The 57,671-nt window shown below is 47.0% G+C and carries 39 protein-coding genes (2 of these 39 cut by a window edge); 21 read left to right on the top strand and 18 right to left on the bottom strand.

Going from position 1 to position 57,671, the window contains the following annotated elements; genetic code table 11:
• Positions 1-634, top strand: partial view of a gluconate:H+ symporter gene (locus tag FEM55_RS15850; RefSeq protein WP_138282322.1) — the 3' portion only. The gene continues 689 nt to the left of window position 1, outside the view; only the last 634 of its 1,323 coding nucleotides appear in the window; its start codon lies off the left edge, out of view; its stop codon occupies positions 632-634.
• Positions 635-921: 287 nt separating this feature from the next.
• Positions 922-4,785, top strand: a complete 3,864-nt coding sequence (locus FEM55_RS15845) for an ELWxxDGT repeat protein (protein ID WP_138282321.1) — start codon at positions 922-924, stop codon at positions 4,783-4,785.
• Positions 4,786-4,885: 100 nt separating this feature from the next.
• Here the strand turns inward: FEM55_RS15845 and FEM55_RS15840 are convergent, their stop codons facing one another.
• Positions 4,886-5,209 (bottom strand): hypothetical protein, encoded by a 324-nt coding sequence (locus tag FEM55_RS15840; RefSeq protein ID WP_138282320.1) that lies wholly within the window; start codon positions 5,207-5,209, stop codon positions 4,886-4,888.
• A 76-nt stretch (positions 5,210-5,285) separates the two neighbouring features.
• The gene (locus FEM55_RS15835) at positions 5,286-5,720 is read right to left on the bottom strand and encodes a hypothetical protein (RefSeq protein ID WP_138282319.1); all 435 of its coding nucleotides are present in this window, start codon (positions 5,718-5,720) and stop codon (positions 5,286-5,288) included.
• 302 nt (positions 5,721-6,022) lie between these two features.
• Here FEM55_RS15835 and FEM55_RS15830 point away from each other — a divergent pair, with 302 nt between their 5' ends.
• The 5 genes from FEM55_RS15830 to FEM55_RS15810 all read left to right on the top strand — a co-directional run bounded on the left by FEM55_RS15830 (position 6,023) and on the right by FEM55_RS15810 (position 11,068).
• Positions 6,023-6,901 carry a helix-turn-helix domain-containing protein gene (locus FEM55_RS15830; protein ID WP_138282318.1) on the top strand — a complete coding sequence of 293 codons (879 nt, stop codon included), beginning with the start codon at positions 6,023-6,025 and terminating at the stop codon, positions 6,899-6,901.
• An 86-nt stretch (positions 6,902-6,987) separates the two neighbouring features.
• Positions 6,988-7,503, top strand: a complete 516-nt coding sequence (locus tag FEM55_RS15825) for a cupin domain-containing protein (protein WP_212748314.1) — start codon at positions 6,988-6,990, stop codon at positions 7,501-7,503.
• A gap of 365 nt (positions 7,504-7,868) precedes the next feature.
• Positions 7,869-8,447 carry a sugar O-acetyltransferase gene (locus tag FEM55_RS15820; RefSeq protein WP_138282317.1) on the top strand — a complete coding sequence of 193 codons (579 nt, stop codon included), beginning with the start codon at positions 7,869-7,871 and terminating at the stop codon, positions 8,445-8,447.
• A gap of 20 nt (positions 8,448-8,467) precedes the next feature.
• Positions 8,468-9,532 (top strand): NAD(P)-dependent alcohol dehydrogenase, encoded by a 1,065-nt coding sequence (locus FEM55_RS15815; RefSeq protein ID WP_138282316.1) that lies wholly within the window; start codon positions 8,468-8,470, stop codon positions 9,530-9,532.
• A 189-nt stretch (positions 9,533-9,721) separates the two neighbouring features.
• The gene (locus tag FEM55_RS15810) at positions 9,722-11,068 is read left to right on the top strand and encodes a hypothetical protein (RefSeq protein WP_138282315.1); all 1,347 of its coding nucleotides are present in this window, start codon (positions 9,722-9,724) and stop codon (positions 11,066-11,068) included.
• 53 nt (positions 11,069-11,121) lie between these two features.
• Here FEM55_RS15810 and FEM55_RS15805 read toward each other — a convergent pair whose 3' ends face one another.
• Positions 11,122-11,475: a winged helix-turn-helix transcriptional regulator gene (locus FEM55_RS15805; RefSeq protein WP_138282314.1), complete on the bottom strand. Its 354-nt coding sequence runs from the start codon at positions 11,473-11,475 to the stop codon at positions 11,122-11,124.
• A 100-nt stretch (positions 11,476-11,575) separates the two neighbouring features.
• Between FEM55_RS15805 and FEM55_RS15800 the strand changes: the two genes are divergently transcribed.
• Positions 11,576-12,106 carry an NAD(P)H-dependent oxidoreductase gene (locus tag FEM55_RS15800; protein ID WP_138282313.1) on the top strand — a complete coding sequence of 177 codons (531 nt, stop codon included), beginning with the start codon at positions 11,576-11,578 and terminating at the stop codon, positions 12,104-12,106.
• Between the two features lie 213 nt (positions 12,107-12,319).
• On the opposite strand, the gene FEM55_RS15795 is transcribed toward FEM55_RS15800, so the two are convergent.
• Positions 12,320-14,092 (bottom strand): RagB/SusD family nutrient uptake outer membrane protein, encoded by a 1,773-nt coding sequence (locus FEM55_RS15795; protein WP_138282312.1) that lies wholly within the window; start codon positions 14,090-14,092, stop codon positions 12,320-12,322.
• A 6-nt stretch (positions 14,093-14,098) separates the two neighbouring features.
• Positions 14,099-17,425, bottom strand: a complete 3,327-nt coding sequence (locus FEM55_RS15790; protein WP_212748313.1) for a SusC/RagA family TonB-linked outer membrane protein — start codon at positions 17,423-17,425, stop codon at positions 14,099-14,101.
• 370 nt (positions 17,426-17,795) lie between these two features.
• Here FEM55_RS15790 and FEM55_RS15785 point away from each other — a divergent pair, with 370 nt between their 5' ends.
• Positions 17,796-18,668, top strand: a complete 873-nt coding sequence (locus FEM55_RS15785) for an endonuclease/exonuclease/phosphatase family protein (RefSeq protein WP_138282311.1) — start codon at positions 17,796-17,798, stop codon at positions 18,666-18,668.
• Positions 18,669-19,434: 766 nt separating this feature from the next.
• Positions 19,435-19,692, top strand: a complete 258-nt coding sequence (locus tag FEM55_RS15780) for a hypothetical protein (RefSeq protein ID WP_138282310.1) — start codon at positions 19,435-19,437, stop codon at positions 19,690-19,692.
• A 133-nt stretch (positions 19,693-19,825) separates the two neighbouring features.
• On the opposite strand, the gene FEM55_RS15775 is transcribed toward FEM55_RS15780, so the two are convergent.
• From FEM55_RS15775 to FEM55_RS15765, 3 genes are all read right to left on the bottom strand, one after another.
• Positions 19,826-20,248: a response regulator gene (locus FEM55_RS15775; RefSeq protein ID WP_138282309.1), complete on the bottom strand. Its 423-nt coding sequence runs from the start codon at positions 20,246-20,248 to the stop codon at positions 19,826-19,828.
• A gap of 320 nt (positions 20,249-20,568) precedes the next feature.
• Positions 20,569-20,994 carry a response regulator gene (locus tag FEM55_RS15770; RefSeq protein WP_138282308.1) on the bottom strand — a complete coding sequence of 142 codons (426 nt, stop codon included), beginning with the start codon at positions 20,992-20,994 and terminating at the stop codon, positions 20,569-20,571.
• A gap of 44 nt (positions 20,995-21,038) precedes the next feature.
• Positions 21,039-21,263 (bottom strand): hypothetical protein, encoded by a 225-nt coding sequence (locus tag FEM55_RS15765; RefSeq protein ID WP_138282307.1) that lies wholly within the window; start codon positions 21,261-21,263, stop codon positions 21,039-21,041.
• Positions 21,264-21,639: 376 nt separating this feature from the next.
• Between FEM55_RS15765 and FEM55_RS15760 the strand changes: the two genes are divergently transcribed.
• Entirely contained in the window at positions 21,640-22,323 is a 684-nt protein-coding gene (locus tag FEM55_RS15760) for a DUF421 domain-containing protein (protein ID WP_138282306.1), read from the top strand.
• 24 nt (positions 22,324-22,347) lie between these two features.
• Here the strand turns inward: FEM55_RS15760 and FEM55_RS15755 are convergent, their stop codons facing one another.
• The 6 genes from FEM55_RS15755 to treA all read right to left on the bottom strand — a co-directional run bounded on the left by FEM55_RS15755 (position 22,348) and on the right by treA (position 29,700).
• A complete protein-coding gene (locus tag FEM55_RS15755) occupies positions 22,348-23,613 on the bottom strand; it encodes an MFS transporter (RefSeq protein WP_138282305.1) in 1,266 nt (421 codons plus the stop codon).
• Positions 23,614-23,737: 124 nt separating this feature from the next.
• Complete coding sequence (locus FEM55_RS15750; RefSeq protein WP_229209286.1) at positions 23,738-25,102, bottom strand: TolC family protein; 1,365 nt, start codon at positions 25,100-25,102, stop codon at positions 23,738-23,740.
• A 122-nt stretch (positions 25,103-25,224) separates the two neighbouring features.
• Entirely contained in the window at positions 25,225-26,577 is a 1,353-nt protein-coding gene (locus FEM55_RS15745; RefSeq protein ID WP_138282303.1) for an HlyD family secretion protein, read from the bottom strand.
• The gene (locus FEM55_RS15740; protein ID WP_138282302.1) at positions 26,567-27,574 is read right to left on the bottom strand and encodes an ABC transporter transmembrane domain-containing protein; all 1,008 of its coding nucleotides are present in this window, start codon (positions 27,572-27,574) and stop codon (positions 26,567-26,569) included. The genes FEM55_RS15745 and FEM55_RS15740 overlap by 11 nt, the downstream gene beginning before the upstream one ends.
• Positions 27,575-27,628: 54 nt before the next feature.
• A complete protein-coding gene (locus FEM55_RS15735; RefSeq protein WP_138282301.1) occupies positions 27,629-27,910 on the bottom strand; it encodes a hypothetical protein in 282 nt (93 codons plus the stop codon).
• A gap of 224 nt (positions 27,911-28,134) precedes the next feature.
• Positions 28,135-29,700 carry an alpha,alpha-trehalase TreA gene (gene treA, locus FEM55_RS15730; RefSeq protein WP_138282300.1) on the bottom strand — a complete coding sequence of 522 codons (1,566 nt, stop codon included), beginning with the start codon at positions 29,698-29,700 and terminating at the stop codon, positions 28,135-28,137.
• Positions 29,701-30,078: 378 nt separating this feature from the next.
• On the opposite strand from treA, the gene FEM55_RS15725 reads away from it, so the two are divergent.
• Entirely contained in the window at positions 30,079-33,345 is a 3,267-nt protein-coding gene (locus FEM55_RS15725; protein WP_138282299.1) for a CBM96 family carbohydrate-binding protein, read from the top strand.
• 186 nt (positions 33,346-33,531) lie between these two features.
• On the top strand, positions 33,532-36,684 hold the full coding sequence (locus FEM55_RS15720; protein ID WP_171036576.1) for a CBM96 family carbohydrate-binding protein: 3,153 nt from the start codon (positions 33,532-33,534) through the stop codon (positions 36,682-36,684).
• A 205-nt stretch (positions 36,685-36,889) separates the two neighbouring features.
• On the opposite strand, the gene FEM55_RS15715 is transcribed toward FEM55_RS15720, so the two are convergent.
• Together FEM55_RS15715 and FEM55_RS15710 are read right to left on the bottom strand one after the other, a co-directional pair.
• Positions 36,890-39,031, bottom strand: a complete 2,142-nt coding sequence (locus FEM55_RS15715) for a GH92 family glycosyl hydrolase (RefSeq protein WP_138282297.1) — start codon at positions 39,029-39,031, stop codon at positions 36,890-36,892.
• A gap of 489 nt (positions 39,032-39,520) precedes the next feature.
• The gene (locus FEM55_RS15710; RefSeq protein ID WP_138282296.1) at positions 39,521-40,438 is read right to left on the bottom strand and encodes a class I SAM-dependent methyltransferase; all 918 of its coding nucleotides are present in this window, start codon (positions 40,436-40,438) and stop codon (positions 39,521-39,523) included.
• Positions 40,439-41,178: 740 nt separating this feature from the next.
• Here FEM55_RS15710 and FEM55_RS15705 point away from each other — a divergent pair.
• The 8 genes from FEM55_RS15705 to FEM55_RS15670 all read left to right on the top strand — a co-directional run bounded on the left by FEM55_RS15705 (position 41,179) and on the right by FEM55_RS15670 (position 55,635).
• Positions 41,179-43,920: a substrate-binding domain-containing protein gene (locus FEM55_RS15705; RefSeq protein ID WP_138282295.1), complete on the top strand. Its 2,742-nt coding sequence runs from the start codon at positions 41,179-41,181 to the stop codon at positions 43,918-43,920.
• Positions 43,921-44,182: 262 nt separating this feature from the next.
• Positions 44,183-45,505 (top strand): sugar porter family MFS transporter, encoded by a 1,323-nt coding sequence (locus FEM55_RS15700; RefSeq protein WP_138282294.1) that lies wholly within the window; start codon positions 44,183-44,185, stop codon positions 45,503-45,505.
• A 13-nt stretch (positions 45,506-45,518) separates the two neighbouring features.
• Positions 45,519-46,406, top strand: a complete 888-nt coding sequence (locus FEM55_RS15695) for a carbohydrate kinase family protein (protein ID WP_138282293.1) — start codon at positions 45,519-45,521, stop codon at positions 46,404-46,406.
• A gap of 4 nt (positions 46,407-46,410) precedes the next feature.
• Positions 46,411-49,566 (top strand): SusC/RagA family TonB-linked outer membrane protein, encoded by a 3,156-nt coding sequence (locus FEM55_RS15690; protein WP_138282292.1) that lies wholly within the window; start codon positions 46,411-46,413, stop codon positions 49,564-49,566.
• Positions 49,567-49,585: 19 nt separating this feature from the next.
• A complete protein-coding gene (locus FEM55_RS15685; protein WP_138282291.1) occupies positions 49,586-51,298 on the top strand; it encodes a RagB/SusD family nutrient uptake outer membrane protein in 1,713 nt (570 codons plus the stop codon).
• 207 nt (positions 51,299-51,505) lie between these two features.
• The gene (locus FEM55_RS15680) at positions 51,506-53,008 is read left to right on the top strand and encodes a glycoside hydrolase family 32 protein (RefSeq protein ID WP_138282290.1); all 1,503 of its coding nucleotides are present in this window, start codon (positions 51,506-51,508) and stop codon (positions 53,006-53,008) included.
• 245 nt (positions 53,009-53,253) lie between these two features.
• Entirely contained in the window at positions 53,254-54,129 is an 876-nt protein-coding gene (locus FEM55_RS15675) for a DUF808 domain-containing protein (RefSeq protein ID WP_138282289.1), read from the top strand.
• Positions 54,130-54,402: 273 nt separating this feature from the next.
• On the top strand, positions 54,403-55,635 hold the full coding sequence (locus tag FEM55_RS15670; RefSeq protein ID WP_138282288.1) for a PQQ-dependent sugar dehydrogenase: 1,233 nt from the start codon (positions 54,403-54,405) through the stop codon (positions 55,633-55,635).
• A gap of 132 nt (positions 55,636-55,767) precedes the next feature.
• Here FEM55_RS15670 and FEM55_RS15665 read toward each other — a convergent pair whose 3' ends face one another.
• Positions 55,768-56,487, bottom strand: a complete 720-nt coding sequence (locus FEM55_RS15665; protein WP_138282287.1) for a DUF4198 domain-containing protein — start codon at positions 56,485-56,487, stop codon at positions 55,768-55,770.
• Positions 56,488-56,532: 45 nt separating this feature from the next.
• Positions 56,533-57,671, bottom strand: the 3' portion of a protein-coding gene (locus FEM55_RS15660) for a PepSY-associated TM helix domain-containing protein (RefSeq protein ID WP_138282286.1). 187 nt of this gene lie beyond the right edge of the window; the window shows 1,139 of its 1,326 coding nt (coding positions 188-1,326); its start codon lies beyond the right edge, outside the window; its stop codon occupies positions 56,533-56,535.

Below are 57,671 nucleotides of genomic sequence, written 5' to 3'. Positions count from 1 at the left end.
TCCGCTGTTACTGATCGGGATCAGCACGCTGGTCAGTCCGTTTTTACCAGCGGATTTATGGATCACCAAAACTTTGCTTTTTACAGGAGAGCCGATTATCAGCATGTTTCTTGCCGTGATTCTGGCAACCTTTACGCTCGGTCTGCGGCAGGGAAAGTCCATGCAGGAAGTGACCAATCTGCTGTCTGATGCCATTAAGGACGTGGCCATGCTTTTCCTGATCTTTGGCGGAGCAGGCGCTTTCAAACAGGTTTTAACAGATGGAGGCGTAAACCAGTCCATTGCAGATCTGATGGAACACTCAACGCTGCATCCCTATGTTCTTGGCTGGGGCATGGCCGCACTGATCCGCGTTTGTGTGGGATCATCCACGGTTTCCGGCATTACAACGGCCGGCTTTATGGCCCCGCTGCTTGCATCAACTGGCGTTGACCCAAATCTAATGGTTCTGGGCATCGGTGCCGGCAGTATGATGTTTTCACATGTAAATGATACGGGTTTCTGGCTTTTCCGGGAATACTTCCAGATTTCCATGACGGACACACTGAAAACGTGGTCCATCATGGAAACGCTGGTTTCCGTCACCGGGCTAGCCGGCGTCATGGGCCTCCACTGGTTTCTTACCTTGTTATGATCAAAGCTTCTCCGGAGCACATTAATTGCAAGTGCAGCTTTACCAAAATCTTTATATTCAACAGATTAAATATCCCCGAGCTAAAAAATAAGCTTCATTTTGTCAAGCGCCGGACAGCTGCTGTCATCCTGGCTGATTACCGAATAATAAGTTTTTAATATGAAAAATAATTATATGTATAATTATTTCCGGTTAAGCATGCTTTTTTGCGTCTTATGAGCAAGAATCCAAATTCTGTTTCTATTTAAAACTTCAAGCGTCTGCTCAACTTTAAGCCAAAAAAAATTATGAAAAAAACGGTACTGTATTTAGCCTTGTTCCTGATGAGTATGCAATCCCTGCTGGCGCAGGAAGCAACCTTGCTGAAAGACATCAATGTGACCAGTTCAAATGATGGACTGCGGATTTATGAATCGATTGCAGTTGGCAACATGGTCTATATGATTGCAGACAACAACCTGCAGGAAAAAGGGCTGTGGAAAAGTGACGGTACTGCGCAGGGTACCGTGCTGGTCAGGGAATTTAAGGGATTCAGAAATGTTAATAAGCTGACCAGCTCAAATGGCATAATCTATTTTACTACAGACAATAATTTAGGGAGATACCAATTATGGAAAAGTAATGGTACTCCGGAAGGCACTGTTTCTTTTCAGGAAGTCCGGGATAGTCCTTATGACCCTAACCGGCGATTGCTTTTAGATATAAATGGAACGCTCTACTATTGCGGACCTTCCGGGTTGATGAAAACAGATGGGACAGCACAAGGCACGGTACTGGTCAAATCTCTGGATTTTTATGATCAAGGAATTGAACAGATGGTCAATGTAAATGGCAAGCTGTTTTTGATTATTGGTACCAGGTTGACCGATATCCGGAACATTTACAAATCGGATGGCACGGCAGCAGGAACCATTGCTGTCACCAATTTTCCGGCTTACAACGCTGGTCCTCCACTACTGGTTGCTGCTGGCAACAATCTTTACTTCGGCAACTACCCCTTTGATTCCAAGTCATTATACAAGGTAAGCGATACATCTCCGTTAACGGTGATCAAAGCATTCACAGGTCAAGTTCTTAACCTGACTGCTGTGGGAAGCAGCCTGTATTTCACAGCCAGTGATGCCGCCAACGGAAACGAGCTCTGGAAAACGGATGGTTCTACGACGGGTACGGTACTGGTCAAAAACATCAATCCGGGCACAGCTTCATCAAACCCTTCCCTTCTTAGGGCCGTGAACGGACAGCTTTACTTTACTGCAAACGATGGTACCAACGGTCAGGAGCTTTGGAAAAGTGGCGGAACAGCTTCCACAACGACTCTGATCAGAGACATACGGCTGGGAAGTGCAGGTTCCGATATCAAGGAGCTTACAGCTGTTGGCAGCAAGGTTGCCTTTACTGCCAATGACGGTACAGGTGAAAAGCTGTGGCAGAGCAACGGGGATGTAAATGGCACCAAAGTGCTGGCCGAGGTCACTGCTTCCCGCCTGCTTGATGCAAACGGCACGTTGTACTTCAATGGCAACGCGGGCAAAGGTCTGGAACTCTTCAAAAGCACAATGGTCACAGGCGGCACCAGCGCATTAACGGATTTTGGCAGACCCGGATCCATTCCGCTGGGCTTTACGGAAGTTAACGGCATATCCTACTTTACTGCCGATGACGGCATCCATGGCCGCGAGCTCTGGAAAACCGATGGAAGCACAGCCGGCACCATGCTGGTCCGAGATATACAAAGCGGTGCAAACAGCTCCAATCCCGAGCAGATCACCAATGTGAACGGAACGGCTTTCTTTGTCACAGGCAGCGATTCACAGGTGCATAGCTTATGGAAAACGGGCGGAACAACTGCTACAACCATCAAGGTCAAAGATTTTACCAAATCAGACACGCTTCAAGGACTCATCAATGTAAACGGAACCCTGTTTTTTGGTATTGATAACGGCAGCGGCAGTATGCAGCTCTGGAAAAGTGACGGCAGCACGGCCGGAACAATACTGGTTAAAACGTTCTCTCAAACTGATACCTTTTCACCAGTCGTGATGAATGGACAGTTGTACTTTGGCGCCTATGACGGCATCAACAGCATAGACCTCTGGAAAAGCAACGGCACGGCCGAAGGAACTGTGCTGGTCAAGGACGTAACTCCTAACTGGGGCGAGACCATGTACAGATCTATTGTAGTAAAAGGTAATTTTATTTACTACATCTTATCAGAATTGAAACAATCTGATGTTAAATATTATCTGGTGAAAAGTGATGGTACTGCACAAGGAACAACCGTTATCAAAACATTTGATTCCTATGAAGATCGTTTTTCCAAGCTCACTGTCGTCAACGATCTGATCTTTTTTGTTGTCTGGGATGGTGCTGCCTTTGATGATATCTTTGGTGAGGTTGTATGGAGAACCGATGGTACGGAGCAGGGCACCTTTCCCCTGACAAAGTTGCGTTCTGACGATGGAGACCCTTCCATTCATACGCATGATATGCTGGCTCTAAACGGCTTCTTCTACTTTGTACCTGATTTACAAGGAGAGATATGGAAAAGTGACGGAACAGTCGAAGGCACTCAGCAGGTCACAAACATTGGTTCACAGGCAAACGGGGCAAACATCCGACATGTAACAGCCATAGGAGAAACCCTGTATTTTAGTGCAACAAACGAACAAAGCGGCCGTGAAGTCTGGAAAACAAATGGAACTCCGGAAACAACCAGTCTGGCCTACGACATGAACCCGAATGGCTCAACATTGTTCTATGATATGGGAGCCCTGAACAATCAACTTCTGATTTCTGCCGATAACGGCATGTACGGCGCCGAGCTGTTCCAATACAAGGATGCAGTGCCTATGGCTAACACCATCCGGATCAATGCAGGCGGGCAGGATTTCACGACCGCTACCAAAAAACTGTTTATTGCAGACAAATACTATGCGGGCATCGACCGCACCAGTGCCGTTGTCAGCGGCGATATTTCCAATACAACCAATGATGTATTGTACCAGTCGGCACGCTGCTCGCCTTCGTTCAGCTACAACATTCCGGTTGCCAATGGCACCTTTGATGTATACCTGCACTTCGCTGAAACCTACTTCGGAGCTCCGGGCAAAAAGGGCGGAAAAGGCAGCCGGCAGTTTCACGTCAACATGGAAGGCAGCCGCAAACTGACCAATTATGATATCTTCGTCAAAGCCGGTGGGGCGATGCTTGCCACGGCAGAAACCTTTACCGTCAACGTCACAGACGGCATGCTCAACATTGATTTTCTGACCGGCGCAGCGGACCTGCCTCGGGTTTCGGCCATTGAAGTGATTCCTGTTTCCAGTGTAACGCTAAAACCCCTTGCAGATGCCTATGTACGCGATGGAAGCTACGGCGCAGCCAATTACGGCAACCTGCCTGAACTGGATGTCAAGAATGCAGCCGGCGACGCTTCCATCAAACGTTCGTCTTACGTGCGTTTTCAATTGCCGCAAACGGTAAATATTGGCTCGGCCAAACTGCGTATCTATGGCCATAACCATGAAAACAGCAAAGATATTTATGTGCATGTATACGGTGTGGATGACGATAGCTGGACTGAAAACAGCATCAGCAAAAACAATGCGCCGGCTGCTTCGACTGCTTCACTGGGTTCCGTAGCTGTAAACGACAAGTACAAGTACTACGAAATTGATGTGACCAGTTATGTAAAAGCGCAGCAAGCGTCCAGCGGCGATTTATTGACCTTACTTTTGGCAGATCCGAACAACCGGAACACCAGACTGGTTTTCAACAGCAAGGAAAACAGCGCCAACCCTCCGCAGTTAATCATTCAGCCTGCATCTGCAAGCAACAGCTCGGACCGCTTAAATCAGGAAGAGATCATTGCAGAAAATGCGGAAACTGAACAGGGATCAAGCATTTACCCAAATCCGGTAAAGAAACAGTTTACGGTTGCACTTTCCCTGCAGCATGCAGGCCCGATTTCCTTTGAGCTGATCAGCCAGTCAGGAAAAGGTTATGCTGTCCGTGCGACTCAGGATGCAAAAGCAGGAGAAAAAGCGGAAGTGAACATTTCCAGTCTGACTTTAAATACAGGCATTTACATGCTGAAAATACAGTCGGATGCAGCAACAGAAGTCATTAAAATGCTCGTTACCGAATAAAAAAAGTTGAAAGTTAAAACCAAAAAAGCCGCTCATCTTGTCTGATAAGCGGCTTTTTTGATTCTGAAACAAATCCCGTATCCGATAAAACAACCAGATACTATGCATACTTGCTTTTCAGGAAAGTAACCAGATCAGCTTCCAGTTTTGTTAGCGGAGCATGAAATACCGTACCGATCACATTCATACCCGTCAGAAATGGGTCCAGGAAACTCAACAGCCAGTTGGGCGACATGGCATGCACGGTAACCTGATTCCCGTTTTTTGAAATTTGCGCCCCTACAAATTCTGATTTCCGGACAACAATACTTCTGTTTTGATCTATACCAAAAAAGCGGTAAGAATACCCGGAAGAAAATTCCTGCCTGAGAACTTGTGCGATTTCTTCGGTGGACGGGTCCTGTTCTATGGTGAAAACCTTCATATGCTAATTTGTTTGTTATCAACGCTTTTGCCAAAAGTTCGGAAAAGAAATTCAGTTTTCAAAGCAGGCAGTCCAGTTACTTTTCCCGCACCAGTGAAGTATAGGTTCCTTTGCAGGTTTCCATCAGCAGGTTGTCTGCGGTTGGTGTCGTTAAGGTCATTTCAGGACAGCCGCCGCAATACACGTATTGACAGGCAGGATCAGACTCAACCGGTTTAAGAGGTTTTGCCTCAAAAAAATTTTCGTTCAAAAAATAGTTTTGTGGAAGGCAGCAAGGCCTGTAACCATTTTCATTTACCAGAACGCCATCATACCGGAACACATAAAAAGCAGCATTTTCTGTGGTAACTGTGTCGGTGATCAAGGAATCGCCGGAAGCCCGGGAATATGCTATGACCCGCCATTTGCCTGCAATGGATGCAATTTCCGGAAGCGGTTCAGGATCAACTTTTCTGCTTTCCCTGCATTGCACGAATGCAAGAAAAGTCAAAATGAATAATGTTTTTTTCATAACAGTTTGTGTTTGATGTTCAGACTCCGGGCGGCGATTATTGGTTGTAAAAGACACAGTTAACAATTTTCAGAACTTCGTTTTTTTCAATTTTGCTGCCGCTTCGTCTTTCCTGTGGCGATTGATTTGAAATGGGAAAGGCACTTTCGGGTAAAAACACGGTCAACTTCTATTTTGTAAACGGTTGATTAAGGATTTCAAACCAGAAGCAACTTTCAGCCCTGCATGGAAATAAAAGGACTGAAGCAGCCGCATTTTACAACAGCTGTTTGCAAATGTCATGGAATTCTTAATTTTGTAATATGGAAAATACGAAACAACGCCCGGTATCGGAATTCAACAGCCAGTTAAAGCTGAAAGGGTTCAATGCCTTTGAACTGGAACGGGACACCAATGCCACACGCATTTACAGCAGAAAGGATTTTTATAAAATCTGCCTGACAACCGGCAAAAGCAAAATCCACTACTCGGACAGAAGTTTCGAAACCGAAGGAACCGTGCTGTTTTTCGGGAACCCGCATATTCCGTATTCATGGGAAACGCTTTCCACCACTTATACCGGTTATACATGCCTGTTTTCAGAAGAATTCTTTTTAGCTTCGGAACGTACCGAAAGTCTTCAGCAATCTCCGTTTTTCAGGATTGGCGGAACGCCGATCCTGAACATTTCTGACAAGCAGCGCGAGTTTGTTAATACCTTGTTCCAACGGATGATAGAAGAACAGAAAACAGATTACTCGTTTAAGGACGAACTGATTCGCAATTACATCAACCTGATTATCCATGAGGCGCTGAAACTGCAGCCGTCTGAAAATTACAACCAGCATAAAAATGCTGCAGGCCGCATCACATCCGTATTTATGGAATTGCTGGAAAGACAATTTCCAATTGAAAGTGCCGACCGTCCGCTCCAACTGAAGACGGCGCAGGATTATGCCCGGAACCTGAATATGCACGTCAATTATCTGAACAGGGCCGTAAAGCAGATTACCGGAAAACCTACCACAAGCCATATTACCGAGCGGATTGTGAGTGAAGCCAGATCACTTCTGCAGCATACGGACTGGAACATTTCCGAGATCGCCTACGCACTGGGCTTTGAATACCCAACCTATTTCAACAACTTTTTCAAGCGGATGACCGGAACGAATCCAAAGGCTGTCAGAATCGAAGAAGTTTGAAATTCTTAATAATTGGTTTGATTGTCTTTACCTGACCGGCCTGCCGATTGAGGAATTTTGTCCTTGGATTCCAATTAAGAAATTCTATGACAAATCACCTTCATTCCAGACAGCCGGGCATTTCTGCAAAACAAATTCTGGTCATTGCATGGCTGGCCATGTTGGCAGCCCCGTGCATGGCGCAGCGCCATGAGAAGCCATCAGACGCAAGCAACGGCATTTTTCCAAAAGGTCAGCCGGGACCCGCCGATAATTTCACCGGAAAAGCCTGGAACTACGGCCTTGTACCTGCCGATAGTACGCTTACGACCCTTGTGGGCAACGTATACTTTGAACCGGGAGCACGAAGCCACTGGCACACGCATCCAGCCGGGCAAATACTTGTGATCACGGACGGCTCCGGTTATCATCAGATCAAAGGCCAGCCAAGGCAGACCGTTAAAAAAGGCGACGTGGTTACATGTCCGCCCAACGTAATGCACTGGCACGGGGCCGGTCCGGATACAGGCATGCAGCAACTCTACATTGTGCCCAATACCGAAAAAGGAATTGTGGAATGGATGCAGGCGGTTACAGACGAAGAATATACGAATCCGAAATAACAGCAACATGGAAAAGCACAGCAACAGCAGACCCGTTCCTTCCAGAAGAAAATTCATTCTTCCAAATTTGCCAGCATCTTCCATTCGGACATTCACCAAATGAAAGGTGAATGGAGCCAGCAGCAATAGCTGCAGGTACCGGGTCATAAGATTGCCGGGATCGTGGCGGCGGCATTTCTGAAGCGCAGGAAGTCGTACCGGGCTGTGCCGACAACAAGATTTTTCCACAGATACAGGTAACCAGGGCAGCGGCCGTGCGCGATGCATGGAAAAAAGTATTGGACAAAAAAAACCGGTACAGATTTGTTATGGATGCTGCGACCATTTAGAATGATCTGCCGAAAAAGGCAAAATCACCGATTTACATGAATACATCAGATACTGAAAAAACTGTTTTTGACCGCATGAAGGCCGGCGAGCCGATCAGAATGGACGATCCGGGGTATGAAGATTTCAGCAAAGCCGTTGCCCGTACCATTCGGTTATGTGTGGAAATGAATGCCGGCGCAACGGACACGGACGAAGTGCGGCGATGGCTTAGCGCAATTACCGGAATGTCTATTGACCAATCGACAACCATTTTTCCACCGTTTTACACGAACTTCGGCCACTTCATCAGTCTGGGTAAAAATGTGTTCATTAATCATGCCTGCTCGTTTCTGGATATGGGTGGCATTGTTATTGAGGATAACGTCATGATCGGACCGCGGGTGAATATTACATCCGAAACCCACCCGCTTGAACCGGCAGACAGAAAAGCACTAATTCCAAAAGCGGTTTTCATCCGGCGAAATGCCTGGATCGGTGCAGGTGCAACGATCCTGCCCGGTGTAACGGTTGGTGAGAATGCCGTTGTAGCAGCCGGATCAGTCGTAAGCCGCGATGTGCCCGCCAACTCGGTCGTAGCCGGAATACCTTCAAAAGTTATGAAAGAAAATATATAAACATCCAATCAATCTACAACATGACAGAAACAACAAACATCAAGGCATACGGTACGGAAGCAGCCGAAGCCCCATTAAATCAACTTGGCATTGACCGCAGAAAACCGACCGCACACGATGTGGAAATTGATATCCTTTACTGCGGCGTTTGTCACTCCGACCTGCATACCGCAAGAAACGAATGGCACGGCACGATTTACCCCTGCGTACCCGGCCACGAGATCGTGGGCAAGATTGTCAGCGTTGGCGACCATGTGAGCAAGTTTAAAGTGGGCGATGTCGTGGGTGTCGGATGCATGGTGGATTCCTGCCGTGAGTGCCAATATTGTCAGGAAGGTCTGGAACAATATTGTGAACCCGGCATGACCGGAACCTACAATTCACCGGATAAATACCTCGATACGCCTACTTTTGGCGGATATTCCGAAAACGTTGTTGTGGATGAAAATTTCGTGCTGCGCATTCCTGAAAACCTCGAACTTGCCGCAACGGCTCCGTTGCTATGCGCAGGTATCACCACCTATTCCCCATTAAGGCACTGGAATGTCGGCCCGGGCAAAAAAGTAGGGATTGTCGGTATTGGCGGCCTAGGTCATATGGGTATCAAAATAGCCAAAGCCATGGGCGCCGAAGTAGTTGCATTTACAACGTCAGAATCCAAATTCGCCGAAGCAAAACGCCTGGGTGCAGACGAAGTGGTGATGTCCAAAGACGCCGGGCAAATGGCTGCATATCAGGGAAAGCTGCATTTTATTCTGGACGCGGTTTCTGCCGAGCATGACATCAATGCGTATCTGGGCCTGCTTCGTGTAGACGGCTCGCTGGCGCTGGTGGGTGCACCGGAAAATCCGCTTCCTGTTGCTGCATTCAGCCTTATTGCCGGACGCAAAAGCTTTTCAGGTTCCATGATCGGCGGTATAGCCGAAACACAGGAAATGCTGGATTTCTGCGGTGAGCACAATATAGTTGCAGATATTGAAATGATCGATATTCAGCAAATCAACGACGCCTATGAACGCCTGCTGAAAGGTGACGTAAAATACCGCTTCGTCATTGATATGGCTTCCCTGAAAAATCAGGATTGAAGAAGGCAGGATTGAAGGAGGAAGGACAAGAGGATTGTAACAGGCCCTCCTCCTTTTCTCCCTCTTCCCTTTCCTCCATTCACCCTTTCCCCTTCCCTCCCTTTTCTCGTCGTGCCGTATGTATCTGCTTCATGGAACAGGCATTGCAATACGTGCGTATTTTTTTATCTTACAGAAAAATATTCCTCCATGAAGCGGACACTTTACCTGATCCTGTGCCTGGCCTGCCTTTGCTGGCAATGTAAGGAAGCGGAAAAACCGGTACCCAAAGCCCCTGACATAAAAAAAATCAATGTGCTGGATTTTACTATTCCCGGAGTAGACCCCAAGAATATCAGCATTGGGAAAGATCTGATTGTTATAAACCTTCCTGAAAATTATGCTGCGGGCGATTATATCAAACCGGAAGTCGTACTGGAAGCGGGCTATAACTCTACATCGCCCGCACTGGATGGATTTAAATATGAAAATCAGGAAGTCGGCATTTCACTGCATAGCAACAATGAAAGCAGAAACTTCAATATTATCGTCGTTCCATTTAAAGCGATTCAGCTCGCAGAACTTCCGAAAAACCTGCAACTGACGCTTGAACCGGACACGCAAATCAAAACTGCTTTCAAGCTGAAAGGAACCGTGGCCACCGTTTTTGAAGGCGAAACGCTGATTTATGCGCCAAAGATCCGTTTTACAAGCAAGGCGACGGGTGAAATTGCGTATGAACTCTATGATCCTGGTTATAGCCGGTTTCAGGATTCCATGTCCGTTACATTGCCGGCTACCATGGTGCCCGGTGAATACAAGGCAGAAGTAGTCTGGGGCCCGAAAGCGGAATTGCTGTCTTCTCAGATCATTGTTAAGCCCGGAGCTGTTTCTTTCAGAAGGGGTTCCTGGCATATGCTCGAACCCGACCGTTATTTTGAGGTAAACGGATTTAACTTTTCGTCCGCTGGCAAGTACGAAGCCATCATTGAGAATGATTTCACAGCACCGGAACGCATTGCTCTGAAGTATGAAAAACCGGGATCATTGTCCGGCAACCTGCCGAAAAGCATCGGTTTGGGCAATTACAAAATCACTTATCTGGAAAACGAAAAAGAAAAGAAGCCTTATTCTGAAAAACAATGGCTGCTTCAATATTCCGGCGAAGATCACTTTTTCATAACCAGGACCCGCACCCAGCCCATTGCAAGAATCGTGACGCAACCTTCACGCCGCAGTTCATTTAAAACTTACCTGAATTCCAGCTTGCACTATTTTCCATCCGTTACGGAAATCAGCCGGAAGGAACCGATACTGGTTTACAGCGAAACATGGGGTCCAACACCAGACAAGATCGAACTGGTTCTCGTTGATCATCAGAGCAAAAAAGAATTTGTACTGCCTTTTTCAGGCAGCGTTTACGGGATTTTCGATGGTTTTCTCACGTTTCCGGCATTTCCTGTCACCGACGATATCCCCGACGGAGCATATGAAATTTACATGGTCCGCGGTATGGAAAAAACGGAGCGGTACAGCCGGATTATTACTTTAAGGTGAGTTTTTGCGAGATATAAAATGTAAAAAACCGAACGTGAGATGTTTGGTTGTTTTTACAGGCTTTTATGTTTTTCCCCCCATTTTTCCAGCTCCTTGATAACCGGCTTCAGATCGTAGCCGATGGGTGTCAGTTCGTATTCAACGCGTGGCGGGACTTCCGCGTAAACCGTGCGTTTTACAATATGGTTTGCTTCCAGCCTTCGGAGTTGCAGCGTCAGCATTCTTTCGGTTATGTTGGGCAAAAGCTTTCTCAGCTCGCCAAATCGGAGCTTTCCCTGCATTAACCAGGAACAGATCACCAAAGCCCACTGGCCGCCGATGAGGTTGGCCGTATACACTTCCGGACATTCATCGGACAGGGCTGCTTTGTTGGCAAAGTTGGTCGACGTTTCTTTGATCTTTGACATTACTTACATTTCTTATAGTACCGCACAATGGGTTGCCAATGTACGAAATTGACGTTATGCCCTATACTTTTGCATTATAAAAAAGGCAAGTTCTAACAAAATGAAAACATTGATAATCGTTGTTCATCCCGATCTGGAGCATTCGGCTGTGAATAAAAGATGGATTGAAACGCTGAACCGGTTCCCTGAAAAGTATGTCGTTCATTCATTGTACGAAGTTTATCCCGATGAAAAAATCGATGTTCAAGCAGAACAGAAAATGGTGGAGCAATATGACAAAATTGTTTTCCAGTTTCCATATTACTGGTTCAACTGTCCTCCGCTATTAAAAAAATGGCTGGATGAAGTACTGACACACGGCTGGGCCTATGGCAGCAAAAGCGGCTACAAACTTGCGGGCAAGAAGATCGCGCTCGCTATTTCACTGGGTGCCGATGAACAGGAATACGGGCCGTCGGATGTATTCAAATATTCATTAACCGAATTGACCCGTCCTTTTGAACTTACGTTTGAATATATAAAAGCGGATTATAAACCGCTGTTTGCCATCTACGGAATTGATTACCATGCTTCGGCTGAATGGATTGAAAACAGTGTCGTACAGTATCTGGATTTTCTGGACGCATTTTAAAAGATTTTTCAGTTCCTGAATTTAATTTAAAGTTCTATCCGCTTTTACCGGTTTGCTGTAAAACCATAATCGCTGATCAAAAAAACCTTCCGGGCACACCGGAAGTACAGCTCTCTTACAAACGAAGGCTGCTTAAACGGGAATAAGCAGCCTTCGTTCCATAAATAAAATTTTGAAATCAAGCGGTTTACGGCCTGTTCCAGAATTGTCCTGTTACCATCCGGCGTTCTGGCCAAGCTCCGGATTGCGGGTGCGGTCAGCTTCGGGAATCGGATAAAGATACTTTTTGTCTGCCCATTCACGGGGTCCCGGGTTCCACAGGATTTCTCCCGAGGTTCCGTTTGAAAGCTGTAACCTTCCTACTGCAGCAGAAGGACTTACATCGACAAATGCGATGGATGGCGTTGTAGAAGCCGGTTTGGTTCCCTGATAAAAATAAACATCCTTGATGCCGTCGCCATTCAGGTCGTACTCGCCCAGTGCAGGAACGTACATGCCGTTCATCGGGGCAGTCTGAAACAATTCACCGAGTTTCCATCTTTTCAGATCATCGGTACGCAGGCCTTCAAATACCATTTCCACGCCTCTGTCGCGCAGTACTTCCAGCAGAACGGGGTTTGTAAATTTTCCGTTGAAAAAGGAAACCATGTAAGGATCGGCAACCGTAGGCAAGGTATGCAGCGTGGCACCGGTGATACCTGCCCTTTTGCGCAGCGCACCAATGGTGGCGGTCCAGTCGGCAGCGGTCATTTTGTTCAGTTCGGCCAATGCTTCGGCTTTGTTCAACAGTACTTCTCCCCAGCGCATGATGATATGCGCATTGTCGTTCCGGCTTTCGTCATCGAACGGAAAACGTTCGTCGTAGCTCCATTTGATGGGCTGATACCCGGTGTAAGTCTGGGTAAAATTGGGCGGTGCGACCACCGCCACGCCATTTTCTGTCCTTTTGTAATCGCCCACGCGTATGGTTTGTTTCAGGCGCAGGTCCCGGTTTTTTACCTCCTCGATGAAAGGCGTTGCCTGATAGCCGGCTTTGCTCGTAAAAGGCGTTCCGTCCAGATTAAGGTAAGTGTTGACAAAACGACGTGTCAGGCTGGGACGGTTTCCATATGTCGGGCTGATAAAACGGCGGTTCGCCGAGCTGAAAACCTGCAGACTTGCATTCAAAGCCACTGAAAGGATTGTTTCGTCCGGAAAAGCGTTTTTGGCAATGAACATTTCCCGGTAAGCTTTGTCCAGAGATGTTCCCTCGTGCAACGTAAAGCCGGTTATACTGTTGGCTTCTTTCACCACTTCCTCATACCATGCACCGGCAGTAGACTGCTTGTTGTACCCGGTATGGTATTTCCGGAACGATGCTTCAAAAAGGCAGATCCGGGTTTTGTATGCACGTGCCACATTTTTTGTAATGCGGGTAACGCTCGGATCGGAGGTCAGGGTTATGTTTTCAATGGCGTAATTCAGGTCGGCCAGTACTTTGTCCATAACTTCAAACCGGTCATCCCGCTTTCCGTACAAAGCTGCTTCGTCTGTTACCAGGATTGTTCTGTCAATCCAGGGTACATCGCCGAATCTTTTTACCTTGTCAAAATAAAACAGCGCTCTGAAAAAATGGGCTACGCCCAGATAATGGTTTTTGGTCGGTACGGTACTCTTTTCGGCATTTTCGATAAAGTAATTGATGTTACGCAGATCCGTCCAGTTCCATCCCGTGCTGGTGATCGGACTGAGCGCACCGGGTGCCAGGTAATTGTCAACGCCGTTGCGCGCCACCAGATCCGAATTGTCGTCGTCCTGAAATACGCCTACATCCGTATTCGGCAGTTGGTCATAGAAGGAATTTACATACAGGTCAAGACCGCTTTCGGAACCGAATACGGCTTCGTTGGTGGCTGTGTCCACCGGTACTTCATTCAGGTCGCAGGAACTCACGCCGCAAAGCAGCAGCATGGCCAGTATATGGTTGAATCGTTTTGTCGTTTTCATGATAAATCAGAAGTTGAGTGTCAGACCAAGTGAAACTGCTTTGAGCATCGGGTAATTGTATCCATCGCCGCTGCTTCCTCCGCTAAGATCCCGGTCGGAACCGTAAATGCTGCTAACGTCGGTATCGCGCGTCCATTTGTACATTGGCGACCACGTCCAGATGTTTTCTGCAGACATGTACACTTTCAGGTCGCGTGCATGGATTTTGGACACAATGCGGTTTGGGATCGTGTAACCGATTTGCAGATTCCGCAGGCGTATGTAAGCGGCATTCTGTAAATAGCGGTCATTGGCAACCTGCAGGGCACGGCCTGTTCCCTGTGCTACATAGCCGACCAACCGGGGCAGATAGGCATCAAAATTGCCCAGTTCCTCGCGGAACATATTGTCCTGGTGCCAGCGCGGATACGCATTGTACGGACGGTTGTATTGTCCCCAGAAGCGCGATTCAGCCGACGGGTACCAGTCCTGTTTGGCTACACCCTGAAAAAACCCGGCCACATAGATCCCGTTCCAGTCACCCGAAAGGTTCAGGCCAAATGTATAGCGCGGTTCGGAATTTCCGATGATCGTTTTGTCGCCCGAGTTTCCTACGCGGTTCAGTCCCTGGTAAATAACATTGTCTCCGTCCAGGTTTTTGAATTTCAGGTCGCCTACATAATTCTTCCTGGTGTTGGTGTTCGGGATGTCTCGCTGTGAAGGCGAATCCGCAATTTCGGATGCCGACCTGAAAAGCCCTTCTACGCGATAACCCCAGATTTCACCCACACGCTGCCCTTCATAATAGTCGGTCAGGTTTTTATCCGGATTATTGTATTTGGTAATGATGGCTCTGGAATCTGCCAGTGTAAACCTTGCGCTGTAATTGAAAGGCCTGGAAGCCATTGTAAAATGATCCGACCAGTTAACAGAAAGTTCCCAGCCTGTGGTTTTCAGATCAGCATAGTTGCCTTTCGGAACCGTGGTCCCGAATACCGCAGGAACCGTAGGCCCGACTGTGAACATATCCGATGTCCAGCGGCGGTACATATCACCTACAAATGACAGGCGTTTGTTGAGGCTGCTGAATTCCAGACCGATGTTGCCCGTGGTTGACGTTTCCCATGTAAGCCCGTCCGGCACCACAACAGGCTGACGCGTAGTCTGCGGCCGGATGCCATTGATAATCCGTCCCGACTGACTGATCGAGAACTTTTCATTGAATGAGTACGGATCAATGTTTCCGTTGCCCAGCGAACCGTATGACGCACGCAGTTTGAGATTGGACAAAACGTTGGGGCTGACTTTCCAGAATGCTTCCTCGGATACGCGCCAGCCTGCGGATACCGACGGGAAAAATGCCCATTGCTGATCCGTAGGAAACTTCGAAGAACCGTCGTAGCGGCCGTTTACTTCCAGCAGGTAACGCTCGCGAAAATTGTAATTGACCCTGAAAAAGCCACCCGCGATTGCCCATTTCTGATAACCGCCGGTGGTCACGATACTTTGTCCCAAGGCCAGGTTAATGTCTTCTACGCCGGAATAAATGATGCCGTTCCGCTGTGCAGAAAGGTTGCTGTAAACAGATTGCTCATAATTAAATCCCGCCAGAAAGGTAAAGTTGTGCGAATTGCTGAACGACTTGACATAATCCGCATAAAAGTTGGTAGCCAGATAATTGGTCGTTCTTTTCCTTTCCATGATATCATTGGTATTTGTACCGGTATAACCGATAATCCCTTTTGCCCGGCTGTATGGAACCTGCACGCGGTTCTGCTGCGTACCGATATCCGTACTCTGAAAGGTCAGGTTTGCGCGGATGGTTAACGAATTATCAAAAAACTGTGACTTGGCGGCAATCTGGTTTTTCAGAAATCGCTGGGTGTTGTCAATGCCGTTGCGGCCAATGTAGTAATCACCGACAGTATAGGCTGCCGAGAAAGACAATGTTCCGTCCGGATTGAGCAGCGGAGCCAGCGGATGGCCTTCATCAGCAATATTGCGGTAAATCCCGCTGCCTTCACCCACGTTGATGGGCTGATGATATTTCTGCGACGAATATTCGGTATTGTTGTCGATCCGGAGCCACGGCGTTAGTTGAATGCTTCCTTTTGCACGCAGATTGTACATCTGGTAGTCGTCACTGTTGTAGCGGAACAAACCGCTTTGTCCATTATAACGGCCGCTCACAAGGAACGTTGCCTTGTTGCTGCCTCCCGAAACTGACAGGTTATGATCCTGCGCACTGAAACGTTCCTTGTAAAGCTCCTTGTACCAGTCCGTGCTGTAATAATACTGGTACTCACCTGTAGTCGGATTTACCTCTACCCTCGGCAGCGAGGGATCTTCATATCTTCTTTTGATTTCGGCCAGATAAGCAGGTGAAAAGCTGATGGTTTTGTTGATCGCCGTTGGTGTGCTCCCGTTGTCGTTCCAGCGCGACCACGCATCGCTGAATCCCTGCGCCCAGGGATAGGAATCGGTGAGGTTGTCCGGAACTGTAGTAGGTGATTTGATGGAATAATTGGTCGAGTAAGAAAGCGTCGTTTTTCCTTCCACAGGCATTTTCGTCGTAATCAGCACCACACCGAATGCAGCACGTGCACCGTAAATGGAAGCTGATGCCGCATCTTTCAGCACCGAAATGCTTTCAATATCATTGGGGTTCAGTACGCGTGGGTCTCCTTCCACGCCATCGATCAGCACCAATGCGCTGCCACCCTGCCCTATGGATGTCGTTCCGCGGATGTTAAAGCTTGGCGACTGCGTCGGTTTTCCGTCCAGCATTCTAAGGTTCAGATTGGGCACTGCGCCAACAAGTCCCTGCGCGATATTTGTAATAGGACGGTTCTGCAGTACCTCCTGCCCTACCTGATCCACGGCACCCGTCAGGTTCACTTTCTTTTGCGTTCCGTAACCAACTACTACTACCTCGCTAAGCGATTTGGAATCAGCAGCCAGCTGTACGTCGATGACACTTTTTGTGCCCGCATCCACTTCCTGACTGAGGTATCCTACATATGAAAAAACCAATACAGCGCCTTCTTCGGGTATGTCCAGAGAATAGCTGCCGTTTGCATCCGTTACGGTGCCGGTCTGGCTGCCTTTGATAACTACATTCACGCCCGGCAATCCTTCCGATGTAGCCGCATCGTTTACTTTGCCCGAAACCTGCCGATCCGGTTTTGAAGTCCGGATGGTGCGCTCGGAAATGCCTGTAAGACGCATTGCGGATGCCTTCACAGGCATTTCTGTCAGGCTGATGCCGCCTGCCAGTACAATCAGTGCCAGGCGGGCCATCATTTTTTTGAAGCTGCTTCCCGAAAGGAACAGCCTGTTTTTGCAGTAATGCATAAGGTAGATCTGGTTATGAGAGAATAGGTGACGGTTAAAAAATGCAGTACGTTTTAATAGCAATTATCCATGCAGCATCTGCGATGTGACTGATATTTTACTTGTATTTGATGCCGCAAAATTGAATAATTCCGATAACATGTTCTTTCCGGAAAACGATATTTAACAATTTCATAATCTGGTTCTTTCAAGACGGTAAAGAACAGAATGATATAATTTTACCTGTTAAAATTTATATTATTAAAATATCACGTATCCATAAATTTCTATATAACCGCATCAATTACATTTCAAAATCAACTACAACATCACTACATGGCCATGATTCAATGATTTTATTTAGTTTTGCCCAAATCCTGAACCTTGACCGATGAATACGATCTTAAAAAAGGCCATGCGAGTCATGCGGCTGTTCCCAGCTCTTTTTCTTGTGATTTCGCTGCATTCCATTCAGGCTCAATCCATGCGCATCATGAGTTACAACATCCGGTATAAAAACGCCGCTGACAGCATCAACGGCTGGGAATACCGAAAGGAGAACGTTGCGGCGCTTATCCGGTATCACAAGGCAGATCTGCTGGGCGTACAGGAAGCGCAGCCCGATCAAATGGCTGATCTTGAGAAACTGTTGCCTGAATTCAGCTGGTATGGCGTGCCCCGCGTGAGTGGAAAAAGCGGTGAATTTACAGCTGTCTTTTACCGGAAAGAACGGTACAAGCTGATTTCATCGGGCACATTCTGGTATTCCGAAACTCCGAATGTAAAGGAAAGCAAGAGCTGGGATGCATTTTATCCCCGTACAGCTTCCTGGTGCAAGTTCACAGATAAAAAATCCAAGAAAACATTCTTCTTTTTCAATACCCATCTGGATCACCATGGTGTACTTGCACGCGAAAAAAGCGCAGAGGTGCTTTTGGCTCAGATGGATTCCATTGCCGAGAAATTACCAGTCCTTGTTACCGGCGACTTCAACGCCGGTCCGGCCTCAGCAGCTTATAAAACTTTGACCGAAGGAAAAAAACTTCTGGATACTTATGACATTTCAGCCACGCCGCATTATGGTCCTGTCAATACTTCCAGTGGATTTGACGTAAAGAAAGAGCCGATCCGTTCCAGAATCGATTACATTTTTGTGAATGCAAAAGTGAAAGTCCTTGAACACGCCACGCTTTCAGATCAGCAGGAAGGCCGCTACTACTCCGACCATCTGCCTGTTATTGCAGAAATAGAATTGATAAAATAGCTCCGGAGGAGCATGTTGTTTGTAGAAATGACAGAACAAGCAGAAAGTACAGCTCCGGAGGAGCTTGTTGTTTGTAGAAATGACAAAACAAGCAGAAAGCATGGCTCCGGAGGAGCTTCCCGTTTGTAGAAATGACAAAACAAGCAAAAAGCATGGCTCCGGAGGAGCCTCCCGTTTGTAGAAATGACAAAACAAGCAGAAAGCATGGCTCCGGAGGAGCCTCCCGTTTGTAGAAATGACAAAACAAGCAGAAAGCATGGCTCCGGAGGAGCTTCCCGTTTGTAGAAATGATAAAACAAGCAGAAAGCATGGCTCCGGAGGAGCTTCCCGTTTGTAGAAAGCCAAGAACACCATCAGAAGCATCAGCTCCAGAGGAGCTTCCCGTTTGTAGAAATGACAAAACAAGCAAAAAGCATGGCTCCGGATGAGCATCCTTACAAACGCCAATCAACAACAATGCTCAATTCTGGACTTCACCATTGCAAAATGCATTGTTCATTACAAACAGGAAGCCGCGCCGCGGCTATTATTGCAAACCTTGGAAATTCCTACAAACAGGAAGCCGCGCCGCAGCTATTATTGCAAACCTTGGAAATTCCCACAAACAGGAAGCCGCGCCGCGGCTATTATTGCAAACCCAGAAAATTCCCACAAACAGGATTACGCAAAGCACACAACGAATTATATCTTCCGGAACTATATCCGGAATTGCATTGCAGAGAAAGTTTTATTTACTTGCAAATCAGGAATATAAACAAGGATTCAAATGGAAAATTTTGATTTAAGCTGGAACCTGACTGAATACGACAGGATCTTTAACTTACTGCCAGGCAAACCTGAACACAATCAATCCATGGAACTGAGTGTGCATTTGATTAAACACCTGCGCACTTCGCCACACGAACCCGCCTTGTATAATCCGGGAAATACAACCCAGGAACTTGTTACTTTTGTATACGACAAAAGCAAAGACAAATGGCTTTCTTACCTGCAAGGTGTACAAAAAGAAATACTTGTGAACTGATACCGGACAGCCTAATATCGTTGACCACGGAATACAAATTCGTTCTCAAACAGAAATGATCAAGAAACAAGAATTTGGAACTTGTTTCCTGATTGCATCCGGCAGGACATATCTCGGATGTGCCTAATGCGGTCTAGACCTGCTGACCTGGCAAAACAGCCCGTTCCCAGTACCCGCAAATGGACTGCAACTGGTCTTTCAAGCCTTCGTAAGTCGGCGCTTTTACATAAAACCCTTGCACCAGTGACATATAGGCTTCTTCTACATCTTTGGGATTAACAGACTCAGACAAGAAGATGAATGGAATGGAATGCTTCTTCAGCTTTACATCCGAGTTGATTTCCTCTTTCAGCTCCATGCCCGACATTCCGGAAAGATGAAAATCGCACAGGATTAAGAAAGGCCTGCTTTTACTGTTACTAAGGTAATCGATCAGCGCGTTGCCGTTATCAAAATTTACAACCTGACTGGCACAGCCAATGTCTCTCAGTGCATCCGTTACCAGGTAACGATCATCTTCATCTCCTCCTACGTAAAGGATCGGGTTATTTTCCATAGTTATTTTTTAAGGATATCAATATAAAAATCCGGCCAGTACATGGCCTTAATAAAACACAATCAAATATTTATTTCATCAGCCTGTGCTGCTGGGCGAAATAATGAACAATCAACAAAAACGAAGGTCAGATATGCTTGCATGTACTTCTTGAAAACAAAACAAACCTTCAACGTATATCACCAAACGGATGGGCACTATATGTCTGTTAAAAGTTTGTCTGTGCGTAATGACAAAATTTAAGAATGCAACGTTTTCAAAATCAATTCAACTTTTCGTACACACTATTTTGTCTGATTTTTTTCATATGCCTGCTCTGATTAAGTTACCCGGTCCGGCAGCAGGCAAAGCTGCCAATACCTGAAAATGGTGGACAAATCTTCTTTAAGTTTCTTGTAATTGTTGGTCTTGACGAAAAACCCTTGAACGGTATATTTGTAAGCTTCCTGGACCGTAAGAATGTTATCCGAAGTTGTGAAAAATAAGAACGGTATGGATCTTTTTTTCAGGAACGGAGAATTTTCGATGTATTCTCTGGTTTCCAGGCCGTTCATTGACGGCAGATTGATATCACAGATTATCAGAAAAGGCTGTTGCATACTGGATCCAAGGTACTTTATGACTTCAACGCCATCCTGAAAATAAATGACCCGGTTTGTGATCCCAAGTTCCCGTAATGCCTGTGTAATCAGCAATTGATCATCTTCGTCGTCTTCAACTAAAAAAATGGGTCCTGAATGTGGCATAAGATACTTTGTTGTACTATATTCTTGTTTTGATCAAACTGCTTTCAGGTGATCAGGTACGTTCCCAGCCTGACCGCCATGAAAACGGCTTCACCAGCTGCTTCTTTACTGTCCCTGCTGCTGCAATATACCGGATCTGACGTAATCAGATACTCATATCCGTTGTACCGAAAGTACTCTCCCGCTTTCAGTCCTTCCTTGCAATAGGCCGTAAATTCGTAAGCATTGGTCAGATCATTGAATTTGCTGTAAAGTTTTATTTCAATCATTCGTATATTTTGAGTTAAACAATTTGACCAAGTTGCTCAAATTATTTGGTATATTTTACAAGAACGTTTACTTTATACCGTAATTTTTTTACAATAATTATACCCGGCCCGTTTTTTGGTTACATATAAATTAAAAAAAGATACAATGCAGATGCTTTTGTGAGGACAAGTAGTTTATAACCGGTAAGTGCGTAACGGATATTCCATGGCTCGCCGGCATAGCCCGTTTATTTCCAACTGATTACTTACTAAAAAAAGCCGGCGGGTTTCGCCATTGATCCTAATGCTTTTTCCGCGTCATAAACAATCATGAAACAGACTGGTACATTTATTTACATGCCAATTACTATGAACCTCACCATACTGCAATCAACAAATGGAGTTTGACTGGAATGAAGTATTTATTAACGACCTTGACTGGACTTTTACCTTACAGATCATCGTCCGTACCCTGATCATGTTTTCAGTTATTCTTGCTTTTCTGAGGATGACGGGCAAGAAAGGTGTACGTCAGCTCTCGATTTTTGAAGTAGCCATTATCATCGGACTGGGCTCTGCAGCAGGTGATCCTATGTCCAACAAGGATCATGCCGTAGTTCCCGCGCTGCTTGTATTTATCACGGTATTAGGACTTTACAGACTGATCACCTGGATAGCAGCCAAAAATGAAAGCTTTGAAAGTATTCTGGAAGGAGATCCCATTTATATCATTGAAGACGGCATGTTTAATCTTGATACCGGTGAAAGAACCTATGCAAAAGACGAGTTCTTCTCGGAAATGCGACAACAGAATATTGAACATCTGGGACAAGTCAGAACTGCCATACTGGAAACAAACGGGAATGTAAGCTTTTACTATTACGAAGATGACCAGGTAAAACCCGGTCTGCCTGTATTGCCCAAATTATACCAGAAAAAAAGCAATATCATTAAAGATTCCGGAAATCACGCCTGCACATACTGCGGCAATGTGGAGGAAATGAAGGGTGAATCAAAGAACTGCAGCCGCTGCGGACAAAATGAATGGGTACAGGCAATCCAGTCCGTCAGACTTACCTGATGATCCGGTTACTAATCCGGGGCATCATGCCTCTGCACTCATCTTTTTGACAATTCCGATCAGTGCAGACGCCAGCAGTATCGCAATTCCGCAAACCAGTCCGATTGCCGACGCGGGAAAGTGAATGAACAGCAGGCCGGACATATAGATACCCAGTACATCGGCCTGATTGCTCAGCGCCATGTAAAACCCGAACTGAGCAGCTGCTATATGGCGGCGGCACACGCTCATGAGCACAGGCAGGGCAGCAATACTGAACAGAGATTCAAACATTTGCCGCAAAAGCAATCCGGATGTGGATACCTTGAAATGAATCCACGAAGTCGATAGCAGGGAAAAGCCGATAAAGCCCGCTCCCATTACCAGTGTTACTCCCAGCAACATACGCAATGCACCCATACGATCCGACAGCCAGCCACCGATTATCGCAATGCTTACTGCAGTAATGGTACCGTAAGTACCGCTTAGTACGGACACCGACGTATCGCTCCAGTTAAGTTTTTGTATGAGATGAAGTGTAAAAATGCGCTGGAACAAACGCTCACTGATAAACACCGCAGCTACGGCAAAAAAAAGAAGCAGGCTTCTGCGTACCAGCATGGCACGGATCAGTTCTTTGGTCAGTTTCAGAAAAGGCTGCCCGCCAATAGAACCCGAATGCTGCAAGCCTGCTGCCTTGAACGTAAGGAAAGCATCCTGCGGTTTTTCCCGGATGAAAAAGGTAAGCAAAGTCATCCCAAGCAATACGGACGATTGAACAATGGCGGCAGTCTGAAAACCGGAATGATGCATAATTACGGCCAGACCGGCAGAACCTATGGCCTGCCCGCTGACCATACCGCTCTTCATTAGGGCGTTGGCCCGTCCTCTTTCCGGTTCCGGCACTACGGTAATGGCCATGGCATCCACGCTGATATCCTGCAGGGAAGCAAATACGCCATGCAGCACAAACGCACTGACCAGCACATTGAATTCACTTACAGGATCTGTAAAGAAAAGCAGCAGAAGCGAAGCCAGAAAAGCCATTATCTGCGAGAACAGTACCCAGGGACGCCTCCTGCCCATTCCTGAGTTCTGAAATTTATCGACCAGCGGCCCCCAAACGAATTTGAATGCCCAGGGCAATCCGACCAAAACGCCGAAATTAGCCAGCAACTTTGCATCGATCTGCTTTGCAGCCAGGTAATTTGTTACTGCAATCAGGGCAAAACCGGCGGGTATACCCTGCATGACGTACAGGTAAAAAAAAGAAAAGTAACGTAGCCTTTGACTTTCAGTAAGCGTTTTCATGCAGGTAAGCTACGTAATTCGAGGTAGTTATGAGGTTTTCAGGACACAACGCCTGCATGTGCCACGTTTCTGAAACAGCATTCCATGGTCAGTATCCGGGCATATCTGTCAATATAAGTAAAATTTACCTTTCTGCAATAGTACCAACTGAATAGTAAAGCTGCGCAACGGCTTTCTGATACCCGGCTACAAGCTCGGCCATTTTAATTTTCATGTCGATAAGCTTGGTTTCACGGCTGTTGATCAGAAAGAGCGTACTTTCTCCCAGATCGAATTTGGCAAGTTCGCCATTGAGCAGGGTTTGCTGGTTTTCGATGCTGAGGTTCTGGATGGCCAGCTGCGATTCATAGGCTACAAGGTTGTTGAAGGCATTGAGAATATTGGTGTTTATTTCACGTCCCGTCTGTTTTACATCATATTGCAGGGCAAGTTGCTTTACTTTTATTTCCTGCAATTTGCCACGCTGGGCTCTCAGGAACAATGGAAATGAAAAATCGACGCCGAGCTTGTAATTACTCCATTGCAGATCATAATACTCAGGAACGTAATTGCTGAAATCGGTTCGGCTGGTGATAAGTGAGGCGCTGAGGTTGAGCTTGGGTTTCAGCATTTCCCTCCGGTAATTTCTTTCCAGCTGAAGTTGCAGGCCTTTATTCTTTAACATCAAAAGTTCCGGATGTGTGCTGGACGCATTATCGATCAGGGTTTCAAGCTGGCTTCTGTAATAAGCGGAAGCAGGCGGCTCGGTATTCTGAGGAACCGTATTTTCTGTCAGTTCCACCGGCTCTTCACGCTCGTTCCAGAGATGATTCGACATCAGCAGGCGCGTGTTATTCAGTTCCACCTTAATTTTTTCAAGCTGAAGGCTGCGTTCCTGAAAAGTAATGGCGGCTTCTACGGAATCTATGGCCGGCTTGTCACCGAGCAGCGTCTGATTTTTCACTGCCACAAACCTTTTGTATGCCAGGTCAGCGCCTTCGCGGATCAGCTCGTACTGACGATAGGCATAAAACCAGTTCCAGTAATCCTTTACTGCGGTAAACCAGACCTGATTGATCTGTTTGATTTTTTCTGCTTCTGCATAATTCACCATTACTTTGGACTGCCTAAGCGTATTCCTTCTTGAATCAATCAGAAATCCCTGACCAATGGGAATACTCAGCCCAAGTCCGGTAAGGCCGGGTACTCCCGTCCGGGTTTCCGGGTTGGTGTAAGTTCCTACAAAGCGGTCATATCCGACCTTCAGATCTGCTCCTCCAAGCCATACAGGAATTTTTAGCTCGTTTGACCAATTGTTATAATATTCCGTATTACCGAATGTTTTCCTGCCGAAATAACTTTTCAGAGCCGGATCAAAATCGCCCCATGCCTGCTGCACTTTCGCCCTTGCCTCGTCGGTCAGCAGTCCGGCCTGCTTTACAACAGGATGATTCGCAAGAACTATCTGCTCAAAATCATTCAATGCAAATACCCGCGCAGTTTGATTCAATGTATCCGTTTGTGCACGACATGTTACAGAATGTGCAACAAGCATATATACCAAAGAAAGTATCAGCCTGTTTTTCGTTAAATGCTTAATGCTGAACATTATTCCTGCTCCTTTTATCGTAATCATTTAGTTGCTGCCTCTTCTTTCGGCTCGGCATTCAGGCTCGGCGGAAATCCGTTGAGCAGTCGCCAGATTTCGTACCATAACGGAACAGACCTGAGAATAACACGGCCGTAAACACCCGACCCCTGCCGCAGCTGTTTGGGCCAGGGCTGGTCTTTTTCCGGAACGGGGACGGTTGGCTTTACGAGCAGACGGTACTTGCCGCCTTCGCTGCTCACCAGGTCAATCACCGACACTTTTCCCGCAAAAGTACCCACCGCGACCGATGGCCAGCCGGAAAACTGGACAGACGGCCAGCCTTCAAACTGCAGGCGCACATCGCTGTTGTTCAGGATCAGCGGAACATCCATTCCGTCCACATAAATTTCTGCTGCTACCATCGGCGTTTCCGGCTGAAGCGTTGCAATGGACTCACCTTCCTTTATATTCTCACCGATTCCCGCTTTTAACGTTTTAACCACATAGCCGCTTTGAGGTGCGCGGACCACATACAGACCGCGCCGAATGTTAATGTTTGAAATTTCATTGCGCAGCTTGGAGATTTCTCCCTGCACGCTAACCCTGCTGGAAACTGCCGAGCTCATGTCAGACTGCGCCTTGGCCAGTGACTGTTCATATTCCGCCCGGATATTGTCCAGCTCGATGCGCGCATTTTGCAGCGACTGCACCGAATTGCTGAGCTTGTTTTGCTGACTGACCACTTTGGCATTGTCTTCCTGCAGTTTAAGCCTGCGGGATTCGATATCCGTCAGTGAAAAAAGCCCGTTGCGGTAACCGGTTTCATACCGTTCAAGGCGCGATTTGGTAATTTCAAAAAACCGCTCGACCGCCACGAGCTCCGCACTGTCAATTTTCACGTAATTTTCGGCCTGCCGGACTTTGTTCTGCGCTGCGTTCAGCTTGATCGTCAGACCTTTGTTCAATGCCTGCATCTGAGCCGTAGTTGCTGCCATTTTCTGGGCTGCTGCCTCTTCACTTCCTCTTTTTGCCATTAGCTGTTCCTGCAGACGCAACGGCAGTTCAGGGTCAAAATAGGACTGGCTGGTTTCCGAAATGATCAGGATCGTATCGCCTTTATTTACACGCTGCCCTTCTCTTACAGCCCAATGTTCAATCCGGCCGCCAATCTGGTTCTGAACGGTTTGCGGTCTGTCTTCCGGCCTGAGTGCGGTAATGTGCCCGCGACCGGAGATGGTTTGCCGCCACGGCAGAAAGAGAACAATAATGAAAAGCAGAAGCAGCACCAGCATGATCCTGCCCAGAAGTTTCGGCCATCTCGTTTTCAGGACCTCGTTTTTGGAAAGGACGCCCATGTCCTCCCAGGTTTCATTTTCCACCAAATTACCAGCCATTGTTCACCTCGCTTTCTTCAAGTTCAAGATCGGTAACAGCTGCAAGCTTTTCGCTTCCTGTTACCATATCAAATAGTGTATTCAGACTTGTCATAAATTTTTCAACGGCATAACTGATTTGTACGACAATTACCTCGGCCGCTACAAACTGGCCCAGTGTCATTTGCCGCTCAATGACGTAATAAGAACCCAGAAGTAAGAGCCCGCCCATCAGTATGGTACGCAGGACGACCGAACTTGCAAAGAATTTTTTCAGGATCAGAAAGTGTGCGTTTCTGGCTTTCAGGTATCGGGACGTAATCCTGTCCGTTTCCAGAATGACTTTCGTGAGTTTGTCGGACTGATACCGGTACTGGTCAAGATCGGCAGCTACGGATTCAAGATAAGCTACCACTTCATATTTGTACTCCGACTCGTCAATGCTTGTCATCACGCCTCTTTTGTAGAACAAGCCCAGCATCAGCAGTATGACCAGTACGGTAAACACACCGAACACGATAAAAATCGGATGATAAAAAGAAAGCAGAATGGCCGCAAAAAAGATCTGGACAGTGGATGCGACGACGTCCACGAGCAATTTGGTAAGCCCTTTCTGGATGGTAATCACATCAAAAAAACGGTTTACAAGTTCCGGCGGGTTCTCACCGCTGAATTCGTTTTTTTTGATCCTTGGAAAACGGTAGGCAAATTCAAGTGCTGCTTTCGCAAAAATTTTCTGTTCGATTACTTCAACGAGCGTCAGCTGACCAATCAGCAACAAGCCTCCGGTCACCACTCCCAGCAGCACAACACCGATCAATATATACGTAGAACTGTACAGTGCACCGTTGGACAGAAAGTTAAAAACTGCCGTTGTTCCCAGCGGCAGCGTAAGTCCGATCAGACCGATGAGGATGGCATAAATAAAAATATAGTTGATTGTGGTCCTTTCCACGTAAAGTATCCCTATCAATCGCTCCCACGGAGTCGGTGTTTCGACATGATGTCCTTTCTTCATCGGTTGGTATTTGTTTACTTTTATTTCATATGCCTTTTAGTTCTTAAAGACCTTTTACAGCAAGAAGGCCGGCAAGCGGCTTTGTGATTTCAAAATTTTTTCATAGGCATGCACATTATCGCAAGCATCGTTTGGATACGTTGCCGAATGCATTGATAACGTTTTATACTTCTTTGATAAACAAAGGCTTATAAATACAGAAAAAATGATGATCATGAAAAACACCTGAACAGCCGGATTAAGGAAGAAGGTATATAGCAGGCAAATATTCAAAACAAAGCTAATAACGAAGGCGGTAAAATCTACAACTTTTTGACGTTGGATAATTTTAATCATAATTTAATGTGTTGAAACTTAATGTTCTTAACACAAAAATATTGTGCCCGGCAAAGTGCATTACCGGTTCAGAACAGCAAGTCTGAATGGGGCAAAACAGGCCCTTAAAACGGCATAATGGTAAAAAAACCTGCCTTGAAGTAACTGATATGTCTGTTTTTGAATACAGTCATATTGTCAGGCTATATGCCAATATTTCGTAAAAGTTCAGGAAAATTGCGGAATCAACCTTCCAGTGTTCGGAGCAACTTTTTATTCTTCATCCGCAGGTAAACGCCATTGGTCCAGCCAAAGCCTTCCTGAATTTCGTATTCTCCGCCGCCAGCAATGAGGTTGGTGTCAGAGACATTGTATTTTTCAAGCATCCTTCCGGAATGTTTGAATTCCTTGTCGATAAGCCCGAGCCATTCTGCTGAAAGTTCGTCAGCAATCTGGTGAAAGTCGTAATTCCGTAATCCTTTGTAAACAATCCATTGCAAGGGCGCCCATCCGTTCGGGGCATCCCACTGTTGCCCGGATTTTATCTTTGATGTCAACAATCCGCCGGATTTCATGAAACTCAGGCGTATATAAGCCTTTACAAAGCGTGCCTGCGGTCTGGAGGCCAGTTTGAAAAACAAGGGAAAAGCGCCGGCGAGCGTTACGGCTTCTGTAAAATCACGCTTTTTAAAATCATAGTCCATGTAATACCGCTTGCTGGCGTCCCAGAAATAGGTCTGGATTGCACCGGCACGCCGCGCAGCCTTTGTTTCATAAGCCTCGTGCAATTCCGTATTTTCTTCAAGCTGGTATGCTTCTGCAAGCGTTTTTTCCAGAAAATACATCAGACAGTTCAGGTCGACCGGTAAAATATCCGTTGTGTGGACCGTTGCAAAATCGTTTTCATCCGCAAACCAGCGGCTGCTGAAATCCCAGCCGGATTCGGCTGCTGCCCTGATGTGCCGGCAAGTATCTTCGGGCGGAGCCTTATACTTTGTAAAAGCCTCATGGCCAAGTTCCACATCCTCTATGTAGGATTCCGGCCTCGGTGTGCATTTATCGTCCCAGTATCTGTTCAGGATATTTCCGTCAGGAAGGTTTACGATCCTGCGGTGCGTACTGAAATCCCCTTTCGTGTCGCCCGCATCCATCCAGTAATCATATTCGCGCTGCATATGCGGAAGGTATTTTTTCAGGATCTGCTTTCCTCCTGCCTCGCTGTACAGTTTCACCATCAGGGAGAAGAAAGGCGGTTGCGAACGGCTCAGATAATAAGTACGGTTGGCAGTAGGAATAAATCCGAAACTTTCGATCAGGTAAGCAAAATTATTGATCATATGCCCGATCAGTTCTGTCTTCCCCGATTCTTTTAACCCCAGCATTGTGAAATAACTGTCCCAATAATAAATTTCCCGGAAACGCCCGCCCGGCACCACATAAGGTTCGGGCAAAGGGATCAGCGAACCGCCGAGCTCCTGGCTTTCCGGCTGCCTGGTCAGCACAGGCCATAATTTTTCGATGTGCTCGGTAACAGACTGGCTTCGGTCGGGTTCAAACGTGGAAAGGATATGGGCCGAAATGCGAAAATATTCGTTGACAAATCCGGCCAGGTCAAATCCCGAACGATCCTTTTCCTGATGATATTTTTCCATAATCAAAGCCGGTTCCTGCAATGGAACCGCATCGGCAAAAGTTTTGGAATCTTCGAAAATAGAGCTGTTCTGAACGTCCTGGAATAAACTTCCGTACAAATCTTCGGGAGAAATATGCGTGTGACCGTAAGTAAATGAAGGTTCAGCAAGTGGGTACAATCTGGTTCTGTTTAGGTTGGAAACGGGAGTATAAAAAGCATCAGACCAGGTTTGCAAAGCATTCTTTTTGATACAGCAATTAACTTTTTCAATTCTGATTCAATCCTTTGAAAAAGTTAAAAGCCTGCTTTTCAACAAGCTTGCTTGACGTATTTTTCCTGGCATGCACCGGTATTAGATTTACAGACCCGTAATTATCATGCCACTTGTTTGTCAGTGCGTTCTTTCCCGTTCAGCTCGCCAGCAGACTTAAAACTGAAAAAACAAGCCGCATCGGCACCGGGCCGGTTTCCGTTTAATAAGTTGCGCCAAGGTTTATAGTAAGCGGCAGCAGTCATATGGATTATCTTTGGTAAAAGTCAAACCAGCTCACGTTCCATGTCACCAGATTTACTTCACCGATGCCTCGCCGGCAGGAAACTTCTTCTCTTGTCCTTTTTTCTTTTCACAGCGGCAGCCGCCTATGCACAGCCCGGCATTGAATGGGGATGGCTGTACCCGAAAGCGGGCGTAGATAAATTCAGGTCTGTAACGGCAACCCGGGATGGCGGGTATATCGTTGCAGGTACTTTCTCTGCAATTCCTCCGTCTTCAGACTTTCAAAATTTCGATGATTTCCGGGTCATAAAAATAGCTTCATCCGGAATCGTTGAATGGGAAAAGACATTGGGCGGCGCAGGATCGGAGTACGAACCGCGCATCGTTCAGACAGCAGACGGCGGCTATCTGGTCGGAGGTACATCCACGTCTGACAAAAGTGCGGATAAATCGGAAAACGACCGTTCTGCCATAGAATACGAGCGCGGAGATTTCTGGATCATCAAACTTTCCGCCAACGGAACGATGCAGTGGGAAAAAACCATTGGCGGCAACAAGTCGGATCGGCTGGCAGTAATAAGACCAACTGCTGACGGCGGCTATTTGCTGGGCGGTTCATCCTTCTCGGATATCAGTGCGGATAAAACAACCGCTGCAAAAGGCTGGGATGACTTCTGGATTGTCAAGATCAATGCGGGCGGGGCCATACAGTGGGACAAAACGTTCGGAGGCAGCGGACAGGAAGGACTGGGCGGATTGCTAATAACCAGTGACGGCATTCTTTTAGGAGGCTACTCCGATTCGAATGCAAGCGGCGACAAAAGCGAAAATGCGAAGGGTATCTGGGATTACTGGCTGGTAAAACTTTCACCCGACGGAACGAAGCTCTGGGACAAAACAATCGGCGGCGACCAATTTGACGAAATGGTCGATATGCAGGCTACTTCGGACGGCGGAGTGATTATTGGCGGTAACTCTGAATCAGGGATAAGCGGAGACAAAAGTGAAAAAAGCAGAGGAGAATGGTACGACCACTGGATCGTAAAAACCGATGCTTTGGGTAATATACAGTGGGACAAAACGCTTGGAGGGTCAAAATCGGAAAGTCTGGGCTCGGTCAGACAAACTCCGGATGGAGGCTATATCATAAGCGGCGTTTCTGAATCGGGTATAAGCGGTGATAAAACGCTGCCAAACAGAGGCACTTTCAGCGCATGGCTTGTGAAGCTGGATGCAACGGGGAAAAAGCTTTGGGAAAAAACCCCGGGCGGAGACGGAAGTGATGATTTTTCAAGAGGAACACGAACGATCCCCACTGCAGATGGCGGCTATCTGATGATCGGATCGGCTGGCGGTTCTACCGGATCGGGCGACATCATGCAGAAACCATTGCAGGAAGACGGATGGATTGTCAAGCTGCAAGCGGACGGCAACACCAAAAAGCTGGCATTTTCTGCCGAAACGCTGGATTTTGACCTGTTCAGCTCTACGCCGGACTCTGTCCGGAATGTAATCATTTCTGCCAGTGCGGGTATGCCTGAAATTACCCTTCGCAAATCGGATGCCAAATGGCTTGATCTGCCTTCACCGGCAACCGGATCAGTGCCGTTCACCGTCAAAACCGCAGGTGTCAGGCCCAACCGGTACAGTTCCCTGGTCACGGCCGTCGCTCCCGGGTACGTCAGGGCAGTTCTGAAAGTAAACCTGCTACTTAAAGATGCAACCATGGCACCAAAGCTCAACCGGATCGGCGACAAAGAACTGTTGCCGGGCGGGACACTGAATTTTACTGCAACTGCGACAACAAGATATGGACAAACCAAGACATTTTCTCTTCTGAACCCGTTAGCCGGTGCAACGATTAATGCCTCTACGGGTGCTTTCAACTGGGCTGCACCTTTTCAGACAGGATCATACTCATTTACAGTCCGGGTCAGTGCCGTCAATTACCCCTACCTTTACGAAGATGAAACCTTTACAGTAAAAGTAGTGGACCCTGCTGATGCCACTGTTATCCGGATCAATGCAGGCGGCAAGGCTTTCACAACTGCCGACGGCCATGTGTTCCAGGCTGACACGTTCTATGTGAGGAATACCCGCACCAGTTCGGCGGAGGGCGTTGAAATCCTGAACACACAGGACGACGAGCTTTACCGGAGCGGACGTTGCGATCATAACTTCAGTTACCAGATTCCTGTTCAAAGCGGTATTTACAGGGTTACCCTTCATTTTGCCGAAATATACTGGGGCGTTTCTCCCAACCGTCCTGCCAATATATACCGACGACGGTTCCACGTTGAGGCAGAAGGCCAGAGAAAACTGGATGATTACAAAATTTTACAGAAAGCAGGTGCGCCGCTCACAGCAGTGCAGGAATCTTTTGAAGCAAGCGTTACAGACGGCTTTCTGAATCTGGATTTCCTGAAAGGCCGAAGTGACCTGCCCAGAGTATCGGCTATAGAAGTACAAGCCATCCAACCGTTAAGTTTATTATCGATAGCACCTGTGGCGGATGCGTATGTCCGTTACGGAAGCAGCTCGCAGGCCAACTATGGCCTTGAACAAACCATTGATCTGAAAGAAACCACCAAGGCAGAGCTTGCCCGCACGGCATACATCAAGTTTTCCCTGGCAAGAGCAAGCGATGTACTTAGCGCAAAGCTTCGTATATACGGACGAAACTATGAAGGCACCAACTATGTAAGGGTCGGACTGACCGGAATTGACAACGACAGCTGGTCGGAAACCGGCATAACCGGAAGCAATGCGCCCACCGGCCCTTCCACGTTCCTGCAATCTTTCGCCATTGCCGGCTATCATCATACGGCAAGGTTTTTCGAAGTTGACATTACCGAGTACGTACAAATGCAGTTTGCTCAGGATAAAATACTGACATTAAAGCTTGCGGATCTGTCTGATTCCAATAAAAGGATCATTTTCAACAGCAGGGAAAATGCAGTAAATCCGCCGGAACTGCTTGTTGTGACCTCTTTTCCGACGAACTCCAGCACCAGAATGACTGAGGTGCACACTTCTGATCGTATTGAAACCGAGACTGAAAGCGAACTTGCCGCTTCAAGTGTTTTCCCGAACCCGGCCCAGAAACGTTTTACCGTTCAGATCGGCAACAGGCATCAGGAAAATATTTCTTTGGAGCTGATCAATGCGACGGGCATCAGTTATCCGGTTAAAACAAATGAAGAACTGCATGCCGGCAGCAAAGTGGAAGCGGATGTTTCCGGTTTGTCTTTAAACAAAGGAATTTATCTGCTTAAAGTACATTCTAGTAATACTTCTGAAATATTGAAAGTGTTGATTACAGAGTAATCTGACTGCTGAAATGCCCGGTTTTATCCGGGCATTTATTTCATTTTGATCAAAGAAAATTCTTACTATTTAACCCTTAATCGCTCACATTACATGTATTTACATTTATCTGCTAAAAATCATTTATCAGGAAACTTTCTACACAGAACTTTTTCCAATTACCTGAAACGGTACCTGATTTTGATCTTGATCCTCTTCTTAACAGGAAATTTGCTGGCACAGCCCGCAGTAGAATGGGACAAACTGCAAACACTTTCACCGGGATTCGGGCCTTACCCTACAGTAGCATGTCAAACGACAGATGGCGGGGTGATGATCGGATTCGCAGCTGTTAGTAATGTGGGGTCTAAATACTTTATACTTAAACTGGATCGTAAAGGAATCAAAGAGTGGGAAAAAACATATGGTGGAAATAAAGACGACGAATTAAAGTCTGTTATCCAGACATCCGATGGCGGATACCTGATCGGAGGCCAGTCCGACTCTGATGCCAGTGGTGATAAGTCAGATTCCGCCTATTCCATTAGTACTGATTACTGGATTATCAAGATTACCGCAGACGGAACCAAACAATGGGACAAAACATATGGCGGAACAGGCACAGACAATCTGGCAACAACAATACAGACTTCTGACGGAGGGTATCTCGTTGGCGGTTTGTCAAGTTCTCCTGCAAATGGGATTAAATCCGAAAATCCGTATGGAGAATTTGATTACTGGGTGATTAAACTTGATGCAAACGGAAACAAGCAATGGGACAAAACCCTGGGTGGATCCTTGCGAGATGGTGTTTCATCTTTAATACAGGCACCCGATGGAGGTTTTATCGTAAGTGGCGATTCCGATTCAGAAATCAATGGAAATAAAACTGCAGGTTCCAAGGGTTCGTATGATTACTGGATTGTAAAACTTTCAGCCAGCGGCACCAAACTATGGGACAAAACCTATGGTGGCAATGGATTCGACCGCGATCCTATCATTGTGCGAACCGAAGACAACGGGTATTTGCTTGCCGGAAACTCCTGGTCCGATGCAGGTGAAGATAGAACAGCTCCCAATATCGGCTATTACGATTTATGGATCGTTAAAATCAATTCAGAAGGAGAAAAGCAATGGGACAAAAGCTACGGCGGAAATGAATATGATATGATTCAATCCATTCAGCCAACACCCGATGGAGGATATCTGATCGGTATGGTATTTTATTCTGACCTCGGTGACACCAAGACGGATCCAACAAGAGATTTCGATGATAGCTGGATCATTAAAATAGATGCCAGCGGGACCAAATTATGGGATAAAAACCTGGGAGGCAGCCCTCGCTCAATAAGCACTTTAGCTGGTGCTTTTGCTACTTCCGATGGCGGGTATCTAACAACCGGATATTCATATAGCTATACTGCAGGCGGTGATAAAACCGAAGCTGGACCAGGTGTCTGGACCGTGAAGTTACTCGCTGAATCAAACAACAAAAAGCTTGCATTTTCTGCCGACTCGCTGGATTTTGTCCTTTCAAGTATCCCGACTGACTCTACCCGAAATGCAAGCCTTTCTGCCAATTACGGTTCGCCGGAAATTACGCTCCGCAAATCCGCTGCCGACTGGCTGGATTTGCCTTCGCCTGCACTGGACACATTGCCGTTCACCGTTACTACTGCAGGTATTGCGTCGGGTCAGTATAGTTCGGTGGTTGCCGCAACAGCACCCGGATATGCCAGAGCATTGCTGAAAGTCAACCTGACCGTCAATGAAGTCACCAATTCTCCGGTACTCAGCCCGATTGGAGACAAGGTGCTGCAGCCGGGCGAAATACTGAAGTTTACAGCGGATGCAACAGCAGGATTTGGACAAACCAAGATCTTTTCGCTTGTAAACGCCCCTGCCGGCGCTTCCATTGATGCTTCTACTGGCGCTTTCAGCTGGAACACGCCGTGGGAATCCGGTACTTATCCGTTTAATGTCAGGGTCAGTATTGCGGGCCATCCGGACCTTTATGATGAAGAAACCATTACCGTTATCCTGAAGCTGACGGATCCAGCAGATGTGCCTGCTATCCGGATCAATGCCGGCGGCAAGGAATTTACAACTGCTGACGGCCGTGTGTTCCAGGCTGATGCGTTTTTTGACGGTAGGCGTACAAGCTTTGTCGGGCAAGTTGATATCCTGAACACACCGGATGACGACTTGTACCGCAACACCCGCAGTGAAGATTTTTTCAATTACGACATTCCGGTACAAACCGGCGTATACAAGGTTACGCTTCATTTTGCCGAAATATACTGGGGCGTTTCTCCCAACAGGCCGGCCATCGATATCAGGAGAAAGTTCAACGTGGAAGCTGAAGGCCAGCTAAAACTGGAAAATTACAGCATTCTCCGGAAAGCAGGCGCGCCGCTTACCGCAGTAACAGAAACTTTTGAAACAGACGTAAAAGATGGTTTTCTTAGCCTGCAGTTCGTAAAAATTGCAGACCGGGCTTCCGTAGCTGCTATCGAAGTTGAATTTATCAAACCATTGGTAGAGCTTTCGACTGGACCTGTTGCAGATGCTTATATTCGCTACGGAAGCAGCTCGCAGACCAACTTCGGACTTGAACAAACCATTGACCTGAAATCAAATACAAACTCCGATTATGACCGTGCAGCGTATATGAAGTTTTCGCTGGCCGGGTTGAGCAGTATCAATAATGCACGGATTCGCATTTACGGGCGTAACTATGAAGGCAGCAAAACCGTTCAGGTTGGCCTTACCGGTATTGACAATGATAACTGGACGGAAACCGGAATCACGGCGAGCAATGCACCATCCGGCAATTCTGTATTTCTGGGAAAGTTCAATTCCATGCGGAAGGCCCGGTTTTATGAAATTGATATTACTGAATTTGCAAAATCGCAGCTTGCACAAGACAAGACGTTGACGCTGATCCTGGCCGATTTGTTCGCGACCAATAACAGGGTCATTTTCAACAGCAGGGAAAATGCCGTAAACCCGCCTGAACTGATTGTGACGACTACTGAACCGGTAATTTCATCCGCAAGAATGGCCGAGTCAGAAATAGCAAAAGAAGCCGGAGAGGAAACGGAAAGCTCAATCATTTATCCAAATCCGGTAAAAGACCGCTTTACAATCCGCGTGGGAAGTCGGCACCAGCATGCCATCGGCTTGTCGCTTTTCAGCGAAACGGGCAACCTTATCCCGATCAGTACGCCCGAAGGTCTGCAGGCGGGTGCTGTTTCCGATATTGATATAAGCCGCTTTCGGCTTCCGGCAGGCATTTATTTGTTAAATATACAGTCGGCTTCCACCTCGGAAACCCTGAAAGTGCTGCTTGCAAATTAGATTAGTTTCATTCCGGATCCAGCAAAAACGGGTGCCCAACAAGCACCCGTTTTATTTCAAAGACTAATAAATAACTACGGAATTCTATAAATTTTTTTTTAAAAATCCTTCAACCTGTTTCCAAAACCATTTAATTACCAATTAATCACCCCAAAACTTTCCTACCTTCCTCCTTTCTTCCCTTCCTCCTTCCTCCATTTCCCAACTACCGCGTCACCATTTCGATTTCTCCACCATCGGTAAAAAGACTGTGCGGCACAAAATAGCCCTTTGTTTGCTGCCCGTTTACTTTGATGGCCGTCAGGTTCCTGCCTTTTGCCGGTTTTTTGATGGTCAGCATTTTGCCGCTGCTGGTTTTCCATTTCACCTCGTCAAAAAGCGGTACGGTCACAATGTATTCCGGATCGGTAGCCGAAAACGGGTACAATCCCAATGCGCTGAACACATACCAGGCCGACATTTCGCCTGCATCGTCCATCCCGCAAAGCGCCAGTCCCTCATCACCGATTCCGTACAGATTATTGAGAATATGATCCAGGATTTTCTGCGATTTCTCAGGCTTTCCGATGAAATGATAAGCAAACGGCGCTTCATGGTCCGGCTGGTTTCCGTGGCAGTACTGACCGATCATCGTTTCCACATTGCGTGCAATGTAAGACGGGTTCCAGGGAACCGTAAAAAGCGAATCCAGTTTCGACTCAAAGCCTTTCGGGCCGCCGTAGAGTGCAATCAACCCGGGCATATCGTGTGGTGCAAAAAACGACATCTGCCACGCATTGGCTTCTCGGTACATGTATTCATAATAAGGGTATTGCGGATTGAACGGCTTGATCCAGTCGCCGTTTTCGAGCCTGCCGCGCATAAAACGGGTAGAAGCATCGAACATGTTTTTATAATTTCCGGAGCGTGCCATCAGCACCCTGTAATTGGCCGTATCGCCCAGACTTTTCGCGAGCTGCGCCACGGAGTAATCGTCGTACGAGTATTCCAGTGTTTTGGAGACGCCCGCTCTGGCTTTTGTTTCCACATGCGGATTAGGCACGTCAGGGTCTGAGATATAGCCTTTCTGAATGTACTCGGCAATGTACGGCCGGGCGCCGTCTGGCGTGTTCGCATTTTTCAGTAGGATTTCGTAAGTACCTTTTATATCAAAATCTTTGATCCCGCGCAGGTAAGCGCCTGCAATGGACGACGATCCGTGATCGCCGTGAAAAAATGTGGGAATGAAGCCCGTTTTATCACCGACATCCTTCATGGACTTGATTACATCCCGGGTTACATCCGGCGAAATCAGCCCGAGGAGCACATCCTTGTTCCGGTACGTATCCCAGAGTGAAGGCTCGGTGTAATAACGAAAATCAGATTTGGCCACATTTTTCTTTGCATCCGTAAACGCGCCGTTCACATCGCTGCGCAGCGCAGGCCACAAAAACGATCTGTACAGACTGGAATAAAGCATTTGTTTTTGCTTCTCTGTACCGCCTTTGACCTGCACCGATGCCAATAGTGTTTCCCACGTACAGGTGGCTTCCGCGCGGACATTTTCGAAGGTCTTGCCGCCTATTTCCTTTTCCAGGTTCTCTTTTGCATTAGCCGTACTTACAAACGAAATCCCGATTTTAAGTTCCACGGGCCCTTTGCCGCCGTCGGCCAGATGTACGATTGCATAACCGCTCGCTGCACCTTCTTCTTTCTTTTCCAGCTTTTGAACGGGCGTATTCAGTACGGCGTAGAAGTAAATTTTTTCACCCGTCTGCTGAAACCCCTGAACAGCATTGTCGCCCGCCTGTTCCATGCGCCAGTCGGAAATTTTGTTATTGGCCTTTGCAAGATCGAAAAGAATCTGGCGGTCCTTGCTGTTCTGATATTCGTACCGGTGATAGCCGGCCCGGAGCGTGGAAGTAAGGCTCACATTTACATGATAATCATCGAGATAAACCTGATAAAATCCCGGCGCGGCACTTTCTTTCTGATGACTGAACTTCGAACCGAATTTTCCGCCCGGATTGGAAAGCGGCAGGACCGGAATGTTGCACAGGTTCCAATGGCCTTTGTTGGTATGAGTAAAACCCAGAATAACGTCGTCTTCATACTCATAGCCCGCACCGGAGCCGTATTCCGTCATCGGGCTCAGCTGAACCATCGCGTTGGGCAGCGAACTGCCCGGGAAAGTCAGTCCTGCCCACGACCGCCATCCTTCGGGCAGCTTGTACCCCAGAATTTTCGGATCCGTAAGTGGTGCCGTGCCGATAAATGTGTTGACATATTTCGTGTATTGCTGGCTTTGTCCGGGAACCGAAGCCGTCAGGATCATTAAAAAACCGTACAGGGTTTTCGGAAGCTTCATTGAAATACAGTTTTGATTAAGTAAATACGTTACGCTACAGCCGGTTAGGCTTTGGTGTCTGCATATCCTGCAAAAGCCTCCTGCCGTACCCTTTTCTAAACATACTTAAAAAATCAGAACTTCTCTTTTCTCTTTCCGGTTTCCGCTTCTTTTACCCAGACAGATCCTTTTTCAGCAAGTCTCAATCAAAACAGCTGGTGTTAGATCCATAGCAAACAAATACACACTTCCATCTTTTACCCTATGCATTTCATAACAAATAAGCATGTTCCGGCTGTCTGGAAAGTTGTGAATTTTTATTTACACCAAAGTATGGAACTTAAATGTTGTAACTAACTTCATATGATGTAATCAATGACGGAAGGAAGAATGAAGAAAGCATAACAAAGTTTGCAAATTACTTAGTTAAAAAGCTTTTCAACCTTTAAGTAAGATCAAATACATTACTGCCTAATTTATCAGAAATGAATTTATAATCGGTGTGTTTTTTCAAGCCTTTCTCAAATACAAACTTCCTCCACGCCCATGTTGATTGTAATTGGACATATTCAGGAGTATCCCTTGCTTGTGGAAACTCTGCATAAAGTCATTAAAAATGATAATTTTGTATTGATTCTGATTCGTTAAAAAAGCACGTAATATATAAGCTTCATTCCAGCCAAACCTTCCATTACCGTAAATTACCCATTCTTTCGGGTACTCAAAAGGATAGAATATATCATGAATGTGAATAATGACACCGGATTTAAGGACTGGAAGAATGTTAAACAGTAAATAATTCACATCACTGCCTGTTTTCGATACATGTGTTGAATCTATAAATAGAATATCATTTTCTTCCAACTGCTCAAAGTACCTGATGTCAACATCTTGCAGGTCGCTTACAATAATATTCGTATTTTTCCTTTCACTATCCTTTAACAGAGAGTACAACCGATCAGGATATGGTTCAATAAAACTCAAATCAATTCCATTGCTACAAAAATGTTCGTTGACATCAAGCATTACAGCAGAAGAAAATCCGGAACCCACTTCAATAATTTTTCTGGGTTTGAAGTGGCGAATAGTAAAGTACAATGAGGTAGCATCTGCATGCCCGAAATACTTGTTGTTATAATAGTATCGTAGTTTAGAACTACTATTTTCTGAAAACGGCAAGTCTTTATAATAATGGTCGAAACAATAAGTAAATAAAGCAATCTGCTCATTTTCAGATAGCTCTAAGCCCTCCATCTTGTTTTTAGGTAGTGGGTATATTTGTGATTCTCTTCTTTTAATTTCCTGTACTGAAACAATAGGGCTATAATAATGCCCGGCGGGCACTCTGGTTCTGTAAGTATTGAATTTACGTACCCATTTTCCAAATACAGGCAGATTTTTAACAACTTCCGTCAGTTTATTGTGCATAGACTTTGTATTAGATAATGCTATTAATGAAGATATTCGCCCTTACAGTCAAGCGAAATCATCAAAGCAAGGTTGAATAATCAATAACAACCAGTATTCTAAGTTGTACAATATTTTAACCTTGGACATTATTGACAGTCAAAGTACATCGGAAATAATCAGACTGAGGTTCGTTAATTAACTAACGGTATAGAGTATATTTATTTAACGGTAATATTCTAGTTCTGTAATGCAGATGGTAGCTGCACAATGATCTAAAACAAATTGCAGGCAAGTTCTGTCTCCTTGTCGTAATGCATCTTTAATTGAATTTTGTTCTAAACTGATCAATCCGCCTCTTTCATTTGTTCTATCTAACAGATTTGGTACGGAAAGAAATAAAAAGATAATTAAATCAAGACTGCATCTACGTTCTGGATTTATAAATTGAAATAGATATACAAAGCATATTCCGACAACGTCTGGAACTTACATTAAAAAAAACCGCCCTTTATTAACCTTGATCGCCGCAATTGTTGCAAGATCAATGAATACATACCTTTAAAGGAAATAGATCAGCTACTTCTGCAAGCTTCCATGTTAATAGAAAGAGGAACGATCAGTCAATAAAGCATATTTCAATTCTCCTGACACACCTTCTAAGACACTTTCGACCGCCGCGTCTAAAATGATGTTTTTTTTCAATGCTATTTGTGATACATTTGAACAAGACGGAATACCCATATAAATACAATAAATAGTTGAAATACTTTAAATTAATCGTTCTACTCAGCCTCGTCCTGACGGCCTGCGCCAGGAAAGAATCTAAACAGTTCAGCATCGCCTTTTCACAATGCACCGGTGCCGACAACTGGCGTAAAACGATGCAGGAAAGTATGTACCGTGAGCTGTCATTCCATCCCGAGATCAGCTTTGTCATGAAAGATGCAGGAGGCCAGAGCGACAGGCAGATTACGCAGATCCGGGAACTGATCAACCAGCATATTGATCTGCTCATCATATCGCCCAATGAAGCCGAGCCGATCACACCCATTGCAGAAAAAGCATATCAGAACGGCATTCCGGTCATTATTCTGGACCGCCGTACCAATTCTGACCAGTATACTGCCTATGTCGGGGCCGACAATGTCGAAGTGGGCCAGATTGCCGGAGCTTACACCAATACGCTTCTGAAAGGAGGCGGGAAAGTAATTGAAATCAGTGAAAAGCCCGGCTCTTCGGCGGATATAGACCGTCACAAGGGTTTTATGGAAACGGTTAAACATTTTCCCGGCATTGAACTGGTTGCAAAACTGGACGGTGACTGGGATAAATACTCCTTTGAAGCACCGCTGACCAAACTCCTGAAAACCCACTCGGACATTGACGTCATCTTTTGCCAGAATGACCGCCGTGCACTTGCAGCATTCCAGGTTTGTAAAAATCTGGGTCTTGAACAAAAGATCCGGCTGATCGGCGTAGACGGGCTTACCGGCCCGAATGGCGGAATTGATCTGGTTGACAAAGGCGTTCTGAATGCCACGATTTTATATCCCACCGGGGGCGAAGAAGCCATACGAACGGCTATTTCCATTTTACAGAAACAACCATTTAAAAGAGAAAACCGGCTTCAGATCACCATGATTGATTCTACCAATGTCAGGATCATGAAACTGCAGAGTGAGAAACTGGTGGCCCAGCAACAGGATATTGAACGCCGCCAGAAGAAAATTGAAGAACAGCGTGCGATTTCGGAGAATCAGAGCATTGTCATTTACACGGTTTCCATTACACTTGCCCTTGCGCTGATCTTCGGAGCCATCTCCTTTTATTCGCTGCGGGAAAACCGGAAAATCAACGAACGGCTGGAAATGCAAAACCATGAAATATCGGATCAGAAAAGCCAGATTGAGCAACTTGCGCAAAGTGCCGAAATAGAAAACGAGGCCAAGCTGAAATTCTTTACCAACATTTCCCACGAGTTCCGGACCCCGCTCACGCTCATCCTTGCGCCGGTTGAAGACGTGCTGGCCAGTGAAAAAATCCGGGACCCGCTGATAAAGCAGGAGCTTTCCATGATCAAGAAAAACACATTGAGGCTGCTCCGGCTGGTGAGCCAGCTCATGGATTTCCGGAAACTGGGAAGTCACGGCATGCAGGTACGGGCCGGCGAACACAATCTGGTGGCATTTGCAAAGGAAATCATGGCGGCGTTTGAACGGATTGCTTCCAAGCACAGGATTGATTTTCAGCTGATCGCAGCAGAAGCCGAAGTTATGGTCTGGTTTGATGCCACGATGCTGGACAAAGTGATTTTCAACTTGCTTTCCAATGCCTTTAAATTCACTCCGGACAAGGGACGCGTTTATCTTTACATCAGAACACTGGATAACGGCCATGTGCAGATGACGGTGGAAGACAATGGAATCGGCATGACGGAAGCAGAAGTAGCGCATGTTTTTGAAGTATTTTACCAGGCTGAAAGCAGCTACAAAACACTGGGCAGCGGGCTTGGTCTGGCACTTTCCAAAGAGTTGATCGCCCTGCACAAAGGCACTATTTCCGTCCGCAGCCAGCCTAACAAGGAAACGGCATTTACAATCGAACTGCCGCTGGGAAACACCCATTTTCAGCCGGAGGAACTGCATAACGATCTGGCAGAAGATTTTACAATGACCCAGGATTTTGAACCCGGTGAAGACACCTTGCAAACACTGGCCACGGATGCAAACAAGGTTTCAAACCACGAGCAGTCGGTACTGATTATTGAAGACAATGATGATCTGGTCCGCCTGCTGGAACAAAAGTTACAGACCGGCTATCAGATCGTTGTGGCCAAGGACGGCGAAGCAGGATTGCGCCTGGCATTCGAGCACATTCCGGACCTAATCATATGCGATGTGATGCTGCCCAAAAAAAACGGCCTTCATGTTACTTCCATTCTCAAAACGGATTTCAGGACTTCGCACATTCCCGTTATTTTACTTACCGCCCGAACCACAACCGAACAGCAGATCGAAGGAATCCAGACAGGCGTGGACGCTTACATCACCAAACCGTTCAATCTGCAATACGTACAGGAAATGATCAGAACGCTGCTCAAAAACAGGGCGCTGCTCCGGGAACATTATACGAGCGAACTGCCGATCGAGATTTCATCGGGAACAAATCCCAATAAACTGGACAAGAAATTCCTTACGCAGTTCACAGCCTATATTGAGGAGCATTACGACAATTCCGAACTGAGTGTGGAAGAAATCGGGAAAGAACTGGGATTGTCGCGGGTGCAGCTTTACAGAAAGGTAAAAGCACTGCTGGGCATGAGCGTGAACGAATACATTCAGCAGCTAAGGCTCAACAAGGCCCGGTTTTTACTGAGGCGTGATGACTTCACCGTGGCCGATGTCGCATACAAGGTTGGATTTTCTTCTCCGACCTACTTTTCAACTGCTTTTAAAGGAAAATACAAGCAGACGCCGATGGAATATAAGAATCAAAAGTAGGCGGGTTTTTATTTAAAATATTCCGAGAATAGTACCATTGACATCCGTGCAGGTCTGTAATCTTGCAACATTTTTTAAACAAGTTGTATCAAAATTGAAAGTATACGGATGTAACAAATTTTAAATTATGAATTAACCTATTGATTATCAACTAACTATTACATCAAAAACCGGCTGTATCAAAGTTTAACTTTTTTGAGATATTATTTAGTTATTCCGGGCACCTCATGGCGGTAGTTTTGACAAAAAATCAGAACTATTCATGAAGAACAGCAAAGTATTAGTTTGGTCGATTGTCGTTGCCCTGGGCGGGTTTCTCTTCGGATTCGACACGGCCGTTATTTCGGGTGCGGAAAAGGCCATTCAGCATCTATGGGATTTGTCGGCGGTCGAACATGGTTTCACTGTTTCCATTGCCCTGATAGGGACCGTACTGGGTGCCATGCTGGGCGGCATTCCTACAGACAGGCTTGGAAGAAAAACTACTTTGTTCTGGATTGCCGTTCTGTATCTGGTTTCTTCGCTTGGTTCCGCACTCGCAACTGACTGGTACGTTTTCATATTTTTCCGATTCCTGGGCGGGTTGGGCGTTGGCGCTTCTTCCGTTGCCGCACCGATGTATATCTCCGAAATTTCTCCTGCACGGTCACGCGGAAAAATGGTCGGGCTTTTTCAGTTCAATGTCGTTTTCGGCATACTCATCGCCTACTTCTCCAATTATTTCATGCAGGATCTGGGTGAAAATGCCTGGCGCTGGATGCTGGGCGTGCAGGCGCTGCCTTCCCTGATTTTTCTGCTTGCCATCCTGTACGTCCCTGAAAGTCCCCGCTGGCTCATTATGAAGAAAGGTGCCGTACAGCAGGCAAAAGAAATTCTCGACATCATTGATGCCGGCAGCAGCGAAGAAACTTTGTTTGCTATCCTGCAAGCAAACGAGGAAACCAAGGACAAGCCAACTGCCAGACTTTTTTCGGCCCAGTACAAGACGCCCGTCATGCTTGCCGTTCTGTTTGCCGTTTTCAATCAGGTTTCGGGGATCAATGCCATTATTTATTACAGTCCGCGTATTTTTGAAATGACCGGCCTGGGCGCAAAAGCGGCATTCCTGTCTTCTGCCGGTATTGGGTTTGTCAACTTTGCCTTTACATTGCTGGCCATCAATTTCATTGACCGGTTTGGCCGGCGTACACTCATGGCCATCGGTTCGGTGGGCGTCATCATCACGCTGGGACTGGTTGCAAGGGCCTTTTTTATACAGGATTTTACAGGCGTCCCTGTTTTCCTGTTTGTCTACATCGCCTTTTTTGCCTTCTCGCAGGGTGCTGTAATCTGGGTTTTTATTTCTGAAATTTTCCCGAATGAAGTACGGGCCAGCGGACAGGCACTCGGCAGCTTTACGCACTGGTTCATGGCCGCAGTGATTGCATTCTCCTTTCCCATCATTGCGGAGTACCTCGGCGGAGGGATCACCTTTTCATTTTTCGCCATCATGATGGTTCTGCAGCTCATTTTCGTATGGCGCATCATGCCTGAAACCAAAGGAACCTCGCTGGAACACACGGACAAAACAATCATCCTGCATTAAACTCACCAACTATATGAAACCTGCAATTACCGTTTTCGGGGAGATGCTCTGGGACATGCTGCCTTCCGGAAAGCAGCCCGGCGGCGCCCCCATGAATGTAGCCATCCATCTTAAAAACTTTGGTCTGGACCCTGCCTTTATCAGCCGGGCGGGTGACGACGATCTGGGCGCCGAGCTGATGCAATACCTTGAAAAACAGAAACTCAATACAGACTTTATCCAGACCGGCACCACGCATCTTACCGGCATTGTCAAAGTAAACCTGAGCGACAAAACCGAAGTCACTTACAAAATTGTGCAGCCCGTAGCATGGGATTACATCCAGGCAACACCTGAAAACAGGCAACTGGTAAAAAATTCGGATGTGTTCGTGTACGGCACACTTTCGGTACGCAGCCAGCAATCGCGCGATACGCTTTTTGAACTGCTTAAAGAGGCAAAACTGAAAGTATTTGATGTAAATATCCGTCCTCCGCATCTGGACAGGACAACGGCGGAACACCTGCTGCAGCAAGCCGATATCGTAAAAGTCAACGAGCATGAACTGGGTACCGTATGCGACTGGTTCGGCATACAGCCCGACGTGGAAACCCGCATGAAATTTCTGTACGAGCGCTTTAACCTGAAACTGGTTTGTGTAACGCTCGGAGCCGATGGCGCCATGGTTCTTTCCGCTGACGGGTTTCATACGCAGAAAGGATACAAAGTGGAAGTTCAGGACACCATCGGCAGCGGAGATTCTTTTCTTGCCATGTTCCTTAAAGAATATATTTCCGGCTCACCCGTGTCTGCCGCACTCCGGAAAGCCTGTGCCGTAGGTGCACTGGTTGCCTCGCATCGCGGAGCCACACCCGAAATCTCCGAAGCGGAACTTGATCAATTCCTTAACATTAACCAGTAATTCCATGAACAAAAGATTACTAACTATGGCCTTGGCCATCCTGTGCAGTATGCAGCTGGCATGGGCACAGAACGTGCCGGTTTCCGGAACGATAAAGGCAACGGACGGAGAAATCCTTCCCGGCGTGAGCATCCTTGAAAAAGGGACAACGAACGGCGCAGTGAGCGATGCGGCAGGAAAGTACTCGATTTCGGTAAACCCTGCTGCCACGCTGGTTTTTTCATCCGTGGGAATGGTTGCCAAAGAATTGCCGGTCGGTAACCAGTCAACTGTGGACGTTACGCTGGAATATGACCAGAAAAACCTGAACGAAGTCGTTGTAGTCGGTTATACAAGCTCCAAAAGGGAAGATCTTACCGGCGCCATTGCCATTGTGGATATGGCACCGTTGAAAAATATCAGCTCAGGAAACCCGATGCAGGCGCTGCAGGGCCGTGTTCCCGGTCTTTACATTGAAAAAACAGGAACACCCAGCGGAGCCAATTCCCGCATCCTGATCCGTGGCGCGAATACGCTCGGCAACACCGATCCGCTCTACATCATCGACGGCATTCCTACCAAGCGTCCGGAAGTTTTCCAGAGCCTGAACCCCAACTCGATTGAATCCGTGCAGGTGCTGAAAGATGCATCGGCTTCTTCCATTTACGGTTCCAGAGCTTCCAACGGCGTCATCATCGTCACGACCAAAAACGGAGCCAATGCGGACGGAAAAATCACCATCGACTTCAACACCAGTGTTTCGGCCCAGTCGGAAAAGTATGCAAGGTTTAAAATGCTGAATGCCGTAGACCGCGGACGCGCACTCTGGCAGGCTTCTGTAAACGACGGCGTAAACCCTGAGGACGGCTATGGCGCACTTTATCAGTTTGACTGGAACAAGGATTTTGCCAATCCGGTACTGAACGGCGTTACCGTGCAGCCCCTGGTGGGAGGCAATGCCAATATGCCCGCCGGCAACACCGACTGGCAAAAGGAACTTTACAAGACCGGCATTGTCACCAACAATGAACTGACGATTTCGGGAGGCACTAAAACTTCTTCTCTGCAGATCAATCTGGGATACTACAAAAACACCGGTATGCTCCGGTACACCGATTATGACAAGCTGAGCGGCCGTATCAATGCCCTTACGAGCGCGTTCAACGGCAAACTTAAAATCGGGGCGAATATGCAGGTCGCATCTTCCAATGAAACGCTGGCATCCACGGACATCGGCGGCGCGGCCACTACCGGACTGGCCGTTACCCTCGCTCCTACCATCCCGGTTTATGCCAAAGACGGCAGCTGGGGCGGCGGCATCGGCTCGGGTTATTCGGACCGGAACAATCCTTTGCACATGCAGGAAATAAACAAATGGGACAACACGCACCGACTGACTTTGTTCGGAAATGTATTTGCCGAGATTGAACCCGTCAAAAACCTTTTCCTGCGTACAAGCCTGGGCATGGACAATGCCGGTTATTATTTCAAAAACATCGAACAATCCTTTGAAGAAGGCTCATTCGGACGTTCGAACAACAGCCTGACCATTGACCAGAACCGCTATCTGAGTGCAACCTGGTCCAATACGGTCCGGTACAACTTTGATCTGGGCGAACATCATTTCAAACTGCTGGGCGGCATTGAAGCCATTAAAAATGACCTGAACTTTGAAATTGCACGTAAGGAAGGGTTTGCGCAGCAGACTGAAGATTACTTTGTACTGAATGCAGGAACAGGAAATGCAAACATCACCGGAACCGGCTCGGGAAGCAGGCTGCTTTCACAATTCGCCCGGATCGATTACGGTTTTTCGGACCGGTACCTGGCGGCGGTTACCATCCGGCGCGACGGTTCATCGCGTTTCGGCAAAGAAAACGCTTATGGGATATTTCCGGCTGCTTCGGTGGGATGGCGTATAGACCGGGAAGCTTTTATGCAGGATCTCAAATCGGTAAGCAGCCTGAAACTTCGTGCCGGTGTGGGCCGTGTAGGAAACCAGGAAATTGGCGATCTGGCAAGATTTGGTCTTTTTGATACCCGCTATGGATCCAGACGTTCCCAATTTCCGGACGGCCACAACAGTTTCTTCGATCAGTTTTACAATATCGGAACAGCCTATGACCTGAACGGTGCCAATACGGGCAATCTTCCTTCGGGCATCGTCTCCATTCAGGGAGCCAACCCGAATCTGAAATGGGAGACAACGGATGAAGCCAATTTCGGCCTGGATTTCGGCTTTTTTAACGGAAGCATTCAGGGTTCGTTTGACTATTTTACCCGCAAGACCAGCGATATCCTGATTACGCCGCCGATTGCGTCCGCCGTAGGCGAAGGCCAGCTGAAAGTGGTGAACGGGGCGCAGAAGTCCAACAACGGTTTCGAATTTTCGGTAGGTTATTACGCCAGGCCAAAAGGTGATTTCACATACAATGTCATGGCCGGCATGAGCCGCTTCCGCGACAAAATCACCGTTTTGCCGGAGGAAGTAAGGGCAGCCTACCCGGGCAATGTGACGCAGACCATTCTCGGGCATTCCCAGTTTGATCTGTTTGGATACAAAACCGACGGACTTTTCCAGAACCAGCAGGAAGTGGATGCCGCTCCGACGCAGGTTGGGGCCGGTCCCGGCCGCATCCGCTATGTGGACAGCAACGGCGACGGCCGAATTGATGACCTCGACCGCGTATTTTTCGGAACCACGCTGCCTGCTTTTGAATACAACCTGAAAATTGAGGCATTTTACAAAAACTTTGACTTGTCCGTATTTGGGTCGGGCGTTGCAGGCCGGTCAGGATTTGACGCATATACATTTTACAACAACTTTATAAGAGGCCGTGAAAACTCGGGACCGGGCGTGTTTGATGCATGGACACCGCAAAATTCGGGTTCCCGAATCCCTGCCCTTTCGCTTTCCGACGCCAATAACGAAACCCGCGCCTCTGACTATTTCAATGTAAATACGTCCTATTTCAAACTCAGAAACGTACAGCTTGGCTATGCGATCGGTTCAAAAGCGATTGAGAAGATCAAACTGCAGAGACTGCGGGTATACGTAATGGCTGAAAACCTGTTTCTGATCAAATCCAGAGAATTTGCCGGGCCGGACCCGGAGCGCGTGGATGTGAATGCCATCCCTATTCCGAGGACGATTACAGTGGGCTTAAATGTTTCATTCTAAATTTTTTGACAGAAATCCGATGAGAACCAAATTCATATTCAGCATTATAATGGCCGGCAGTTTGTTCACCGCCACATCCTGCAGCGACTTTCTGGATTACGAGCCGAAAGGGCTGTTATCTTCCGAAAACATCAAATCGGCTTCCAGTGCCGAAGCACTTGCAACTGCTGCCTATGCCGGTATCGGCAACGACGAAATGATTGGCCCGATGACCAGCATGTGGGTTTACGGCAGCGTGCGTTCGGATGATGCGTACAAAGGCGGAGGCGGCGTTTCGGATGTTGCGGAAATCGATTTTTACGAACATTATAACCTTACCCGCCCTGACCTTGGCTCCATGCACCCGTTTACGTGGGAAAATTTTTACAAGGCCATCAGCCGGGCCAACGCCGCGCTGGCCAGCATGAATGCACTCACGGAAGCCGAGTTCCCGTTGAAGCAGACCCGAACGGCTGAAATGCGCTTTTTGCGTGGCCATTCCCATTTTATGCTTAAAATGCTTTTTAAAAATATTCCTTACATTACCGAAAACCTGACCAGCGAGGAAATCCTGAAAACCTCCAATGTGGAATTGACCAATGATCAGCTATGGGACAAAATTGCAGAAGATTTCCAGTTTGCGGTAGACAACCTGCCTGCCCGACAAAGCCAGATCGGACGTGCCAACAAAATGGCCGCTGCGGCATATCTTGCCAAACTGAGATTATACCAGGCTTATGAACAGGATGATACGCACAGGGTAACGAACATCAACAAAACCCGCCTGCAGGAAGTAGTGACGCTCACGCAACAGGTTATTGCCTCCGGACAGTACAGTCTGCAGCCCGACTTCGCCGAGAACTTTATTGCCGAAACGGAAAACGGCCCGGAATCCATTTTTGCCATCCAGTATTCGATCAATGACGGAACGGCCGTTGGCAGGCTGAGTTATGTAACCGGACTGAATTACCCGCACGGCGCCCCGCAATACGGCTGCTGCGGATTTCACCAGCCCAGCCAGAATCTTGCCAATGCCTACAAAACCGGTGCGGACGGATTGCCTCTTTTTGAAACATACAACGATAAAAACGTGGATTTTGCAAACGAGACCGTAGACCCGCGCGTAGACCATACCATCGGCATTGACGGGCATCCGTACAAATATGATGCAACCAAGCCGTTCAGCAACAGCTGGATACGCGACCCGGGCGTTTACGGATTTTTTCATACCATGAAAGATCAGCAGCTTGCAACCAGCGCTTCGTACCACAAAGAAGGCCCGTTTATCGGTTCGTCCAAAAACATTGATATACTGCGTTACGATGACGTTTTGTTAATGCAGGCGGAAGCTTACATTGAACTCGGGCAGCAGGCACTGGCGCTTCCACTGATCAATCAGATCAGAAGACGGGCGGCCAACAGTACGGGCAGATTGAAGAAGACGGACGGAACTTTTGCTTCCAAATACAATATCAAAGAATATGCATCGGCAGGGTGGACGCAGGATTATGCACGGAAAGCATTGCAATGGGAACGCCGTCTGGAATTTGCAACGGAAAGCCCGCGCTTTTTCGATCTGGTACGCTGGGGAATCGCCGAAAAAACGTTGAATGCATACCTTGAAAAGGAAAAAGCAAGACGGCCGTTTCTGTCAACCGCCAGGTTCACAGCCGGACGGGACGAATATCTGCCGATTCCGCAAAGAGAAATCAGTTTTACAAAAGGGTTATATAAACAGAATCCGGGCTTTTAGCTGTTAGCTGTTAGCCATTAGCTGTTAGCGATTAGCTGTGGCTTTCAGTGACTGGCTTTCAGCATCAGCAGATAGGGAATTGACATTCGCTGTGAAACAACAGCCAAAAGCAAAAGTTGATATTCCAAATTTTATAAACATCATTTTACAGCTAATAGCCAGTAGCTAATAGCCATTAGCCAACAGCCCAAAACATCCAACTTACACATGAAAAAAATCATTATCGCCCTGATTATCATTTCTGCATGGACAGCCACGCGGGTTATGGCTCAGGAATTCAGGGAAAAATACAGGCCGCAATTTCACTTTACGCCAAAAGCCAACTGGATGAACGATCCCAACGGCATGGTGTTTCACAACGGGACTTACCATCTTTTTTATCAGTACTACCCCAATGACAAAGTCTGGGGACCGATGCACTGGGGACACGCTACGAGCAAGGATATGATTGCCTGGAAAGAACAGCCGATTGCCTTGTATCCGGACAGTCTGGGTTATATTTTTTCAGGAAGTGCGGTGGTTGATAAAAACAATACGGCCGGGTTTGGGAAAGATGCGCTGGTCGCCATATTCACGCACCACGATCCGGTACAGGAAAAACAGAAAACCGGCAAACACGAAACGCAAAGCATCGCTTACAGCCTCGACGACGGCAAAACCTGGACCAAATACAAAGGTAACCCCGTTGTAAAAAACCCGGGCATCAGCGATTTCCGTGACCCGAAAGTAAGATGGTTTGAGCCTCAGAAAAAATGGATCATGACCCTGGCAACGAAAGACCGGATTACGTTTTATTCCTCACCCGATCTTAAAACATGGACTCGCGAAAGTGACTTTGGTGCCAATGAAGGCGGGCATGGCGGCGTATGGGAATGTCCGGATTTGTTTCCGATCATGCACGAAGGAAAAGAAATCTGGGTGCTGATCGTGAACATCAATCCGGGCGGACCGAACAAAGGCTCGGCCGGCCAGTATTTTGCAGGCAGTTTCGACGGCAAAACATTCCGGTCCAATTCAAAGGAAACCAAATGGCTGGATTTCGGAACGGACAACTATGCCGCCGTTACATTTTCCAATACGGGCAACCGCAACATACTGATGGGCTGGATGAGCAACTGGCAGTATGCCAATCAGGTGCCAACCGATCCATGGCGCAGCGCAAATACCATTGCGCGTGAACTTGGCCTGAAAACGGTCGGAAAAGAAATGTACCTTACTTCGGTTCCCGTGAAAGAATTGGATGTTCTGAACACAACAGGTTTTTCACTGAAAAATACTCGAGTGAAGGACAATCTGGACCTGACCGAAAAAGCCAATAACAAAACGGGATTGTTCCTGCTGGACATCCATACGGAAAACACGGCGGACTTCTCTATTGTTCTGGCCAATGAAGCGGGCAATGAACTCATCGTAGGGTACGACAAAGCTGCGAACCAGTACTATATAGACCGTTCAAAATCCGGCAGAACTGATTTTGAAAAAGGATTTGGAGAAAAACACAACGCCCCAAGATTTGCAACGGAGAAAAAAATGGCTCTGACATTAATTGCTGACGTAGCTTCGGTAGAGCTTTTTGCAGATAACGGATTGACGGTCATGACCGATATTTTCTTTCCCGAAAGTGAAATGTCAAAGCTTTACATCAAATCGGCATCCGGAATTACACTGGAAAATCTCAAATATACCGTACTGAAAAAATCGGTGGAATAAGTTGTTCCGGCATTCCGCAAATGCCTTGCTACCCGAACATACCAATCGGCCGAGATCCATGTTTAGTAATCTAGACATGGATTTTTCCGTTATTGATCCAGCCATTTTTCACATCGCCAATGTCCATACCAGGATCTCGGCGGCTTACCCAAAGGATTTTCAACGGTTATAAACTTCATCTTTGTATTTCGGCAAATCCTGCTGGATCGGTTTTTTATAATATATTCGCGCAAGTAAAAGAAAATATGGCATCAGGATTTTTTGCGATTTTAGACGATATAGCGTTCTTAATGGATGATGTTGCGCTGGCAACGAAAGTAGCAACACGTAAAACGGCGGGTATTCTGGGCGACGACCTGGCTGTGAATGCGGAAAAAGCAACCGGTTTCTTATCGGAACGCGAGCTACCGGTTTTATGGGCGATTACCAAAGGCTCCCTGCTCAACAAGCTCATCATTGTTCCGTTGGCTTTGCTGCTGAATGTGTTTTTACCGTCGGCCATTACGTACATCCTGCTTTTGGGAGGACTTTATCTGGCTTACGAAGGTGTTGAAAAAATTATTGAATACTTTTTTCATCATCCCAAAAGCGAACATTCCGTCATAAAAGAAGTGGAACCTGAAACGCAGACGATTGACGTTGATAACGAAAAGGCAAAAATCAAATCGGCCGTGACAACGGACTTTATCCTGTCCATAGAAATCGTGATTATTGCTTTGGGCAGCGTCATAGATGAAAATCTCACAATCCAAATACTGACGGTTTCAGTCGTTGCCTTGCTGGCAACTGTGGGTGTTTACGGCATTGTTGCATTGATTGTAAGATCGGATGATGCCGGCTACAAGCTGATTAAAAAATCGAATGATAAAGGTTTTTTTTCAAAACTGGGCCATTTACTGGTGAAGGCACTTCCAGTCATGATCAAGGTCCTGGGTGCGGTGGGAACCGTGGCATTGCTATTGGTGTCAGGCGGCATCTTTGTCCATAACATTGAATATTTTCATCATCTTTTCCCCGGAGTTCCCGCTACGATCAAAGAACTGGGAATAGGCATCGTTGCCGGACTGATCGCTTTTGTGGTTATTACCGGTTTCAAGAAACTGGTTGCTCTGGCGAAGTAAGGGTAACCGCGTCTGTTCGGGCCGATTTCCCGCTGATCCTATATTCCTGAAACCTGATAAATTGCAGCAAGCAACCTGACAGGCGCTCCGTTCTTTCTGTTCAGCCGGGCCGGTGACCAAACCTATTTGCCAGCCGACATCCGTTTCGGATTGCCTTAATAATGTAAATTCATTTTTGAACCAAAAAAACGATTTTTACATTTATGCGGATGAGGTGTATGTCCCATGTGCGTATATCATTTAATTTCCCAAACCTGTTAACTTTCAAAAACAATGACAAAATATGTTTTGCTGATCGCGGCAGCTGCTGCTTTTTCTCTTGCATCCTGCCAGCATGAATCATCAGAGTCCTCCGAAACTGCCAGAAAGGATAGTACCGGCGCACCCGTTGAAACCCAGAAAGCCAATTCGGATTATAAACCTTCATTTGAAGGCCAGACCCGGATCGGCAGTGTAAAGTCTGCGACTGCCTACGAAGGCAAAGTTCTGAGCAGCGAACTTCAGAATCCATGGGGAATCACTACGCTGCCTGACGGCCGCCTGATCATTACCGAAAAGGCCGGCACCATGCGCATCGCGACCACAGACGGGAAAGTCAGTGCGCCTATTACCGGAATTCCGGCGGTTAACTCCGAAGGCCAGGGAGGTTTGCTGGGCATCCGCGTTGATCCCGAATTTGAGAAAAACAGAATGGTTTACTGGGTATTTTCACAGGCGCTGCCCGGCGGCAACCTCACGGCCGTAGCCAAGGGGAAATTATCTGCAGATGAAAAGAAAATAGAAGGCGCCAAGGTTATTTACCAGGCCACACCGGCATTTGCCAGCAATCTTCACTACGGCGGGCGTATTCTTTTTGACAAAGATGCCAATCTTATCATCAGCACGGGAGAACGTTCCGATACGATTACCAGACCGCAGGCCCAGCACCTGAACTCCGCCCTGGGAAAAGTAATCCGGATTACCAAAGAGGGCAAGCCTGTTTCAGGCAATCCGTTTGAAGGAAAAGCGGGCGCCAGACCGGAACTGTATTCTTACGGACACCGCAATGTACAGGGACTTGCTTTTCATCCTGAAACAGGTGACTTGTGGGAAGTGGAATTTGGTCCGAGAGGCGGCGATGAACTTAACCGCATTGAGCCGGGAAAAAATTACGGCTGGCCAACAATCACTTACGGTATCGAGTACAGCGGCAAGAAAATCGGCGATTCTATTCAGGTAAAAGAAGGAATGGAGCAACCCGTTTATTACTGGGATCCGGTTGTTTCTCCGAGCGGAATCACATTTTACAGCGGCGACAGCATTCCGGAATGGAAAAACAATCTGTTCATCGGCGGACTGAGCAGCATGCACATAGCCAGGCTTGTCATTGAAAACAACAAAGTCGTAGGAGAAGAAAGGCTTCTTGCCAGTGAAGGACAGCGTTTCCGCGACATCACGGAAGGCAAAGACGGCGCCTTGTATGCCGTTACCGATCAGGGAAGATTATACCGCGTTTACAAAAAGTAAGCAGTTTTTTGGTATAAATAAAAAGCCATTTACTGTAAACAGATTTTCATGCAAGATCTGTTTACAGTAAATGGCTTTTTTTATTATACTAAAATCAATTTTCTAAAATACAGAATCATTTAAAGCAACTGCCTACTGCACGTCAATCAGCAAGGTGGCGCTTCTCCAGATGGATTTGTACGGCTTGCCAAAATGATCGCCTTCTGCTTTTTCACTGGCTGATGCCTCGATTTTGTAAGTACCGGGCCATACCGGTACAAACTCCGCCGCTCCGCCTGCATCCGAACGGGCATGCCTGTTCCAGCCGCTCGGAGATGCAATGCTCACCTCCATTTTTTCAGCGGGCTTGTTCTTTAACCGGGTCGTAACGTTTACAGACTGGTTTGTTCTAAATGTTCCGGAAGCATCGGCAAAGACGCTGATCTCGTTTTCATTAAAAGAAGCTTCATTTCCGGTCAGTGATTTTCCTACTTTAATGATGGCGCTGGCATTGAACTGGTAAATCGTGGAACCGCCCAGCTCCTTTGCCGCCTTGCTGATCGTCAGGGTATATACGCCGTCCTGTCTCGGAGTAAATTCCGAAGTGAAGTGATCCTCGGCCGCTACGGTCGCCAGTTTTGTCTTTTGCTTGTCCGGCGCAATGAGCCAAAGCTCGAACTCTTTCACATCCGAATACCAGTCACCGAGTTTTTCGGGTTTGTCGTCCGGCTCGGCATAAATGATTTTCACCGTCTGCTTCTGTCCGGCTTTTCCAACAGTGCTGGTTTCTATCCAGAGTGCATGGGCAAAAAGGCTGCCGGCGTTCGACAGCAATACGATAACAAGCAGTATCAGATTTTTCAGGGTAGTCATATGTACTGTTCTTTTTTAATCCGTTGAATTATAAATAAAGTGATCTTATGCGTTTCCGGGATTGTTCCCTGCCGGTACTTTTTGGGTAAATGCCACCGTATTCTGAACTTTGGGCCTGAAAGCCGGCTTCGCAGCAATATGTTCATTTGCATAAACATCATTTTCCTTACTTCCCTTCTCCTTACTCCCTTTCTCCTTGTTTCCCTTCCCCTTCTCACGCTTCTTTTTGCTTTTCCCGAATCCCTTGCGGTTCCACCAGACTATAAAGCCGGTTACAGGCAGGCTGGCACCGATCAAAGTAGAGAGAAATGCCAGCACTTTCCCCGGAAACCCCAGTATGCTTCCGACATGGATATCGTAATTCATGCGGCGGAGCTTCGACCCGAACGCCGCTTCTTCATACGGAGCACCAAAAACTTTGTCACGCGGAAGTTCTTTCAAGGTATGCTGGTCAAAAACGTAACTGCGGTTGTTGTAGAACTGGCCGCTGTTGGGATAAACCGTTACATAGATGGGTGATGTGGCTTTCGCAGTATCCGGAAAAGTATAGTAAAATCCTTCGGACCTTGGATGTTTGGCAATGACGTTGTTCCAGGCTTTGTCCATGGCCTGCTGCGGCATAAAATATTTCCCGGCCATCAATGAGTCCGACTTTGCTTCGCGTGCTCTTTCCGGCAGGGAATCACCGCCGGAAGTAACCCAGTACAGCCCTTCACTGTACCACTGGATACCGTAAACCATACCGGTCAAAGCAATGGCCAGCAGGAATAAAAGCGAGTAGAACCCGAGTACATTGTGCAGATCAAGGTTTACGCGCTTGAAAGAAGCACCCCATTTGATCTTAAAACTTTTATCAACCGTACTTTGCGTCCATTTTTTGGGGTACCACCATATCAGACCGGTAATCAGCAAAATGACAAACACCAGCGTACCGTAATTTACAACGGGACGACCGATTTCGAAAGGCAGCCACAAGAAGCGGTGTCCGTTCAGTACCCAGCGAAAGAAGTTGGTTTCGCCTTTCCTGTGCACTTCCCTGCTGATCACTTTTCCGGTATAAGGATTTACTTTCAGCGTTATATTGGGTCCGCGCCGTTCGCCAAGGCCCAGATAAATGATGCGTCCCTGCTGGTAAGTAGCGTAGGAAACTTTCATATGCGGGTAAGAAGCAGCGGCTATCTGCA

The sequence above is a fragment of the Dyadobacter sediminis genome (assembly GCF_005860765.1).
Taxonomy (GTDB): Bacteria; Bacteroidota; Bacteroidia; order Cytophagales; family Spirosomataceae; genus Dyadobacter; species Dyadobacter sediminis.
The sequence above is the reverse complement of the archived record's forward strand: the minus strand, read 5'-3'. Positions and strand labels throughout refer to the sequence as shown.

Coding starts and splice junctions, on each gene's coding strand:
- FEM55_RS15845 (WP_138282321.1), top strand. CDS start 922: ATGAAAAAAACGGTACTGTATTTAGCCTTGTTCCTGATGAGTATGCAA.
- FEM55_RS15840 (WP_138282320.1), bottom strand. CDS start 5,209: ATGAAGGTTTTCACCATAGAACAGGACCCGTCCACCGAAGAAATCGCA.
- FEM55_RS15835 (WP_138282319.1), bottom strand. CDS start 5,720: ATGAAAAAAACATTATTCATTTTGACTTTTCTTGCATTCGTGCAATGC.
- FEM55_RS15830 (WP_138282318.1), top strand. CDS start 6,023: ATGGAAAATACGAAACAACGCCCGGTATCGGAATTCAACAGCCAGTTA.
- FEM55_RS15825 (WP_212748314.1), top strand. CDS start 6,988: ATGACAAATCACCTTCATTCCAGACAGCCGGGCATTTCTGCAAAACAA.
- FEM55_RS15820 (WP_138282317.1), top strand. CDS start 7,869: ATGAATACATCAGATACTGAAAAAACTGTTTTTGACCGCATGAAGGCC.
- FEM55_RS15815 (WP_138282316.1), top strand. CDS start 8,468: ATGACAGAAACAACAAACATCAAGGCATACGGTACGGAAGCAGCCGAA.
- FEM55_RS15810 (WP_138282315.1), top strand. CDS start 9,722: ATGAAGCGGACACTTTACCTGATCCTGTGCCTGGCCTGCCTTTGCTGG.
- FEM55_RS15805 (WP_138282314.1), bottom strand. CDS start 11,475: ATGTCAAAGATCAAAGAAACGTCGACCAACTTTGCCAACAAAGCAGCC.
- FEM55_RS15800 (WP_138282313.1), top strand. CDS start 11,576: ATGAAAACATTGATAATCGTTGTTCATCCCGATCTGGAGCATTCGGCT.
- FEM55_RS15795 (WP_138282312.1), bottom strand. CDS start 14,092: ATGAAAACGACAAAACGATTCAACCATATACTGGCCATGCTGCTGCTT.
- FEM55_RS15790 (WP_212748313.1), bottom strand. CDS start 17,425: ATGCATTACTGCAAAAACAGGCTGTTCCTTTCGGGAAGCAGCTTCAAA.
- FEM55_RS15785 (WP_138282311.1), top strand. CDS start 17,796: ATGAATACGATCTTAAAAAAGGCCATGCGAGTCATGCGGCTGTTCCCA.
- FEM55_RS15780 (WP_138282310.1), top strand. CDS start 19,435: ATGGAAAATTTTGATTTAAGCTGGAACCTGACTGAATACGACAGGATC.
- FEM55_RS15775 (WP_138282309.1), bottom strand. CDS start 20,248: ATGGAAAATAACCCGATCCTTTACGTAGGAGGAGATGAAGATGATCGT.
- FEM55_RS15770 (WP_138282308.1), bottom strand. CDS start 20,994: ATGCCACATTCAGGACCCATTTTTTTAGTTGAAGACGACGAAGATGAT.
- FEM55_RS15765 (WP_138282307.1), bottom strand. CDS start 21,263: ATGATTGAAATAAAACTTTACAGCAAATTCAATGATCTGACCAATGCT.
- FEM55_RS15760 (WP_138282306.1), top strand. CDS start 21,640: ATGGAGTTTGACTGGAATGAAGTATTTATTAACGACCTTGACTGGACT.
- FEM55_RS15755 (WP_138282305.1), bottom strand. CDS start 23,613: ATGAAAACGCTTACTGAAAGTCAAAGGCTACGTTACTTTTCTTTTTTT.
- FEM55_RS15745 (WP_138282303.1), bottom strand. CDS start 26,577: ATGGCTGGTAATTTGGTGGAAAATGAAACCTGGGAGGACATGGGCGTC.
- FEM55_RS15740 (WP_138282302.1), bottom strand. CDS start 27,574: ATGAAGAAAGGACATCATGTCGAAACACCGACTCCGTGGGAGCGATTG.
- FEM55_RS15735 (WP_138282301.1), bottom strand. CDS start 27,910: ATGATTAAAATTATCCAACGTCAAAAAGTTGTAGATTTTACCGCCTTC.
- FEM55_RS15725 (WP_138282299.1), top strand. CDS start 30,079: ATGTCACCAGATTTACTTCACCGATGCCTCGCCGGCAGGAAACTTCTT.
- FEM55_RS15715 (WP_138282297.1), bottom strand. CDS start 39,031: ATGAAGCTTCCGAAAACCCTGTACGGTTTTTTAATGATCCTGACGGCT.
- FEM55_RS15710 (WP_138282296.1), bottom strand. CDS start 40,438: ATGCACAATAAACTGACGGAAGTTGTTAAAAATCTGCCTGTATTTGGA.
- FEM55_RS15700 (WP_138282294.1), top strand. CDS start 44,183: ATGAAGAACAGCAAAGTATTAGTTTGGTCGATTGTCGTTGCCCTGGGC.
- FEM55_RS15695 (WP_138282293.1), top strand. CDS start 45,519: ATGAAACCTGCAATTACCGTTTTCGGGGAGATGCTCTGGGACATGCTG.
- FEM55_RS15690 (WP_138282292.1), top strand. CDS start 46,411: ATGAACAAAAGATTACTAACTATGGCCTTGGCCATCCTGTGCAGTATG.
- FEM55_RS15685 (WP_138282291.1), top strand. CDS start 49,586: ATGAGAACCAAATTCATATTCAGCATTATAATGGCCGGCAGTTTGTTC.
- FEM55_RS15680 (WP_138282290.1), top strand. CDS start 51,506: ATGAAAAAAATCATTATCGCCCTGATTATCATTTCTGCATGGACAGCC.
- FEM55_RS15675 (WP_138282289.1), top strand. CDS start 53,254: ATGGCATCAGGATTTTTTGCGATTTTAGACGATATAGCGTTCTTAATG.
- FEM55_RS15670 (WP_138282288.1), top strand. CDS start 54,403: ATGACAAAATATGTTTTGCTGATCGCGGCAGCTGCTGCTTTTTCTCTT.
- FEM55_RS15665 (WP_138282287.1), bottom strand. CDS start 56,487: ATGACTACCCTGAAAAATCTGATACTGCTTGTTATCGTATTGCTGTCG.